Annotated in this window: 54 protein-coding genes, 1 tRNA gene and 2 pseudogenes (2 of these 57 running past the window's edge); 30 read left to right on the top strand and 27 right to left on the bottom strand. The window is 60.1% G+C overall.

The features are described from left to right. Both ABRP84_RS05775 and betA read right to left on the bottom strand, forming a co-directional pair. A protein-coding gene (locus ABRP84_RS05775) for a LysE family translocator (protein WP_349852991.1) crosses the window boundary here: on the bottom strand, positions 1-277 show its 5' portion. It extends 407 nt beyond the left edge of the window; only the first 277 of its 684 coding nucleotides appear in the window; the start codon lies at positions 275-277; its stop codon lies beyond the left edge, outside the window. A gap of 28 nt (positions 278-305) precedes the next feature. After that, complete coding sequence (gene betA / locus ABRP84_RS05770) at positions 306-2,078, bottom strand: choline dehydrogenase (RefSeq protein WP_349852990.1); 1,773 nt, start codon at positions 2,076-2,078, stop codon at positions 306-308. Positions 2,079-2,412: 334 nt separating this feature from the next. On the opposite strand from betA, the gene betT reads away from it, so the two are divergent. Continuing rightward, positions 2,413-4,653 (top strand): choline BCCT transporter BetT, encoded by a 2,241-nt coding sequence (betT, locus tag ABRP84_RS05765; RefSeq protein ID WP_239275737.1) that lies wholly within the window; start codon positions 2,413-2,415, stop codon positions 4,651-4,653. 45 nt (positions 4,654-4,698) lie between these two features. Then, complete coding sequence (locus ABRP84_RS05760; protein WP_349852989.1) at positions 4,699-6,276, top strand: aldehyde dehydrogenase family protein; 1,578 nt, start codon at positions 4,699-4,701, stop codon at positions 6,274-6,276. A 66-nt stretch (positions 6,277-6,342) separates the two neighbouring features. Here the strand turns inward: ABRP84_RS05760 and ABRP84_RS05755 are convergent, their stop codons facing one another. From ABRP84_RS05755 to ABRP84_RS05745, 3 genes are read right to left on the bottom strand one after another with little or no spacing between them, the layout of a single operon-like run. Beyond that, entirely contained in the window at positions 6,343-7,062 is a 720-nt protein-coding gene (locus ABRP84_RS05755) for an SDR family oxidoreductase (RefSeq protein ID WP_237792272.1), read from the bottom strand. A 35-nt stretch (positions 7,063-7,097) separates the two neighbouring features. Then, positions 7,098-7,637, bottom strand: coding sequence for an NADPH-dependent FMN reductase (locus ABRP84_RS05750; protein ID WP_349852988.1), 540 nt, complete (start codon positions 7,635-7,637; stop codon positions 7,098-7,100). 39 nt (positions 7,638-7,676) lie between these two features. After that, a complete protein-coding gene (locus tag ABRP84_RS05745; protein ID WP_284772147.1) occupies positions 7,677-8,366 on the bottom strand; it encodes an alpha-ketoglutarate-dependent dioxygenase AlkB family protein in 690 nt (229 codons plus the stop codon). Positions 8,367-8,411: 45 nt separating this feature from the next. Between ABRP84_RS05745 and ABRP84_RS05740 the strand changes: the two genes are divergently transcribed. Together ABRP84_RS05740 and hrpB are read left to right on the top strand one after the other, a co-directional pair. Then, entirely contained in the window at positions 8,412-9,077 is a 666-nt protein-coding gene (locus tag ABRP84_RS05740) for a sugar O-acetyltransferase (protein ID WP_349852987.1), read from the top strand. After that, positions 9,078-11,348, top strand: a complete 2,271-nt coding sequence (gene hrpB, locus ABRP84_RS05735; protein WP_349852986.1) for an ATP-dependent helicase HrpB — start codon at positions 9,078-9,080, stop codon at positions 11,346-11,348. A gap of 1 nt (position 11,349) precedes the next feature. On the opposite strand, the gene ABRP84_RS05730 is transcribed toward hrpB, so the two are convergent. Continuing rightward, the gene (locus tag ABRP84_RS05730) at positions 11,350-12,120 is read right to left on the bottom strand and encodes a TSUP family transporter (RefSeq protein WP_349852985.1); all 771 of its coding nucleotides are present in this window, start codon (positions 12,118-12,120) and stop codon (positions 11,350-11,352) included. Between the two features lie 58 nt (positions 12,121-12,178). Here ABRP84_RS05730 and ABRP84_RS05725 point away from each other — a divergent pair, with 58 nt between their 5' ends. After that, entirely contained in the window at positions 12,179-13,285 is a 1,107-nt protein-coding gene (locus ABRP84_RS05725) for an AbrB family transcriptional regulator (protein ID WP_349852984.1), read from the top strand. Between the two features lie 9 nt (positions 13,286-13,294). On the opposite strand, the gene ABRP84_RS05720 is transcribed toward ABRP84_RS05725, so the two are convergent. Further along, complete coding sequence (locus ABRP84_RS05720; RefSeq protein ID WP_349852983.1) at positions 13,295-14,965, bottom strand: DUF885 domain-containing protein; 1,671 nt, start codon at positions 14,963-14,965, stop codon at positions 13,295-13,297. Positions 14,966-15,036: 71 nt separating this feature from the next. Continuing rightward, positions 15,037-15,606 (bottom strand): LOG family protein, encoded by a 570-nt coding sequence (locus ABRP84_RS05715; protein WP_349852982.1) that lies wholly within the window; start codon positions 15,604-15,606, stop codon positions 15,037-15,039. Between the two features lie 108 nt (positions 15,607-15,714). Between ABRP84_RS05715 and ABRP84_RS05710 the strand changes: the two genes are divergently transcribed. After that, positions 15,715-16,848, top strand: coding sequence for an ROK family transcriptional regulator (locus ABRP84_RS05710; RefSeq protein ID WP_349852981.1), 1,134 nt, complete (start codon positions 15,715-15,717; stop codon positions 16,846-16,848). Here ABRP84_RS05710 and ABRP84_RS05705 read toward each other — a convergent pair. From ABRP84_RS05705 to amn, 6 genes are all read right to left on the bottom strand, one after another. Continuing rightward, positions 16,831-17,427, bottom strand: a complete 597-nt coding sequence (locus ABRP84_RS05705) for an HAD-IA family hydrolase (RefSeq protein ID WP_349852980.1) — start codon at positions 17,425-17,427, stop codon at positions 16,831-16,833. The genes ABRP84_RS05710 and ABRP84_RS05705 overlap by 18 nt on opposite strands. A gap of 12 nt (positions 17,428-17,439) precedes the next feature. Further along, positions 17,440-17,793 carry a hypothetical protein gene (locus ABRP84_RS05700; RefSeq protein WP_349852979.1) on the bottom strand — a complete coding sequence of 118 codons (354 nt, stop codon included), beginning with the start codon at positions 17,791-17,793 and terminating at the stop codon, positions 17,440-17,442. A gap of 74 nt (positions 17,794-17,867) precedes the next feature. Continuing rightward, entirely contained in the window at positions 17,868-18,356 is a 489-nt protein-coding gene (locus tag ABRP84_RS05695; protein WP_023016464.1) for a ferritin, read from the bottom strand. Positions 18,357-18,641: 285 nt separating this feature from the next. After that, positions 18,642-20,123 (bottom strand): SulP family inorganic anion transporter, encoded by a 1,482-nt coding sequence (locus ABRP84_RS05690; protein ID WP_349852978.1) that lies wholly within the window; start codon positions 20,121-20,123, stop codon positions 18,642-18,644. Between the two features lie 21 nt (positions 20,124-20,144). Then, positions 20,145-20,657 carry a phosphoribosyltransferase gene (locus tag ABRP84_RS05685; RefSeq protein ID WP_284900517.1) on the bottom strand — a complete coding sequence of 171 codons (513 nt, stop codon included), beginning with the start codon at positions 20,655-20,657 and terminating at the stop codon, positions 20,145-20,147. Positions 20,658-20,729: 72 nt separating this feature from the next. Further along, entirely contained in the window at positions 20,730-22,133 is a 1,404-nt protein-coding gene (amn, locus tag ABRP84_RS05680) for an AMP nucleosidase (protein WP_349852977.1), read from the bottom strand. 294 nt (positions 22,134-22,427) lie between these two features. On the opposite strand from amn, the gene ABRP84_RS05675 reads away from it, so the two are divergent. Continuing rightward, positions 22,428-23,441: an esterase/lipase family protein gene (locus ABRP84_RS05675; RefSeq protein WP_349852976.1), complete on the top strand. Its 1,014-nt coding sequence runs from the start codon at positions 22,428-22,430 to the stop codon at positions 23,439-23,441. Here the strand turns inward: ABRP84_RS05675 and ABRP84_RS05670 are convergent, their stop codons facing one another. The 3 genes from ABRP84_RS05670 to bioB all read right to left on the bottom strand — a co-directional run bounded on the left by ABRP84_RS05670 (position 23,442) and on the right by bioB (position 25,792). Beyond that, complete coding sequence (locus ABRP84_RS05670; protein WP_349852975.1) at positions 23,442-24,365, bottom strand: Sir2 family NAD-dependent protein deacetylase; 924 nt, start codon at positions 24,363-24,365, stop codon at positions 23,442-23,444. A gap of 183 nt (positions 24,366-24,548) precedes the next feature. Then, the gene (bsaP, locus tag ABRP84_RS05665; RefSeq protein ID WP_023024778.1) at positions 24,549-24,812 is read right to left on the bottom strand and encodes a biotin synthase auxiliary protein BsaP; all 264 of its coding nucleotides are present in this window, start codon (positions 24,810-24,812) and stop codon (positions 24,549-24,551) included. Beyond that, the gene (bioB, locus tag ABRP84_RS05660; RefSeq protein WP_005276160.1) at positions 24,812-25,792 is read right to left on the bottom strand and encodes a biotin synthase BioB; all 981 of its coding nucleotides are present in this window, start codon (positions 25,790-25,792) and stop codon (positions 24,812-24,814) included. Before bioB ends, bsaP begins: the two co-directional genes overlap by 1 nt. Positions 25,793-25,869: 77 nt before the next feature. On the opposite strand from bioB, the gene ABRP84_RS05655 reads away from it, so the two are divergent. Then, a complete protein-coding gene (locus ABRP84_RS05655; RefSeq protein WP_284609905.1) occupies positions 25,870-27,177 on the top strand; it encodes a M20/M25/M40 family metallo-hydrolase in 1,308 nt (435 codons plus the stop codon). Between the two features lie 13 nt (positions 27,178-27,190). Here ABRP84_RS05655 and ABRP84_RS05650 read toward each other — a convergent pair whose 3' ends face one another. From ABRP84_RS05650 to ABRP84_RS05640, 3 genes are read right to left on the bottom strand one after another with little or no spacing between them, the layout of a single operon-like run. Beyond that, the gene (locus ABRP84_RS05650; protein ID WP_349852974.1) at positions 27,191-27,496 is read right to left on the bottom strand and encodes a CHY zinc finger protein; all 306 of its coding nucleotides are present in this window, start codon (positions 27,494-27,496) and stop codon (positions 27,191-27,193) included. After that, positions 27,474-28,286 (bottom strand): hypothetical protein, encoded by an 813-nt coding sequence (locus ABRP84_RS05645; protein WP_349852973.1) that lies wholly within the window; start codon positions 28,284-28,286, stop codon positions 27,474-27,476. The genes ABRP84_RS05650 and ABRP84_RS05645 overlap by 23 nt, the downstream gene beginning before the upstream one ends. Then, entirely contained in the window at positions 28,286-28,651 is a 366-nt protein-coding gene (locus ABRP84_RS05640) for a heme transporter (protein ID WP_349852972.1), read from the bottom strand. Before ABRP84_RS05640 ends, ABRP84_RS05645 begins: the two co-directional genes overlap by 1 nt. A gap of 98 nt (positions 28,652-28,749) precedes the next feature. Between ABRP84_RS05640 and ABRP84_RS05635 the strand changes: the two genes are divergently transcribed. The 5 genes from ABRP84_RS05635 to ABRP84_RS05615 all read left to right on the top strand — a co-directional run bounded on the left by ABRP84_RS05635 (position 28,750) and on the right by ABRP84_RS05615 (position 31,688). After that, complete coding sequence (locus tag ABRP84_RS05635; RefSeq protein ID WP_349852971.1) at positions 28,750-28,929, top strand: hypothetical protein; 180 nt, start codon at positions 28,750-28,752, stop codon at positions 28,927-28,929. Between the two features lie 81 nt (positions 28,930-29,010). Beyond that, on the top strand, positions 29,011-29,184 hold the full coding sequence (locus ABRP84_RS05630; protein WP_349852970.1) for a hypothetical protein: 174 nt from the start codon (positions 29,011-29,013) through the stop codon (positions 29,182-29,184). A 152-nt stretch (positions 29,185-29,336) separates the two neighbouring features. Then, positions 29,337-29,834 (top strand): hypothetical protein, encoded by a 498-nt coding sequence (locus ABRP84_RS05625; protein WP_349852969.1) that lies wholly within the window; start codon positions 29,337-29,339, stop codon positions 29,832-29,834. 47 nt (positions 29,835-29,881) lie between these two features. After that, positions 29,882-31,078, top strand: coding sequence for an HNH endonuclease signature motif containing protein (locus tag ABRP84_RS05620; protein WP_349852968.1), 1,197 nt, complete (start codon positions 29,882-29,884; stop codon positions 31,076-31,078). 28 nt (positions 31,079-31,106) lie between these two features. Next, a complete protein-coding gene (locus ABRP84_RS05615; protein WP_349852967.1) occupies positions 31,107-31,688 on the top strand; it encodes an LURP-one-related/scramblase family protein in 582 nt (193 codons plus the stop codon). A 289-nt stretch (positions 31,689-31,977) separates the two neighbouring features. Here the strand turns inward: ABRP84_RS05615 and ABRP84_RS11275 are convergent. The 3 genes and pseudogenes from ABRP84_RS11275 to ABRP84_RS05590 all read right to left on the bottom strand — a co-directional run bounded on the left by ABRP84_RS11275 (position 31,978) and on the right by ABRP84_RS05590 (position 35,454). Continuing rightward, positions 31,978-33,207, bottom strand: a pseudogene (locus ABRP84_RS11275) (IS3 family transposase). Positions 33,208-33,325: 118 nt separating this feature from the next. Continuing rightward, on the bottom strand, positions 33,326-34,807 hold the full coding sequence (locus ABRP84_RS05595) for a multicopper oxidase domain-containing protein (protein WP_349852964.1): 1,482 nt from the start codon (positions 34,805-34,807) through the stop codon (positions 33,326-33,328). A gap of 71 nt (positions 34,808-34,878) precedes the next feature. Next, positions 34,879-35,454 (bottom strand): CueP family metal-binding protein, encoded by a 576-nt coding sequence (locus ABRP84_RS05590; protein ID WP_023016447.1) that lies wholly within the window; start codon positions 35,452-35,454, stop codon positions 34,879-34,881. 402 nt (positions 35,455-35,856) lie between these two features. Here ABRP84_RS05590 and copR point away from each other — a divergent pair, with 402 nt between their 5' ends. The 7 genes and pseudogenes from copR (at position 35,857) to ABRP84_RS05555 (ending at position 42,257) form a co-directional block, all read left to right on the top strand. Continuing rightward, entirely contained in the window at positions 35,857-36,579 is a 723-nt protein-coding gene (gene copR / locus ABRP84_RS05585; RefSeq protein ID WP_284852601.1) for a two-component system response regulator CopR, read from the top strand. Next, a complete protein-coding gene (gene copS / locus ABRP84_RS05580) occupies positions 36,576-37,703 on the top strand; it encodes a two-component system sensor histidine kinase CopS (protein WP_323463010.1) in 1,128 nt (375 codons plus the stop codon). The genes copR and copS overlap by 4 nt, the downstream gene beginning before the upstream one ends. 114 nt (positions 37,704-37,817) lie before the next feature. After that, positions 37,818-38,144: a heavy-metal-associated domain-containing protein gene (locus ABRP84_RS05575; RefSeq protein WP_005276120.1), complete on the top strand. Its 327-nt coding sequence runs from the start codon at positions 37,818-37,820 to the stop codon at positions 38,142-38,144. A gap of 51 nt (positions 38,145-38,195) precedes the next feature. Beyond that, entirely contained in the window at positions 38,196-40,430 is a 2,235-nt protein-coding gene (locus ABRP84_RS05570) for a copper-translocating P-type ATPase (protein ID WP_349852963.1), read from the top strand. Positions 40,431-40,477: 47 nt separating this feature from the next. After that, the gene (locus ABRP84_RS05565; RefSeq protein WP_349852962.1) at positions 40,478-41,092 is read left to right on the top strand and encodes a YdhK family protein; all 615 of its coding nucleotides are present in this window, start codon (positions 40,478-40,480) and stop codon (positions 41,090-41,092) included. Positions 41,093-41,359: 267 nt separating this feature from the next. Then, a pseudogene (locus tag ABRP84_RS05560) lies at positions 41,360-42,069 on the top strand (IS6 family transposase). A gap of 65 nt (positions 42,070-42,134) precedes the next feature. Next, on the top strand, positions 42,135-42,257 hold the full coding sequence (locus ABRP84_RS05555; RefSeq protein ID WP_005276107.1) for a VOC family protein: 123 nt from the start codon (positions 42,135-42,137) through the stop codon (positions 42,255-42,257). Between the two features lie 304 nt (positions 42,258-42,561). Here the strand turns inward: ABRP84_RS05555 and ABRP84_RS05550 are convergent. Further along, positions 42,562-42,646: transfer RNA gene (locus tag ABRP84_RS05550), tRNA-Leu, on the bottom strand. A 208-nt stretch (positions 42,647-42,854) separates the two neighbouring features. Here ABRP84_RS05550 and ABRP84_RS05545 point away from each other — a divergent pair. From ABRP84_RS05545 to crgA, 8 genes are all read left to right on the top strand, one after another. Next, a complete protein-coding gene (locus tag ABRP84_RS05545; RefSeq protein WP_005276103.1) occupies positions 42,855-43,688 on the top strand; it encodes an FHA domain-containing protein in 834 nt (277 codons plus the stop codon). Between the two features lie 25 nt (positions 43,689-43,713). Then, positions 43,714-44,166, top strand: coding sequence for an FHA domain-containing protein FhaB/FipA (locus ABRP84_RS05540; protein WP_239269696.1), 453 nt, complete (start codon positions 43,714-43,716; stop codon positions 44,164-44,166). Further along, entirely contained in the window at positions 44,163-45,527 is a 1,365-nt protein-coding gene (locus tag ABRP84_RS05535; protein WP_349852961.1) for a PP2C family protein-serine/threonine phosphatase, read from the top strand. The genes ABRP84_RS05540 and ABRP84_RS05535 overlap by 4 nt, the downstream gene beginning before the upstream one ends. A 3-nt stretch (positions 45,528-45,530) precedes the next feature. Next, positions 45,531-46,883, top strand: coding sequence for an FtsW/RodA/SpoVE family cell cycle protein (locus tag ABRP84_RS05530; RefSeq protein ID WP_349852960.1), 1,353 nt, complete (start codon positions 45,531-45,533; stop codon positions 46,881-46,883). Further along, positions 46,880-48,310, top strand: coding sequence for a penicillin-binding transpeptidase domain-containing protein (locus ABRP84_RS05525; RefSeq protein WP_349852959.1), 1,431 nt, complete (start codon positions 46,880-46,882; stop codon positions 48,308-48,310). The genes ABRP84_RS05530 and ABRP84_RS05525 overlap by 4 nt, the downstream gene beginning before the upstream one ends. Then, positions 48,310-49,797: a serine/threonine-protein kinase gene (locus ABRP84_RS05520; protein ID WP_349852958.1), complete on the top strand. Its 1,488-nt coding sequence runs from the start codon at positions 48,310-48,312 to the stop codon at positions 49,795-49,797. Before ABRP84_RS05525 ends, ABRP84_RS05520 begins: the two co-directional genes overlap by 1 nt. A gap of 3 nt (positions 49,798-49,800) precedes the next feature. Further along, complete coding sequence (pknB, locus tag ABRP84_RS05515; protein WP_349852957.1) at positions 49,801-51,762, top strand: Stk1 family PASTA domain-containing Ser/Thr kinase; 1,962 nt, start codon at positions 49,801-49,803, stop codon at positions 51,760-51,762. 64 nt (positions 51,763-51,826) lie between these two features. After that, positions 51,827-52,099, top strand: coding sequence for a cell division protein CrgA (crgA, locus tag ABRP84_RS05510; protein ID WP_284864825.1), 273 nt, complete (start codon positions 51,827-51,829; stop codon positions 52,097-52,099). 329 nt (positions 52,100-52,428) lie between these two features. On the opposite strand, the gene nagE is transcribed toward crgA, so the two are convergent. From nagE to ABRP84_RS05495, 3 genes are read right to left on the bottom strand one after another with little or no spacing between them, the layout of a single operon-like run. Next, the gene (gene nagE / locus ABRP84_RS05505; protein WP_349853008.1) at positions 52,429-54,510 is read right to left on the bottom strand and encodes an N-acetylglucosamine-specific PTS transporter subunit IIBC; all 2,082 of its coding nucleotides are present in this window, start codon (positions 54,508-54,510) and stop codon (positions 52,429-52,431) included. 56 nt (positions 54,511-54,566) lie between these two features. Beyond that, entirely contained in the window at positions 54,567-55,331 is a 765-nt protein-coding gene (nagB, locus tag ABRP84_RS05500) for a glucosamine-6-phosphate deaminase (RefSeq protein WP_349852956.1), read from the bottom strand. Positions 55,332-55,342: 11 nt separating this feature from the next. Then, positions 55,343-56,518, bottom strand: coding sequence for an N-acetylglucosamine-6-phosphate deacetylase (locus ABRP84_RS05495; protein WP_349852955.1), 1,176 nt, complete (start codon positions 56,516-56,518; stop codon positions 55,343-55,345). Positions 56,519-56,830: 312 nt separating this feature from the next. On the opposite strand from ABRP84_RS05495, the gene ABRP84_RS05490 reads away from it, so the two are divergent. Further along, the gene (locus ABRP84_RS05490; RefSeq protein ID WP_023016426.1) at positions 56,831-57,139 is read left to right on the top strand and encodes a hypothetical protein; all 309 of its coding nucleotides are present in this window, start codon (positions 56,831-56,833) and stop codon (positions 57,137-57,139) included. Positions 57,140-57,491: 352 nt separating this feature from the next. Further along, positions 57,492-57,671, top strand: the 5' end (the start) of a protein-coding gene (locus ABRP84_RS05485) for a hypothetical protein (protein ID WP_349852954.1). It continues 423 nt past the right edge of the window; 180 of the gene's 603 nt are visible here — the first part of the coding sequence; its start codon is at positions 57,492-57,494; its stop codon lies beyond the right edge, outside the window.

The following is a 57,671-nucleotide window of genomic DNA, read 5'->3' as shown; positions in this document are numbered from 1 at the left end:
CGCTGCGCAGGGACGATACGCCCATGTACAGCAAGAAAAGCCCGCCGAGCAATTGCAAGATGCTCAGCACGCCCGGCCGCGCCGTAATTAGCGCCGATAAACCGGCCAGGGAGGCGACAATCCAAAAGACCGTTCCGCTAAATACCCCCACCGCGCACAGTAGCCCGGCGCGCATGGATCGTGGGGCCACGCGGATGACCTGCACGATATCCGGGCCCGGAGACACCAAAGCCGCGAGCCAAATTCCCATCAAGGTAAGAAGAGAGGAAATGGTCACGGCTTTGACTCCTTAAATTAAGCGGGCGTTAGTAAGCACCCTTCGGCGCCTCCTTGTGGTCACGGATTGCCTCGCCTTCGGCGTAGAGAGGCATATCCTCGTGAGCCTTGTACCACGGAGTGTAGTTAGGCTCGAGCGGCGTGCGGCCGGCAATAAGGTCCGCAGCCTTCTCGCCCACCATCATAGTTGGAGAGTAGATATTGCCGTTGGGAACCGAGGGGAACACGGAAGCATCGGCGATATACAGGCCATCGATCCCCCATACCCCCATGGTCTCTGGGTTCACCACGGCCATGGGATCGGACTCATCGCCCATCTTGGCGGTGCAGGAAGGGTGCAGTGCGGTCTCGCCGTCATTGCGGACCCACTCCAAGATTTCCTCATCGCTTTGGACCTCTGGGCCCGGGCTGAACTCGCGGGCGCCAACTTCCTCCATTGCCTTGGTATCCAGCAAGGAGCGGGCGACGCGGACGGCTTCTACCCATTCGCGGCGGTCCTGCTCGGTGCGCAGGTAATTAAAGAGGATGGAGGGCTTTTGCCGGATATCGGAGCTCTTGATGTGCACGTGGCCCTTGGTATCGGAGAACATCGGGCCAACGTGCCACTGGAAGCCGTGCTTAACGTCGGCCTTTTGGCCGTCATAGCGCACCGCCATGGGCAGGAAGTGGAACATCAAGTTCGGGTAGGCCTCATCCTCGTTGGAGCGCACGAAACCGCCGCCCTCAAAGTGCGAGGTAGCCACTGGACCCTTCTTCGTCAGCAGCCACTGCAGGCCCATAAACGGCCAACGCCACTTATCCAGGTAAGGCTGGGAGGAAGCGGTGGACTTGGTGGTCTCGTACTGGATGTAGACCTCAAGGTGGTCCTGCAGGTTTTCGCCGACGCCTGGCAGGTGCTTGACCACATCGATGCCGTGCTTTTCCAAGATCTCGCGGTCGCCCACGCCAGAGACCTCAAGCAGCTGCGGGGTATTGATGGCACCGGCGGACAAGACGATCTTGTCTGCGAAGACGCGGTGGGTGCCGCCCTGCCACTCGTATTCCACGCCCACTGCCTTGGTGCCTTCAAAGAGGATCTTGGTGGTAAATGCGCGGGTACGCACCTCAAGGTTGTCGCGGTCCTGGTTGGGGTACAGGTAGGCGCGGGCAGCGGACCAGCGCTTGCCGTGCTTGATATTGCGATCGAAGGGGGCAAAACCTTCCTGGCGGTAACCGTTGACGTCATTGGTTAGGTTATAGCCAGCCTCTTGTACCGACTTGAAAAGAGCCTGGAACAGCTGCGAGGTAGCAGGACCGCGGGACAGGTAGAGCGGGCCATCGTGGCCGCGGCGCGGATCATCGTCGTCTGCGGCAGCGGTGGTTTCCATGCGGTTGAAATACGGCAAGCAGTGGGCAAAGTCCCAGTTATCCATGCCCGGGTTCTGGCCCCACTTTTCGTAGTCCATGGGGTTGCCGCGCTGGTAGATCATGCCGTTGATGGAAGAGGAACCGCCGAGCACCTTGCCGCGCGCATGGTAGATGCGGCGACCATTCATCTCCGGTTCCGGATCGGATTCATACATCCAGTCATAGTTCTTTGCCCCGATGGGGAAAGAGAAACCGGAAGGCATGTGGATGAATAGGTCCCACAGGGAATCCGGGCGTCCGGCCTCAAGAACGAGCACGCGGGTGTCTTTGTCCTCGGTCAGGCGAGCCGCGATGACGGAGCCGGCAGAGCCACCGCCGACGACGACCACATCGCTGACCTCATCCGTCGCCCTCTTTGTCGAGCGCTTCTTAGTCAACTTGTCCACAATACCCATAAATCCCCTTCCTTCTGTGAGCCATCTCACACGTAGTTCTCGCCGTATTTCGGGCGGATCCATTGTATCCTGCGCAAAAAAATCTGCGCTTTTCCGCTTTCATTTATGCACAATAGCGCCCCCAGAATACACATCTGGTGGACGTTTTCCCAGATTAATGTATATTTACGGTGTTCGGATATGCATCTGAGTAGATGAAATCCGGGGTCTTTACGCATAGATTGCTCGCATATGATTTATGCCACCAACCTATCTCTTACCCCTCTTTTCGGGGAATTGTGGGGCAGCCTTGCGAAAGATTCGGCACTTAATCGATCAAGACTAGGAGAAGTAGATGGCAAACCGTGGTCCGCACGACCATGAAGAGTCCCACACAGGGGATTCCGACACCTCTCTCGCTCACTCCACTGGGGAGACTCACCCAACTGGGGACAAGGGCCATAAACCGCGCAACCAAGTCCGCGCCATCGTCGGCAGCTACAAGGCCGAAACCGGCGACGATGTCGGCGCAGACGAGGTGGCCGCGCCCAAGCCCAATTGGCCGGTCTTTATCATTTCCGGTGTCCTGATTATCGCCATGGCCCTGTATGCGGGCTTTGGCAAAGAATCCGCGGCGAATACCCTCGCCAGCGTCACCGGATGGATCGGCACGAACCTGGGATGGTTCTACGTCCTGACCGCCACCATCGCCGTGGTCTTCGTCCTCTACATCGCCTTTTCCAATACCGGCAGCATCCGCATGGGGCCAGACCACTCCCGGCCCAAATTCAATACCTTCTCGTGGGTATCCATGCTCTTTGCCGCCGGCATTGGCGTGGACCTCATGTTCTTCGCCGTGGCCGAGCCGGTCACGATGTACATGGACCCGCCGGTGGGCGATGGCGAAACCATGGAGGCCGCAAAAGAAGCCGTGGTCTATGCCATGTTCCACTACGGACTTACCGGCTGGGCGCTCTATGCGCTGATGGGCATGGCCTTTGGGTACTTCGCCTATCGCCTGAATATGCCGTTGGCTATCCGCTCGGCGCTGTACCCGCTCATCGGCAAGCGCGTGCATGGGCCCATTGGTTCGGCGGTGGACATTGCCGCCATGCTGGGCACCGTCTTTGGCGTTACCGCATCCCTGGGCATCGGCGTGGTGCAGCTGTCCTACGGTTTCCACCTCATCTTCGGCATCGAGCAAGGACTGGGGCTGCAATCAGGGCTCATCATTATCGCGGTCGCCATTGCGACGTTGTCTGCCGTATCCGGTGTGGATAAAGGCATTCGCTTCCTCTCTGAGCTCAATGTCTACCTGGCCATCGCGCTGATGATCTACGTCGTGGTCTTTGGCAAGACCGCCTACCTCTTCGACGCCATCGTCACCAATATCGGTGATTACGTCTCCAAGTTCCCCTCCTGGACGCTAGAGACCTTCGCCTTTGCTGAGGACCAAGCCAGCGTGGATACCTGGATGCAGTCTTGGACCCTCTTCTTCTGGGCCTGGTGGATTGCCTGGGCAACCTTCGTCGGCCTATTCCTGGCCCGCATTTCCCGCGGCCGCACGCTGCGCCAGTTCATCCTGGGCACGCTGACCTTCCCCTTCCTGTTCATCCTGATGTGGATGTCCTTCTTTGGCAATACCGCCCTGGACATGGTGCGCTCTGGTGACTATCCGGAATTTGCGGAAAACGCCATCAACGTTCCTGAGCAGGGTTTCTATGACATGCTCCAGGAATTCCCTGGCTCCGCCATCGTCATCTTCCTGACCACCTTCATCGGCCTGCTGCTGTATATCACCTCGGCCGACTCCGGTGCGCTGGTCATGTCGAACTTCACTTCCCGCATCACGGATAACCGGCAAGATGGCGCCCGGTGGCTGCGCATTTTCTGGTCCATCACCGTCGGCGCGCTCACCTTGGCGTTGCTACAGCTCGATGGCATTGCCACCGTGCAGTCTGCAACCGTGGTCATGGGCCTACCCTTCGCGTTCGTGGTCTACCTCATCATGTTCTCGCTCTGGAAGTCGCTGCGCCTGGAAATCCTCCAGCGTGAGGCCCGGAAAACCGCGTTGCACGGCGCCATCAGCAGCCGCACCGAGCGCGAGCCGAGCGATTCCAACCTGTGGAAGAACCGCCTGGACCGCGCCAATTCCTTCCCCACCAAACAGGACATGGATGACTACCTGCGGGGAACCGCCACCTACGCCCTCGAGCAGGTGGCCACGCAAATGCGCACCCGCGGCTATGACGCCATCTTGCTCACCAGTGAGCTTCCCGATGCCGAGCTGCCCCAGCTCGATCTCGAAGTCCGGCTGCACAACGAGCGCCAATTCCGCTACCAGCTCTTCCCGGTTTCCGCGGAGCGCCCGGACTTCTGCGAGGGCGACGGCGAGTACTACCGCCTTGAGGTCTATGACATGACCGGTTCGCTGGGCTATGACGTCTACGGCTACTCCGAAAACCAGATCATCAATAACGTGCTGGACCTGTACGAGCGCCACCTGGCATTCCTCTACATGCAGCAAAGTCAGCCGGGCGATTCCGATGTCTCCGATGGCGCCGAGCCGGAACGCACCTGGCGCGAAGATAGTTAAACTGGCGGGCGATACCGCCGCAATTAGAGAAAGGTTGCTTGCACTTTGAGCACCCAGAACACCTTGTTCGATCCCACGACCACCGAACTGCTCCAGGGCGTGCACTCCGGTGATGCCCCGAAGTCGCTCTTCATCAACGGCCAGTGGGAGGCCGCCCAGGATGGCGAGACCCGTACCATTGTCTGCCCTGCCGATGGCTCCACCGTCGGCGTCGTCTCCGAAGCCTCCGAGGCAGATACCCTGCGTGCCATCCAGGTTGCACGTAAAACATTCGATAAGGGCGAATGGGCCGCAACGCCGTCCGCCGAGCGCGGCAAGATCGTCATCCGCCTGGCGGATTTCATCCGGGAGCACAAGGAGCTTTTCGCTCAAGCCGAATCCGCGGATACCGGCAAGCGCTACGAGGAATCCTTAGGCGATATGGACGATATTGCCAATGCTTTCGAGTACTTCGGCACCTTGGCCCAGCACCAAGCCGGCCGCGTGGTCGACCCGCAAGATCCCAACCTGCGCTCGCGCATCGACGCCGAGCCGGTGGGCGTCTGCGGCCTGATTACCCCGTGGAACTACCCGCTGCTGCAGGTGTCCTGGAAGGTGGGCCCAGCCCTTGCTGCCGGCAATACCTTCGTGCTCAAGCAGGCGGAGCTGACTCCGCACACCGCCATGCTGCTCATGGCGGCGCTGAAGGAATGCGGCCTGCCGGATGGCGTGGGCAACCTCATCACCGGCGCCGGCGCCAACTGCGGCAATCCGCTCTCCCAGCACCCCGACGTGGACATGGTCTCCTTCACCGGCGGCCTTATCACCGGCAAGCTGATTGCAAAGAACGCGGCCGAAACCGTCAAGCGCACCGCGCTGGAGCTTGGCGGCAAGAACCCGAACGTTATCTTTGCCGATGCCAACTTCGACGTCGCCGTGGATAATGCGCTCAACGGCGCCTTCTTCCACTCCGGCCAGGTCTGCTCCGCCGGCTCGCGCATCGTGGTGGAAGAGTCCCTGCACGATAAGTTCGTTGCCGCACTGGTCGAGCGCGCCGAGAAGATCAAGATCGGTGGCCCCACCGATGAGAAGGCGGAAACCGGCCCGCTCATTTCGGCCGACCACCGCGAGAAGGTGGCCGCCTACGTGGACAAGGCCCGCGAACAAGGCGCCAAGATCCTCACCGGCGGCCGCGCCGCCACCAGCGAGGACACCAACGGCCAGCACGGCACCGGCACCACGGATCTGGGCCAGGGCGTGTACTACCTGCCCACGATCATTGACGGCGCTACCCGCGAGATGGACTGCGTCCACGACGAGGCCTTCGGCCCGACCGTGACCATCGAGACCTTCACCACCGAAGAAGAGGCCATCGAGATCGCAAACGATACCGAGTATGGCCTGGCCGGCGCGGTGTACACCTCCGATGCCGGCCGCGCCGAGCGCGTTGCCCGCGCCCTGCGCCACGGCACCATTTGGATCAATGATTTCCACCCGTACCTGCCGCAGGCGGAATGGGGCGGCTACAAGCAGTCCGGCAATGGCCGCGAGCTGGGCCCGACCGGCCTTGCCGAATATCAGGAGCACAAGCACGTGTACCAGAACTTGACCCCTGCCGCATGGGATCAGTTTGGCCTGCAATAAGGCTCAAGCAGGACTATAAAGCCTAAGGCCCCGCCCCGCCGCTCTTTTTAAGAGCCCCGCGGGGCCTTAGCTTTGTGTGCGCGGTTTGATGGTCATCGTATCCACGTTGACGTGGGCCGGTTGGGCGGCGACCCAGCGGATTGCCTCGGCAATGTCCTCTGCCACGAGGTTGAGCTGGCCGTCATACACCTTGGCCGCGCGCTTTTCATCGCCCTTGAAGCGCACCAAGGAAAAGTCCGTGGCCACGCGGCCAGGATCAATCTCGGTAACGCGCACATCGTGGTTTTCTAGCCGCAGCGCGCGGGAAATCACTCGCACGCCGTGCTTAGCGGTGTTATAGCCGGAACCGCCTTCGTACACGGTCCAGCCGGCAATGGAACCGACGTTAATAATCAGCCCGGACAGATCTGGCACCCGCTCAAGCTTGGGCATGAGCGCCTGGATCATGCGCACGGTGCCGAGCACGTTGGTCTCGTACATCCACTGCCAGTCCTCGATGGAGGTATCGACAAGCGGCTCCAAGCCCTTGGCACCGCCGGCGTTATTGACCAAGAGGTCTACGCGGTCGAGGTGGGAGACGAACTTGGAGACGGAGACATCAGATGTAACGTCCAGCTCATAGGCCTCGCCGCCGATCTCATTGGCAAGTTGCTGCAGGCGGTCTGTCCGGCGCGCGCCCACGACGACGTGCCAGCCATCCTTGGCCAAAGAACGCGCGGTGGCCTCCCCAATGCCAGAGGAGGCGCCTGTTACTACTGCTACTTTCTTTTCAGTCATGCACCCCATGCTACGCAGCGCGCGGCACGGTGCAGGGCTTTTACTTAAAGTGCGTCCTCGAGCTCAGAAAGCAGGGAGTTTGCGCGCTCGTAGGAGTCATCGCTAGGGCGGAATTCGCCGTCGTTCCAGTCGGTGAAGATATTAAAGTCCAGCTGGTTGCGCAGCTGTGGCATGGAGAAGTTAGCCACGACATTGCGCCATGCCTCGACCGCGCGCACGCCGCCAACGGAGCCATAGCCCACGAAGGCCACCGGCTTGCCCGCCCATTCCGCGCCGAGCGAATCGTAGGCATTCTTGAACGGACCAGGTACGGAGTGGTTGTACTCCGGGGTCACGAAGACAAAGCCATCGCAGGCATCGACGGCCTTGGACCACTCCTGCACGTTGGCGTCATCGTACTGCTTATTCGCCGCACCCGGAACAACCTCGCTGGTGAGGATGGGAACATTGAACTTCTTGAGCTCCAACAGCTGGTACTCCACGCCGTTCTCGCGGCCTTGGGCGAGGTCATTGACCCACTCGCCTACTGCCTGGCCTGCCGCCTTATCGCGGGTAGAGCCGATGATGATGCCAATTCGGGACATAAGAAAAACCTCTTTCCTTCAACCTTTATGTAACCCGCCCTAGCCTACCGCGCTCGCTGAAACTTGTCTGATGGTGATATTGATTCTGCCTTCCTGCAGCCCGCATCCCTCCGGCAGCGTGCCATCATTTACCCGCACCACCCCGTGGTAGGCAAAGCGCTTCGGCCCGCCAAAGACCACCAAATCACCCGAGCACAAAGTCACATCGTCCCAGGGCTTAGTGCGGTTTTCGGTATGGCCTATGCGGAAGAGGGCCTCATCCCCAATCGAAAGCGAAATCACGGGCGCGGGCGATTCCTCCGAGTCATCCACGTGCATCCCCATCGCCGAGCCGGGCGGATAATAATTCACCAACGCCATCTCCGGCACAAAGTTATCCACCCATGGTTCAAGCTCCGGGGCAACCTGGGCCGCCTGCCGCAGCGCCGCCGGGGCCAATTCCCGCAGGCTATCCGGTACCGGCGGCACCACCGTGCCTTCCATATTGTCCACGTACCGGTAACTGGGGTAATGCCAATACCGGCCAAGATGCAGCTGAAATACGCTCATCTGCCCGCCCGATTTCAGCCGCGGCTGCACCATCGCCATCGGCGTATGCGCATACGCGCGAGCAATCTCCCGCGTCTCTTCTACAAGGGCCTTTTGCTTGCCGATGCCCACCCATCCCGGCACGTGCCCCACGCCCGGCGCGACGTACGCATTCGGCCGCGGCAGTGAATCAAAAAGCATTCCTCCACCCTAGCCGCTAATCGGTTAGGCCACGCTCCTTCTACAATGGCCACCATGGATGAACAGAAGCTGCACGACCTGCAACGCTACGGCACTTGGGAGCGAATGACCGGTGGGCAGTGGCACCTGCCGGGCATGGGGGACATCGATAAGGAGCACCAGCGCACCTTTGGGCTGATTGGGCAGTTCAACGATCTGCACAACACCGATAAGGAGCAGGCGAAGGAAATCTTGCGGGAGATCCTGTCGGAGGAATCACACGTGCCGGGGGCGCACGCGCCGCTGAATATGGAATACGGCTGCAATATCGTCTGTGGGGAAGGCGTCTTCATCAACTTTGGCAGCAGCATTTTAGCCCAGGCCAAGGTCACATTCGGTGATCGCGTGTTGATTGGGCCCAATTGCTCGTTCATTACGGTGGGCCACCCCGTCAACGATCACGCGATGCGCGAGGGCGGGTGGGAAATCGCCCACCCCATCACCGTGGGGCGCAATACCTGGTTTGGGGCCAATGCCACCGTCATGCCGGGGGTTACCATTGGTGAAAACTGCGTTATTGGTGCCGGCACGCTGGTGACCAAGGATATTCCGGATAATTCGCTGGTCCTGGGCACGCCCGGCCGCGTGGTGCGCACGCTGGACGGCGATGAGGATTCGTGGGAGCGCAAAGATTTGGACGGCCCCGTGGAAGGTTTTGGGGCCGCGCAGTAAATGTTCGATCTCGCCAGCATTGGCGCGGGGCTGCCCGTAGCCGAGACCATCGATTCGCTGCCTAGCACCGGAAACGTCGTCATTCAGGCACCACCCGGCACGGGTAAAACCACGCTCGTGCCACCGGCACTGGCCAATCACGCTGCAGGGCGCGGCAAGGTCATCGTCACCGCCCCGCGCCGCGTGGCCGTGCGCGCGGCCGCCCAGCGCTTGAGCACCCTCAGCGGCACCCCGGAGAAGGTCGGTTTCGCCATCCGCGGCGAATCCCGCATGGGCAGCGAGGTCGAGTTCGTCACCCCGGGCGTGCTGCTGCGCCGCCTGTTGAAAGATCCGGAGCTCGAGGGCGTGGCCGCCGTGGCCATCGATGAGGTCCATGAGCGCCAGCTGGATACGGATCTGGTGCTCGGGATGTGCCTGGAGCTGGCAGAGCTGCGCGAAGACTTCCGCGTCATCGCCATGTCCGCTACGGTAGATGCGCAGCGCTTTTCCCAGCTCATGGGCGCACCCGTCCACACCACCGAGGCGGTGACCTATCCCCTGGATATCCAGTACGCACCGCAATCGGGGCGCGCGGCGGGGTCGCGGGAGTTTTACGGGGGCATCGCCAAGCAAGCAGCCCGCCAGCACGAATCCACGCTGGTCTTCGTGCCCGGCGTGCGCGAGGTCAACCTGGTGTGCGAGGAGCTGCAGGGCCATAATGTTTTCCCGCTGCACGGCAAGCAGACCACCGCGGAGCAGGATGCCGCGCTTTATACCGATGAGCAGCGCATTGTGGTGGCGACGTCCATCGCGGAATCCTCGCTGACGGTGCCTGGCGTGCGTGTGGTGGTAGATGCCGGGCTGGCCCGCGTTCCCCGGCGCGATGCGCAGCGCGGTATGTCCGGCCTGGTGACGGTCTCCACGTCGAAGTCGAGCGCGGACCAGCGCGCGGGCCGTGCCGGGCGTGAGGCGCCAGGTACGGTCATTCGTTGCTATTCCCAGGACGATTACCAACACTTTTCCCCGCACACCACTCCGGAGATCCTGTCCGCGGATCTCACGCAGGCTGCGCTGTTTTTAGACTGCTGGGGCGCGGGCCCGGATTTCCCGCTGCTCGATTCGCCGCCCGCCCAGGCCCTTGCGGCCGCGCGCGCCACCCTCGAGCGCATTGGTGCGACGCAGGAACTCGCCCTGCTGCCCACCGATCCCCGCCTCGGCGCGGCCCTTATCCGGCACGGCAGCCAGGCGGCGCCCACCATCGCCGCGCTTGCCGATGCCCCCACCAACACCACCGATCTCACCCGCCGCCCCGCCCCGCAGAAGGAAATCAAGCGCTTGTCTCGCCTGGTGGAGGATCTTGGCCCCGCAGACCCCGGCGAGGTCGTCGCCACCGCCTATCCCGAGCAGGTGGCCAAGCGCGTGGGTGAAGACTATCTGCTGGCCAGCGGCACCCGCGCCCGGCTACTGGATAACTCCGGGCTGGCCGGCTCGCCGTGGCTCGCCATCGCGGAGGTCACCCTCTCCAACGCTGGAAACCCCATCATCCGCACCGCCGCGCGCATCGCAGAGTCCGCCGCGCTGGATGCCATCGGCGTGACCGAAGAAACCCGCGCCTTTCTGCGTGGGGGTCGCGTGCGCGGAGTCAAAGTCCGGGCGGCCGGGGCGATTGTGCTGTCCGAAACCGCGGTCAAGGTCACCGGCGATGCCGCAGCCCAGGCATTAGCCGCCGGCATCCGCGAAGAGGGCCTGGGCTTATTTACCTTCAGCGAGAAGGCCCAGAGCTTAAAAGATAGGCTCCGCCACCTGCACGCGCACTACGGCGATCCGTGGCCGGATGTCGATGCTGCCGATCCCGCCGAGTGGCTCGGGCCCGAGCTGCACCAGATTGCCGCGGGAACCCCCACCGCCAAGATAGACATGTACCCCGCCCTGCAGCGCCTGCTTCCCTGGCCCGAAGCCACCCGCTTAGACGAGCTCGCACCTCAGCGCCTGCCCGTGCCCTCCGGCCGCGATGCCAAAATCGATTGGTCGGGCGAGCGCCCCGTGGTCCACATCAAGTTGCAGGAGTGCTTCGGCCTGGCCGAATCCCCGGAGTATTGCGGCAACCGCGTGCAATTTCACTTGCTCTCCCCCGCCGGCCGCCCGCTGGCGGTCACCGATGATCTTGCTAGCTTCTGGTCCGGCCCCTACGCCGGGGTGCGCGCCGATATGCGCGGACGCTACCCCAAGCACCCGTGGCCCGAGGATCCGTGGAATGCCATCGCCACCGCGCGAACCAAGAACCAGATGTAGCCTAACCCCACTGCTGCCAGGATAAATAGCAGCTCATGACCACGACCAAGGTAAGAAGGGCATAGCGGATAAACTTCGTCCCGCCGCTGAGCACCGTCCGCGCGCCCACCTGCGCGCCGAGGATATTGGCGGCGGCCAACGCGATGCCAAGGGTCCACCACACGTGGCCGCCAAGGATAAAGGTCACCAGCGCGCCAAGGTTCGTGGCGGTATTGACCACCTTGGCCATCGCCGCGGATTTCAAGAAGTTCTGGGAGAAGATGAAGGTAAAGGCCATGATGAGGAACATGCCGGTGCCCGGCCCAAAGATGCCGTCATAAATGGAGATGGTCGCGACCGCCACAAGCCCCGCCCAGGTGCGCCATCCGCCGCGGATACCGGGTGACTCGGTGGTGCCGAAGCTCGGCTTAAAGGTCACGAAGACGCCCACCACTACTAACAGCACGATGATGAGCGGGCGCATGATATCGCTATTTAGATTCGCCGCCACACTCGCGCCCAGTCCGGCGCACACGAGCGCGATGAGGGCGTAGCGAACGAGCTCCCCTGCGGGTGGGCGCACCCTGCGCACCAAGGTCACGGCCGCCGATGCCGTGCCAGAAACCGCCGCGAGCTTGTTGGTGGCCAGCGCCGTTGCCGGTGCCAGCCCCGGTACGACGGCAAGCAATAGCGGAATAAGCACGAGGCCTCCCCCGCCGATGACCGCATCAATCCAGCCTGCACCCGCCGCGCCCACAAGGAGCACCGCCCACTGCGCCACGTCGATATCCATGAGGAGATCATAAACCCCGCGGCGGGGAGGTCTAGACTCGATCGAAGACGAGCAGAAGATGGGAGAACGCGTGGCTAAACGGCACTGGAGATTAAGCGTAGACACCCACACCATCCTGCGGTGGGGCATCGTGGTCCCCGTCTCCATCCTCTTGGGCTGGCTTTTTAGTATGTGGCACGTGCCGGCCGCGTGGATTTTGGCCGCGATCATCGCCTCCGGCGCCATGGCGCTTATCACCGGCGAGGACCTCAAGGTAAACCGCAAATTTTATGGGCTATCGCGCGGATTCATCGGCATCATGGCCGCGCTGCCGCTAACGGTGGTCTCCTTTGGCCAATTGGTGGGATACCTGCCGGCGGCCATAACCATGTCCTTTGTCACCATCGCGTTGGGCATCTTCTGCGGCGTTATGCTGCACCGCCAGCAGCCGCGGGACGTCTCCTCCGAGACCGGTATCCTGTCCATGCTTCCCGGCGGTGCCTCGCTCATGCCTGCGCTTGCCGATGAACTCGGTGCCGACTACCGCTACGTCGCGCTCACCCAATACCTGCGGTTATTGATCGTTTCCGTATCCCTTCCCGCCGTCGTGACCTTCCTCGATACGCCGGCCGGAAGGGGCGGTGACTTAAGGCTGGAGGCAGAAACCACCTGGTGGATCATCGCGTTGGTGCTCGTTATCGCGCTGGTCGGCGAAAGCCTTGGTAAATTCCTGCACCTGCCCGCAGCTGCCGTCCTCGGACCGCTGATCTTAACGGTGCTGGCCTCGTTCTTCCTGCCGGAGGGCCATACGTTAGAGCCGATCTATGCCTTTAAGGTCATCGCCTTTTTATCCATCGGCTGGGTCTGCGGCGGCGGGCTATCGCTCCCCGCGCTCAAGGCCTTTGCCAAGCAGCTTCCCGCGACGATTCTTTCCATTGCCGCGGTCCTCGGCCTGTGCGCGGCCACGGCGTGGCCGCTGATGCACTGGCTGAATATCAGTTACTTCGAGGCCTACCTAGCCACCAGCCCCGGCGCGTTAGAGACCGTGCTCGCGCTCTCCGCGGAAGGCGGGGCTGGCCCGGTGGTTATCGCGGTGCAGCTCACCCGGCTCATCGCCGTGCTGGTCATTGCCGGGTACCTGCCGCAGCTCATTAGGGGCGTCGGCAAGTTTGCTAAAAGGCGCTAGCGTGCGCGTTTAGTTATTGAGCACGGCTTCGCGCAGCACCGACATGGGCACCGAGCCAAGAGCCAAGGCTTCGGAGTGGAATTCGCGAGCGCTCATGCCCTGCTCCTCGGCGGCGGCGCGGGTTTCTTGCCACAGGCGCTGGCCCAGGGCATAGGACGGTGCCTGGCCCGGCCAGCCCAGGTAGCGGTTGACCTCAAAGTTGAGGTTCGCATCATCCATGGCGGTGTTTTCGCGCATGTAGGTCTTCACGTGGGCCTTATCCCATACGCCGGATACGGTGCAGTCCGGCAGCTTCTTGCCCAGGTGCAATCCGATGTCCACCACGACGCGGGCCGCGCGCAGGCGCTGGGCATCGAGCAGCCCCATCCGCACACCAGGATCGTCCATGTAGCCCAGCTCGGCCATCAGCTGCTCGGCGTATAGGGCCCAACCCTCGCCGTGGCCGGAGTTCCACGTCACCGCGCGGCGCCATAGGTTCAGATCCTCTTGCACCAGGGCAGAACCCAGCTGCAGGTGGTGACCCGGTACGCCCTCATGGTGCACGGTAGTCAGCTCCTGCCAGGTGTGGAAGGTGTCCTGGCCCTCCGGCACGGACCACCACATGCGGCCCGGGCGCGAAAAGTCATCGCTGGGCGGGGTGTAGAAGATGCCACCGGTGCCCGCCGGGTCGATGCAGCACTCGATCTCTTCGACTTCTTCCGGAATGTCGAATTCCTTGCCGTTGAGCTCGGCGATGACCGCATCGGCCTTGCTCTGCATCCACTCCACCAAGGCATCGGTACCGCGCAGGGTATAGCGTTCCTCGTGGTTCAGCTTGCGCATGGCAGAGCGCACCGAGCACTCCGGACCATAAAGCTCGTGCGCGATCTTCTCCTGTTCGCCGCGCAGGTAACGCACCTGGTCAAGGCCCCATTCATAGGCCTCGTCCAAGTCCACGGAATCGCCGACGAAAAGCGTGGAGAAACGCTCGTAACGCTCGCGGCCCACCGCGTCCTTATTAGAGGACTGCGGCTGCAGATCATTAGACAGCCAATCCGAGAACTCGCCAAAGGCCTCCTTCGCCTTCTTTACCTCGGCGGAGTCGGGGTCGAGGCCGAGGCCCTCGAGCATGGAATCGGCATCGGCAAGCCGCTCGCACTGCACAATGACCTCAGAGATCTGGCGGTGCGGTGCCACCATGCCGTGGGAGGCCGCTTCCTTCAGGGACTCGCGGTAGCCATCGAGGGAGCCCTTGACCTTAGACAGGCGGGAGCGAATGGCCTCGCGGTCCTCCTGGGTCTCCTGCGGCATAAGCAGCAGGGAATCCCGGATGGTCTGCACGGGCGAGGCAATATTATTAAGGCTGCGAATATCCTCGCCGTGGTGGTGCAAATCCAGATCTAAGCAGAGGCGATCCCGCAAGACGGCTGCGGTGACATAATCCACGTCATCGAAGTCATCCTCATCATCGGATTCATCGGTGGTGTCATCCAAGGCATCCAGATCCGCAACCATATCGCGGGTGCGATCAGCGACAGCCTCAAAATAGTCGGGGGAAAAATCCTGCAATTCGCCTTCAAAACCGTCAATGCCCCACGCGGTTGCATCTGTTGGGGATAGTTCGGCTAGGTCGTGAACGAAGTTATCGCACGAAGCGTCCAGTAGAGAGGGCTGGCGCTTAGCGGTCTGCTCAGAACTCATAAGAGGGAAGTCTAACCCTTTATCTTGTTGATAAGCCACCCAGCCCCACCCAAATGTTGCAAACTTGTTAGCTAATCGTTGTTCCACTTCGTGCCCGGGTAGTGCCACTGGGCAAAACCATCCAGCACGGCTGCGGGATTCCCCTCTATGACCAGCGCTTTTACAAAGCGGGGAAGGATGAAGCCCGCCTCAGCCATGGCGGCGTACATGTCATAAAAGGGCTGCCAAAAACCTTCCACGTCGACCAAGCCAACGGGCCCGCGAATGCTGCCCAGCTGTTGTTGGGTCAGTACCTCTGTCACTTCCTCCAACGTGCCCACGCCGCCGGGCAAACAGATAAAGGCATCCGCCAGCTGCTCCATCCGGGTTTTCCGCTCGGCCATAGAATCCACGACCTCGAGGCGGGTCAAGCCTGGGTGGGAGATCTCTAAATCCACCAAGGATTGCGGCATGACGCCAGTGACGGTGCCACCAGCCTGCAGGCAGGAATTGGCAACCTCGCGCATGAGGCCAATATTTCCGCCGCCATAGACCAAATTCAGCCCGCGACGGGCAAGCTCGCCGCCCAAGTGTTGTGCCGCTGCGCTATAGGCGGGCGAATTGCCCACGGCGGAGCCGCAATAAACCGCTACTGATTTCATGCGCCCCAGCATAGGGAATTTTTGGCCTACCTCCACCTTTAGACCATTCGGTACATACACCTATGAATAGATTAGACAAAGCAGTCTGTGACACATATACTTTCTTTCATGATCAAACCTGGCCCCGTGTTCACCCGCCCCCGTACACCGGCTGCTAAGTGCCTTCACCTGGTGCGCCTGAACCCGATCATTACCCGCAGTGAGCTGGTAGAAGCCACCGGGCTCTCCCAGCCCACCATTACCCGCGCTACCACCGCGCTCCTGAATGCAGGACTCATCCAAGAGCGCACCGACCTCACCCAATCCCAGGGCCGGGGCCGCCCTACAGTTCCCCTCGAGGCCGCGGATAATAACTGGGTACTCGGCGGCATCGCCGTCGGCACCTCCGAGACCTATATCGGCCTCTATGACATCAAGGGCCGCACCGTGTCGGAGGAAGAGATTGCCACCCCTGTCGCCCGCCTGACGGAGGAAGATTTTCTTGAACACATCATGGCCGGCATCAACCGCATGATGACGGGCCTAGATCGCCGGCTCGTGGCCTTGGGGATTACCACCTCGGGCACCGTGGATGAAGAGGGTCTGGTCACCGCGGACAATTTGGGCTGGCACGGCGTCGATATCGCGGCGCGCCTGCGCTTCCAATTCAGCGTTCCCGTGGTGGTGACCTCCGCCATTTCCGCCATTTTGGGCTCGGAGACCCAGGCCGCCGAGATTGGCACCTACGAGCGCGTGCTCCTGCTCTTCGCGGATGATTCCTTAGGATCAGCGCTCTCCGTTGATGACGAGGTCAATTCCATCATCCCGCTGCCGCAGACCCGCTCCGAGGTATTGGGCCACGGCGCTTCCGAACACCTCTTGGCCACCCAGTCCATTCTGGATGCCGTGCGCCGCCACGGCATCGAGGCCAATACCCTGCACGAGGTCGCTACCATCGCCGAGTCCAATTCAGCCGTGCGCGCCGTCTTGGATGAGCGCGCCCGCCAGCTGGGCCAAATTACGGCGGACTTAGTGCACGAATACTCGCCGAAAACCGTGGTCATTGCCGGTGGGGCATTTACCGGCGATTCCCGCGCGCCCCAGCTTTTTGCCTCCACCGTCCGCGATTCCACCTCGAAGGACCTGGAACTGCGCATGATCCCAAGCCACAAAGAAATCGTGCGCGCCGTCGCCCGTACCGTGGCCACAGATCAGCTCTTGCGCGAGCCATTGGAGCTGGGCCGCTCACTCCAAACCGCGTAAAACCTCGCGCGCGGAGTCGATTCCGGTAAACAGGTGGGCATTTAACCCGCAGTAAGTAGCGCCCTCAATGTAGTCGATGCGGTCATCGAAAAAGTACGTGTCCTTGGGCTGCGCCGAGAGCGCGTCCACCGCCACCCGGTAAGCCTCTGGGTGCGGCTTGGCCACCCCGATATCGCAACTCAGCGTTACCGCCGCACACTCTCCCAACCATGGGTGCTGCGCGCGCACCTGCTCCGCTAGGGTCGTGGGAATATTGGATAAAATCCCCACGCTAAAGCCTTCCCCGATAAGCCCTTTGACCAGCGCTACCATCTCTGGGTCCGCCTCGAGCAGGTACTGATTCTCGCAAGCTACGGCCCCAGCACAGTCGATGCGCCCCATCCCTGCGCGGGCAGCGATCTGATTCCAGTAGTGGCTATCGCTAAAAATTCCGGCATCATAATCAGGCCGAAAATAGTTATAGGCTTCCCAGAAGGCTTCCGGGTTAGCGGGCGCGAGGAAGCGCTCCAGGTCAGCGTGTGCTTCCGGCGTGGCGGGGCGCAGCAGCACGCCATAGAGGTCAAACAGCAACTTCGGCATAATGCGTCCAGTTTATGCCCGCCGCGTGGCTTGGGTCTGCACTGCCACAATCCCTACCGAGGTACCGGCGATAAAAATCGCCAGCGCCAGCGTCGCCTGCGCCATAGGCAACACGATGAGCACGGCCAGCGAAGCCAAAATCAGCATTCCACTCAGGGAATATAAGGAGCGGTTGACCAGCCCAAACTTGCCGATGACCCCACACGCTAGCATCACCACTCCCGCAAACGGGCTCAGCATGAGTGCCGCGGTAGTTAAAAAGATGCCGAGGGTCACGTGGCTTGAAATGACCGCAGCACCGATGATGAGGCTTAATGCCAATACCGCCAAGGTGGCGGAGAGGATTGCTTTTAGGTGTGCAGACATACGTCAATCCTCCCACAGCAGTGCAGTGCCATGGGAGGATTGATTTAAATCTTGATGGGTTTGTTATTCACAACTTAGGAGTTGCGGTTAGCCAAACGGGAATCAATGCGCAGCAGGCCAGCACCATCGTTGCCCACCAGCTTGATCTGGTCGATGATCTCAGAAACGGTATCCTCTTCCTCGATCTGCTCAGCCAGGAACCAGTCAATGAGCTGGCGGGAATCCAGATCCTGAATGTCAAGGGCAACGCGAGCGATCTCGCGAATCTGCTCGGAGACCTTCTGCTCGTGTGCCAAGGAAGCCTCGAACGCATCCAGCGGGGTGGCAGCCTTGATGGAACCAACCGGGATATCGTTGAGCTCTACGCGGTAGCCGCGTGCCAAGAGGTGGTCCGCAAGCTTCTGTGCGTGGACGCGCTCTTCGCCAGCCTGTGCCATGAACCAATCGCGCATTCCTGGGAAGGACAGGTTGTCCATCTCGTAGGCCAGCTGGGTGTAGACCATAGCGGCGCCGTGCTCGTTAATGACCTGATTGTTTAGCAGGGTTTGCAGCTTCTCATCCATTGCTAAATCCTTTCTGTAGGGACTAATTAATTGGTTGCAAGCACTACATTACCGAAATAGACTCTCGCGTCTAGCAAGGTATGCTTAAACAAACCCGCACCTCAAGGGCGTTTTTCAGATTGCGTTACCTAAGTTAGTTAAGACAAAGCTGCTCCACGGTGCGTAATTACCATTGCCTAATAATTCGAGCTCATCGGCCCTAAACGCTCAATCTCGCGGCGCCAGCCCACTCCATCCCCCACTTTGCGGCTGCTACGCTTAGCACATTAGGCTCGCAATGTGATATTAATCACCCAATTGGCCACTTAGGCGCTCCAGCCGCTGCGCGCTCGGCCCATCGAGGCCCCTAAACTCCACCTCAACGCCGTGATCCGCGTATTTTTTCTGCACCGCATCCAGCGTCGCCACCGTAGAGGCATCCCATACCTCGGCATCGGTGAGATCCACCACCACGAAGTCAGTATCAAGCGTGTAATCAAAGGCGTAGACCAAATCATTCGAGGAGGCGAAAAAGAGCTGGCCATGCACCGCGTAGGTATGCCCATCAACCAGCTCAACCTCCACGAGGTGTGCCACCCGGCGGGCAAAGCCAATCGATGCCGCCACCACGCCTAATACCACTCCCACCGCCAGGTTATGCGTAGCCAGTGTGCCCGCCACCGTCAGCAGCATGACGAGGATTTCAGATAGCGGCATCAACTTCAGCGTGCGTGGGCGGATGGAATGCCAATTCACCGTCGTCGCGGCCACGATGATCATCACCGCTACCAAAGCCGCCATCGGAATGCGGCCCACCGCCTCGCCGAAAACCAGGCACAGCACGAGGAGGAAAGCGCCCGCGAGGAACGTCGACAAGCGCGTGCGTGCCTGGGACACCTTGACGCCGATCATAGTCTGGCCAATCATCGCGCACACACCCATGCCGCCAATTGCCGCAGCCAACATATTGCCAATGCCCTGGCCAAAGGACTCACGGGTCTTATCGGAATGGGTATCCGTAATGTCATCGACAAGCTTCGCCGTCAGCAGCGATTCCATCAGGCCCACCAGCGCCATCCCAAAGGCATAGGGTGCAATGATCTGCAGGGTCTCTAGATTCCAGGGAATATCCGGAATGAAAAGCCCGGGCAGCGTCGTGGGCAGCTCGCCCTGGTCCGCCACATCCGGCACCTTCCACCCTGCCGCGACGGCGATGACGCTCACCACCACGATGGTCACCAACGGCGCCGGAATTGCCTGGGTAAACCGCGGCAGAACAATCATGATGGCTAGGCCTATAGCCACCAGCACGTAGACCATCCAGGGGACATCGATAAGGTGCGGCAGCTGCGCGGTAAACATCATAATGCCCAGCGCATTGACGAATCCCGTCATCACCGAACGCGGGATAAAGCGCATGAGCTTGGCGATGCCCACCCACGCCAACAGCACCTGCATAATACCGGCCGCAAGCACTGCCGCCACCACATAATCATGCCCATACTCGTGCGCGAGCGGGGCCACCACCAGGGCAACCGCGCCGGCCGCCGCGGAAATCATGGCGGGGCGCCCGCCGGTAAAGGCGATGGCCATCGCCATCATCACCGAGGAATACAGCCCCACCCGCGGGTCGAGGCCGGCGAGAATGGAAAAGCTTAAAACTTCCGGGATCAAAGCAAGCGCCACCGCCAGCCCGCCGAGCACTTCCTTGCGCAAACGCGCAGGTGAGGAAAATGCAAAGCGGAAACTGGCGATGACGCCGGTAGGTGCAGGGTGCTCGTTAATCACGCCTGCACATACTAGTAGCTACTACGAGCCTTCCTGAAAGGAGCCATCCGCCGTGATAACCGGCAGCACCGACCAAGCAAAGTTGATCCACTTATCCGTCTTTTTCCACGAATAATCCGGCTCGAAAATGGTCTTCGGCTTGGTGTACACCACAGCGGAACGCACCTCATCGGCGGATTCTTCCAAGAAGTTCACCACCAGATCCAGGGTCTTGCCGGAATCGGCCACGTCATCAACGACGAGCACCTTCTTGCCCTTAAGGGAATCCGTATCCAATTGCGGGGACAAGATGATCGGCTCATCCAGGGTCTGGCCAATATCGGTGTAGAACTCCACGTTGATAGCGCCCATGGCCTTGACCCCGATGGCATAACCAATGGCACCGGCTGGGATCAGGCCGCCGCGGGCAACACCCACGATCAAGTCAGGAAACCAACCGGATTCCACGATTTGCTCCGAAAGATTCCGGCTCGCTTCGCCGAAGACTTCCCAGGTGAGGTTCTCTCGGTCCGGGTGGATCCAATTCTCAGTCACGATTGCGCGGCTCCTTTTGCGTCATGGGCTTTCTTTGTAGTTTAACTAGCGATACCTACCAAGGGAAAGCAGCTACCGGAAAGGAACCTCTCCCAACGTGCGCCGCAGCTTGCGCGTGCGCAGGCGCTCCGGGTTTTCTGCCAGCTGTTCCACCGCGCGCACCGCGCACATGACGTGGGCTTCCTTGGAGTTGGAATAAAACGCCTGGGCCTGCGCCGGCAGCTTCGGCACGGCGTGCAGTGGCAGATCCGATACGGATAGCAGCGTGCCATAGGGCACGCGGTAGCGGTACCCATTCGCCGCCAAGGCGCACGATTCCATGTCCACCGCCACCGCGGTAGAAGTGCGCAACCACTCCCACAGATCCCGGCTGGTGCGCCATTCCCAATCGCGGTCATCGGTCGATAGCACCGTACCGGTGCGCATGAGCGAATTATCGCTGCCGTAGACCTCATCCACGGCCGCCTCCAGCATGCGCTGGACCTCTGGAATGGCCGGAATCGGTGTGGAAGAAACCACCTGCCGGTCCAAGATGTGGTCGTGGCGCTCGTAGGCATTGCCCAAGATCAGGTCACCGATGCGCATGCGCCCATCCATGCCAGCGCAGTGGCCAATCATGATCCAGGCCTCCGGCCGCAGCACGGCCAAGCAGTCCGTAATGGTCTTCGCATTCGATGGCCCCACCCCGATATTGATCATCGTGATGCCATCGCCGCCCGCGGTAATGAGATCGAACCGGGGCATCTGAAAGCGCGAGGTCAGCGTCAGCCCATCTAGGTCGAGGTCCACCGCATCATTAGGGTGAATGGTCTCCCCATTGGGCAATACCAGCGCCGTATACCGCGACTCCTCCTTGGTCAGCTCGCGCAGGCCGAATTTCACGAATTCCGTGGTATGCATCGCGTAATTGGTAAACAGAATGTATTTCTGCACCGTATCGACCTCGACGCCGGTGTAGTGCTCGATGCGCGCACAGGCAATATCGAAGCGCTGCGCCCCGAAGTGAAATAGCGGCTTTTCTTCGCCGTGGAAGGCATCCCACTCGCCATCAATAATCGCATCGTTGACCTCATCCAAGGTCGGGCGCGGAATGGGGCCGCGTTCCTGCGGCGCCGCCGGGGCATCTTTGATGTATTCCGGCGGAATGCGCTCATCCGATTGGCCCACGAAGATATCGCACGGATAATTGTTAGTCAGCCGAGTCAGCTGCTCGTGCAAGTACTCTCGGATGATGTGCGGCTTGGAGACGACCGCAGAATACTTGCCGGCCTCGTCCACATAGCCAAAGGGCTCGGAGCGGTCGATCGGCTGCCATTTACGGATCTCCACGGTCACCTTGGGATAAACCACATGGCGATAATCATCGAGGGTGCCGGAGGCAAGAGCCTCGCGCGCCATCTCGCACGAGGTTTCATAATGCTCAATTAAGCGAGTCACCGCTTCATCTACGGAGTGGACATGCTGCAGATCGGTCATACCGGCGAGTTTAGCGGGGACCGAGCAGCACGGCAGCGTAGACTTTTACCCCGGCTATCCTCCCGAGGCATAAACGAAGGCCCGCCGACTGCGCATCGGCGGGCCCTCTCCCCATGACTAATCTCTGGCACTTAGCGGCAAGGAGTGGAGCGCCCTACGCCGTAAGCACCGCCCGTGATTAGGCAAGCCTAAGTTTACAAAGATTATGGCGTGAGGTCAAGGGCTTTCTCCATAAATTTCTTCAACTTTTCTAAAGAGGCCATTTACCTGCATTAACGCGTATGATTGGAAGGCATGGCTGTCGAATCTCTTGCAGAGTTGAAAAGCATTATTTCTGAACAACTCCTCAAATTCGGGCGCGTGAACGAGGAAGATGCACCCGAAGAAAAAGATTCGCCACGCCTTGGCATCGCCTCCCCGGCCGCGGCCAGTGCTTTGCAGGATGACGTCGCCGACGAGATCGTTGACCGCCTCAAGGCCGAAAAGGACAAGTCCAGTCCCGGCGATTCCGCCCTCGATGCCGATGCCGCAAGGACCCTCCCCCTCGGCGCACGCACGAAGCCACGCGGCGTTTTTGAAGACGATTGGGGCGCCCGCCCGAGCGACAAGCGCCCCTGGCCGGTCATCCTGGTCCACGGCACCTGCGATACCAAGGGCGTCTGGCAAATTATGGGCAATATCTTGCGCCAAGACGGCTGGGCGGTCTTTGCCCCTGACTACGGTCACCGCGCCACGCAGACCATCCCGGAGTCGTCGCAGCAGCTCGGCGCGTATATCGATACCGTGCTCGCCGTCACCGGAGCAGAAAAGGTCATCTTGGTAGGCCACTCCCAGGGCGGACTGCTCGCGCGGTACTGGATGCGCATGGACGGCGGCGCCGAAAAGGTCGTCCACCTCATGAGCATCAGCGCGCCTAATCATGGGACGACCCACGGGGGCATCGCCAGTCGCCTCATTCGCACCCAACGCCAAGAGGCGGTGATCCGCTCCATTATCGATGGCTGGTTTGGCCCCGCCGGCATGGACCAGGTGGTAGGCAGCGAGGTGCTTCGCGATGTCAACCGCGATGGCGACCTCGAATCCGGCGTGAGCTACACCTGCATTGCCACGCGTTCCGATGCCGTAGTCGTCCCGCCCGAGACCTGCTTCCTCGACCCAGAGGGCGCTCCTGAGGGTGCGGTGCGCAATATCTATATCCAAGATTTTGACCGCCACGCCGTGGTCATGCACGAAGATATGCCCATGGATAGGCGCGTGCACGCCATCGTGCGCACGCTGCTCAGGATGGTAGAGCACACGCCGCGTTGATTAAATCTCCAACTCATCGAGCAGGGCATCAAAAGCCGGGCCCACCTGCGTGCGCCACAGCGTATCCACCTTCTTATCCCCGCGGCCTGGCCCGCCATTGATAACGGCCACGCGCTTGCCCTGCTTCTTTGCCTCAAGCACAAAGCGATAACCGCTCATCACCGCCAGCGAAGAACCGGCGACCAGCAGCGAATTAGCCTCATTCAATAGCGCAAAGGCGGCATCCCGCCGCGTGGCTGGCACGGGCTCGCCAAAATACACCACGTCCGGTTTGAGCAGCTCCGATCCGCAGCGCTCGCAGCCCGCCATCCGGAACGCCGCAACATCTTTCTCATCCAGCGTCACGTCACCATCCGGGTTAACTTGGTCCCTTTCCACGACTAGGCGCTCCAGGTATCCCGGGTTCGCGGCCGCCAATCGCGCGTCGAAGTGCCCGCGATCTTCATGGTGACCACACAGCAGGCACACCACGGTTTCCATATCGCCGTGCAGCGTGACCAGCCTGTCCGTACCGGCTCGTTTATGCAGGCCATCCACGTTTTGGGTCACCACGCCATTGACCAGCCCGGCGCGCTCCAACTCCACGAGCGCATAATGCGTACGATTGGGAGCCGCGGAATCCATCACGCGCCAGCCCACGAAGCTGCGCGCCCAATACCTATGGCTAGCGGCCGGATCGTGGCGAAATTCCTGATACGTCATCGGCCGGTGCCTGCTCAGCGAGCCCCGCGGCCCCCGATAATCCGGCACCCCCGATTCCGTCGATACCCCCGCCCCCGTCAGCACCATCACCGGCCCTTCTCGCAGCTGCTTGGCGATGTCCCCCAAAGCCTTCCCCGCCTCCGTATGCGGCGCCGTCTCCTCCACGACGCGCGCAATCGATCGCAGCGCGGACTGATGTGCGTGGGCTACGGCGGGATCCATACCCACCAATCTAATCAAGCGATTGCGAGTTTTTACCAAATTTCGCAAGTAGGACGTACCAAATCTCTAAAGTAGAGCGCACAAAATTTCGCAAGTAGATTTACCTATCCCCAGCTCACGGGTATTTTTTAATAGGAAAAGGAGCCGCCTGCCTTGCGGCAGCGGCTCCTTATCTTGGTAGTGCTAGCTCTCTGGTAGCTGCTCTACGTATAACCACTCAGAATCTAGCTCCCCGTGGCGCGAGCACTTGGTATGCCAGCCATCGGGGCGCACCTGGGCCACCATGCGGCGGCCGCAGATCTGGCAGTAGCGCGGCACGTCGAGGCCGGCAGCTGCAGCGGGGTGCAGCGTGAAGACCTCTTCGATCGGCTTGCCGGTATTGGGGTGGAAAATTGGCTCGTCCCCGGCCAGGACGGCGGTTGCCAACTCAGAGTTCGGCTCGGACACTACAGAGCCTTGATCGGGAGATCGATGCGGCCCAGCATGTCCACATCCTTTTCGATTTCCTGACCCAGAGTGGTCAAGTAGTTGCCGGCAATGATGGCGTTGATGCCGCCGAGCAAACCGCGCTCGGTGCCGTCATCGCCAAGCGAAAGCTCGCGGCCACCAGCGAAGCGGAGGGTGGTGGAGGGCATCGCCAAGCGGAATGCAGCAACGGCGCGCAGGCCCTCACCCAGCGGGACCAGCGGGCGGTCAGCGAACGGGGTGCCCGGGCGAGGGTCGAGGAAGTTCATCGGAACCTCGCACGGATCGATCTCTGCCAGCTGGGCTGCGAACTCGGCGCGCTGCTCCAGGGACTCGCCCATGCCGATGATGCCGCCACAGCAGACTTCCATGCCTACCTCACGCACGTAGTCCAGGGTCTTCTTGCGCTCTTCCCAGGTGTGGGTGGTGACCACGTTGGGGAAGTAGGAGCGGGAGGTCTCCAGGTTGTGGTTGTAGCGCTGTGCGCCCATGTCCTTCAGGCGCTGTGCCTGCTCGCGGGTCAGGGTGCCCAGGGAGCAGGAAATCTCGATGTCAACGGCATCATTGATAGCGGCGATGGCCTCGCCCACCTGGTCCAGCAGGCGGTCATCCGGGGACTTCACCGCGGCGACGATGCAGAATTCGGTGGCGCCGGTCTTGGCGGTCTTCTGTGCCGCTTCCACCAGTTCAGGGATGTTCAGGCGCACTGCGCGCACTGGGGACTCAAAAAGGCCGGACTGGGAACAGAAGTGGCAATCCTCTGGGCAACCACCGGTCTTGATGGAGATAATGCCTTCCACCGATACGTCCGGGCCGCACCACTTCAGGCGGGTCTGGTGGGCGATATCAGCAATTTCTTCCAGCTGGGAATCTGGAACCTGCAGTACTTGTAGTAGTTCTTCCTGGTTAAGGCCTTTGCCTTGCTCCAGAGCTTTCTCACGGGCGATGTCGATGATGCTCATGCAGTGAACCATACTTGAACGCCGTTCAACTTTGGCCAAAATCACAAAATTTTTTTCGCGGGATTACCCTAAGGGGCATGACGCTTTACGATGACACCCTCGAACTCCTCCAAGAACTCATCCGCAATGCTTGCGTAAACGACCTCACCCCGGATTCCGGCTTTGAGGTGCGCAATGCCGATACGCTAGAGAACTTTTTTGCCGGTGAAGACGTCTCCATCGAGCGCTTTGAATCCCACCCGGGCCGCGTGTCCATCGTGGTCACCGTACCCGGCGATCCCGCCAAGGAGCCTCTCACCCTTATGGGGCATACCGATGTCGTTCCCGTCGACGAGCCCAAGTGGACTAAGCCTCCCTTCGAAGCCCTTATTGAAGACGGCAAGCTATACGGCCGCGGTTCCGTAGACATGCTCTTTATTACCGCCACCATGGCAGCCGTCACCCGCGAGGTAGCGCGCGCCGGCAACCCCGGCGGAACGCTCGCCTTCGTGGGCATGGCCGATGAAGAGGCCCGCGGTGGCCTGGGCGTGCGGTGGATGGCAGAAAACCACCCCGATGCCTTCTCCTGGAAGAACTGCCTTTCCGAGACCGGCGGTAGCCACCTGCCCGGCGCGGTGGGCTTCAACGTGGGCGAAAAGGGCGCTGGCCAACGCCGCCTCCACGTCACCGGCGATGCCGGGCACGGCTCAACGCCCTACGGCAAGGACTTTGCCATCGTAAAGATTGGCGAAGTCGCCCGCCGCATCGCCGAGGCCGAGCCACCCACAGCCTCCAACGAGATCTGGGAGGGCTTCGTCCGCACCTTCAAGTTCGATCCTGAGACCGAAAAAGAGCTTATCGATGGCACCGGTGACTACACCAAGTTCGGCAACCTCGATGCCTACGCCCACGCCTTTAGCCACACCACCATCGCCGAGACCGTCCTGCGCGCCGGCGGGGCCATCAATGTGCTACCTTCCCACGCCTACCTCGAGATGGATATCCGCCCCTTCCCTGGGCAAACCCAGGAAGACTTGGACGATTTCCTCCGCAGCGCACTGGGCGATCTCGCCGATGAGGTAGAAATCGAACACCTCATCACCGAAAACGCCACCCAGTCCTCCACCGATACCGAGCTCTGGCGCACCATTGAGGCCACCGCCAAAGAGTTCTTCCCCGATAAAGACGTCGTCCCCGTCCACGCCACCGGTGGCTCCGACCTCCGCTTCGCTCGCCGCAAGGGCGGCAACGCCTACGGTTTCGCGATGCATGCCGAGGGCCGCGATATGGCCAGCGCCAACTCGCAATTACACAGCCACGACGAGCACCTCTACCTCGAGGACCTCGACCTCACCGTGCGCGCCTACCACAGCCTGGTCAACCGCTTCTTGGGCCTGAACCAGTAACACTGCTCCCGTTTTACGCGGTGACCTGAAAGTAGATCCCGGCATGCCCACTGCATCCGGGATTAAACATATGCCCACACTGCGGGCATGCCTCGACAGAGGAATACAGCCGGTAATCCATCTCGAGGCCACAGGAACCGCAGAGGGCAGCGGGGGCATCGACAAGCATGGGCCCAAACTCATGATCCGTCAGCTCCGCATGGCACAGCGCGCACGCAAAGTACTCGCCGCAGGTCGCGCACTTATTGGCCACCACGTCGAGCGGCGAATGCCAATGCTTGCACCGGCCCTCCGCATCAATCGCGCCGCGAATCTTCATGGTTCTGCCACTGCTGCTTCTTTTCTTCGGACTTCTTGGCATTGCGCACGGTCTTAATGCCTACCACGATCGCGATGATAAGCGGTACCCACACCTTGCTGTAGTCCATCAGGAATACCAGCCAGTCTGGTGGATCGATATCGATATTGATATTCGGCGCAGGCAGCTCAATCCGCGGAAACTCCGGCACAGGAAGCGCTATATCCGGCAGGTTGATGTCCGGCATTTCCCAGTCCGGCAGCAACCGAGACAAAATGCGGCCAATGATCGGGCCAAGCACGATCACACAAATAGCCCAGCCGGACTTTCCCAGGCCACCCAAAAGCGGAAACAACACCCGCTTGAAGGAGCTTTCCTCCATGGCGTGGCGACGCTTCTCGCCCAAGGACGCAGCCGGCGGATCGAGAGCAACTGCCTCCTCGCCATTGCGGTAGTACACATCTAAGAGCTCGCCAAAGGGGGAGGCTTGGATATCTAGGTAAGGCTTGGTCCGCGGTGCGGAGTTCTCGAGCATGGTGAGGTCTTTTTCAATCTTCTTCTTGAGCGAATAACTGCCCGCACGCGGCCGATCGTGGCGGCTGCGTACCTGACCGTTCACCACAATCTGCAGGCGTGGACTCGGGTTCTTCCGCCAAAGCCGGAGGCGCTCCGGCAGGGAGGCATCACCCGGTACCGGGGTGAAGTCCTTCGCCTCCTTAGGCCACTCACCCATCTCCGCGAACTCGGCATCGTATCCACACTGCACCTCGATGGTGCCCACTTCGGGGTGCTCTAGGCACCACGTCTCCATTAGCTCTTCCCCGCCTTGGATCCCACCACGGCACCCAGCCTGCTCGCAGCCCATGCCAGGAGCACGACCACTGGGAGATAGATCCAGGTTCCCTCATTGAAGTACAGGGACATTGCGGCAAAATAGGCAAGCCCAGCAACGCAGAAGATAGTCCAGGAAGCGCGGAAGGTGGCGCCGTCGATAAGAGCGATGACCACCGTCAGTACAGCCAAGAGGGCGAGCAAAATGGCGCCGGAGACAAATTGATAGATGACGGGCGGCAGGCCAACGAAGACCGCGGCCATGGCGATGGGTGCCCACCATTGCCACCACACTCGGCTGGGCTCGTCTGTCGTTTCCGTCTCTTGCTCTTGCTCCTCAAACACGCGCCCAACCTATCACAGTGCTTAAGGGCGCTTATGGGGAAGGAAATCCTCCCCGCGGAGGATACCGCGTCGATCAGGGCGAACCTAGCGTTGAAAGCATGAAAAGCACACCCCTCATCCTCGCCGCAGGCGTGATATTTGGCGCCATCTACGGCACCAACGCGCTCTTGCCAGATATTTACGACAACCCCACTTCCGAAGTGAAGTTCGGCACCGCCCACATTCCCGGATTGTCCTGCCCTGAAGCAGACGGTTCCACCGATGATGAACCACGCTGAAACTGTGACGACACCGACATCCGCGCCAAAGAAGCCGGCGTACAGGACAAAGACCAAGCCACCCACCGGTACCTCCGGGCAATGGGTGAGGGAACGGCCATGCCGGAAGGAGGCATCAACCACGACGGCGATAAACGCACGCTTGCCGATGGCGCCCTCGTAGCCATCAGCATCGAGGGCGATGGCCCCACCACGTTCGTTTCTCTACGCGGACCGCGCGCTGAAGAACTTGCCCAGGAGGTAGAAGAGGCATGAAGAACCTGTACTGACTATCTATCGCTTTTGGCCTTGTAGTCTCCGGCTTCTTTTTGGCTGATCGTCGGATTACCGAGGTTGGCCTCATCGGTGCGCTCATCTGCGCGGGTCTTACGCTCGGACTAGGGTTCTTGTGGTTTAGGCCGCGGCCAGTGTGGCAAGGCGCGCTGTGGGGCGCTCTCGCCCAGCCAGTAGCGGTAAGCCTCAACGACCAGATGGTAGGTATCTCCAACAAGCTGGGGCTATATCATCTGGACGCAACTTCTTACTCGCCGCTTCCGGAAGAAACCATCAAGTTCCTCGGCGCAATCATCATCATTGCGGCTTTCGGGAGCGTGGGGCATCGGCAAGCTTTATACGGGCGCACTCCACGGGTACTAGCAGGTGGCTGGCTTCTGGTTGGCTGCCATAGTCCTGCACACCTTGTTCAATGCTGTGATCGCCGCGGCGGCAAATTGGCCGGTAGCCATTCTCCTACTCGCGCAAGCCGCATAGACGTTAATCATTTGTGGCTGCGCTTCATGCGCAAGCAGAATAAGAAATACCACGCTCAAATGAGCGAAAACTCTGCGCACACCACGCAGCCAAAAATGAGCCCTGAGCTGCCCAAATGGCTGTTAGAAGGTTCGTGTCCGGCGGGTAATCTATAGTGTTGTTCGTACACACGTTCATACTACAAATTTAGGTTTTAAGCACCATGGAAGATCCCTACTTTTCCACGACCAACACCAAAGACCCCACTACACGCTTAGCTTTTGAGATGCGGAAATCTGAATACGAGTTCTGGACTGAGCAGATCCCCGATCTCGATTCTGATTTCGAATTAGTCACCCAATCCCTCTACCGCACCACCGGAGTTAATGAAGGGCGAATCGGCCATATCCTGATGGCACTGTACCGCCTAGAAGAGCTGCCCCAGCTGAAAGAACTGCAGCACCAGCTCTATCACCTAGATTTAGACCGCCTCATTGCCATCAATAAATCCCTCAACCGCCTGGGCAACCCGACCCCGGAGGTAGTCGCGCGCATCGATGAGCAGCTCACCGTCTACCTCACTCCCACCCGCGCCAACCAGTCCATGCGGACGCAAGCCCAGATTAAAAGGAAGATTAATGAGCTCATCAACCTCGAAGATGACACGCTTGCGGTCAAAAAGGGGCCGACCCAGCCGCGCTACACCATGGAGAATTGGGGAAACAATACCTCGGCGATGACGCTGAGCGCGGAGCCTTCGGTGATGGCGTGCGTAGATAAGTGCATCAAGGAGACTGCGCTCAAGCTGGATTGCTCGCTTGCCGATGCCGCCATTTCCCTCCTCACCGGCAATACCGAAGCACCCCAGGTCATCCTGAATGCCTACAAGGCCACCGATGTCCCCAACTCCCCCGCATTCATTGAATCCGTTGGGTGGCTCGACCCAGCGCGCTCCAACGCGCTGCCCTACTCCAAGATCCGGGAAATGAACCCGGATAAGGAGGTAAAGGGATACGTCACCCCGCCGGATATGGCAGCCTACCTCGAAGGATTCGACGGCACCTGCCGCTACCCTGGCTGCAACCGCCCTGCCACGGTGTGCCAGAAGGATCACCGCATCAACCACGCGGATGGCGGGCCGACGACGCCCGCAAACCTTGCCTGCCTGTGCCAGCACCACCACAACATAAAGACCGATGGCCGGACCTTCTACGTCATGGATCCGCACACCCGGGACATTATTTGGCTCTTCGAGGACGGCACCTGGACCGTCACCGAGCCTTCCGGCCCGCTGGCGGAAAAGAATAAGAATTGGGTGCAGACTTTTGCACAAACCATGACCGCTCACCGCGCGCGGGCCTACGAAGAGGCCCATGAGGCACAGAAAGAAGCAAAAACCACCCCTAGGGAGGAGGATTAAAGACGCCGACTGCCATACATTGGCAGGCATGATGCAAAAATTATTCACGCTCGACGAGCTGGTCATTTCCCAAACCAAGTCCCTCCTCAAAGATCGATTCATGATTTCTGATGTCAACGGGACCCCCGTCGGCACCATTGTGCAATCCATTAGCCTCAAGGACATGGTGTTTAAACCTTCCCGCAGCTTGGAGGTCGCGCTCACGGATGCCGAAGGCAACCCCCAACAAACAGTCATGACGATTTCGGATCCGCCGAATCTTCTGCGGGATACCTACGAGGTGCACCTGCCGGGAATTGAACAGCCCATGGCCGTTATCACCAAGCGTTTCTCCATGTTCAAAACCAAGATGGAACTAACGATGGAGGGCTTTGCCGATGTCGAAGTACACGGCGATTTCTGGGACTGGAATCTCACCATCTCCTCCCAGGATCGCCAGCTTGCCGATGTCTCCAATAAATGGACCGGCATGGGCAACTACTTCATGGGTAAAAACACGTATCTCCTGCGCATCGTGCCAGGCCTCAACGAGCAACAACACGCCGCCATCATCGGCGCCGTAATGAGCATGGATATGCTGCGCGCGAAGAAACAGAAAAACAGCAACTAGGTGTGCGCATGGTCATTGTTGCAAACGGTGTTTCAGGACTGGTCCCACTGTGAACACGGAGGTTCCAATTCCGGATACGACAAGTGCCGCTGCTGGGCCTATGGCGCTCACGACAGGCGCCCCGATGATGTACCCAATAAGCATTGCAGAGCTATTTATCGATCCCATCGTAGAAAGGGCTTTGGGCTTAACCCCATCAGGTACGGTTCCAACAACGATGATTCGCAGTGCAGCCACCTGAACGGCATTGCATACTCCGCCAAGGAATGAAGTGCCCCGAGTTTTCTTCCTAGGCATTTGCCTTGATTTCCATTATTCCCTGTGGCGGGGTCTTCTTCCAAAATTCGGTTTCCACCTCGACCGGGGTTCGGTATCCCAAGCTTTGGTGGAGTCTATCTTCGTTCCACCATGACACCCACTCGAACGTCGCGATTTCTACCTCCACAACGTTATCCCACCTGCGAGTATGGATGAGTTCGTTCTTGTGAGGGGCCGTTAACGTTTTCAGCCAGAGCATTATCATAGGAGTCACCAACAGTGCCGGTGGAAGCTGTAATGCCGTGCTGGGTAAGTCGCTCGTTGTAGACAACGCTGACGTACTGCGATCCGTGATCCGAATGGTGAATGAGACCTGTTGTTTCCTCAGCACACACGATTGCCTGGTTAAGAGCTTGCAGCGGCAAAGCTTCGGTCCGCATCGAATCTGACAGCGCCCACCCGACGATCCGCCGGGAGTAGACGTCAGTGACAAACGCGGTGTACACAAAGCCTTTCTTCGTGCGCACATACGTAATGTCGGCCACCCACAGTTTATTCGGGCCCCGGGCTTTGAACTCACGCTCAACCAAGTCCGGGCGCAAATCAGGCACGTTAGCTTTTCGGGTTGTAATCGGTGATCCGCCTGTGCCTTTGCCAGAAACACCAGCTAGGCGCATCAGTCGGGCGGTTTGTTCACGCCCGATATCAATTCCTTCACGGCGAAGCGCATGCCACATTTTCCGCACGCCGTAGACACCATAATTATCTCTATGAACAGCACTAATGCGTTCAACCAGCACGCCGTCACGAAGGCGACGAGCACTTAACCCCTCGGGCTTTGGACTGGCGATAACCACGCGAGGTGATAAACCCACCAGCCCGGTTATTTTTCAACGTCTTAGAAGACAGAGAAATAATTCCGGTATTCATCGATGAACCGGATCATTTCCGACGTTTCGGGTCGAGTCATGAGGCGAAAAAGCTGAGGCAGCCTTCAGCAGCTCATTAGTGTCGCGTAGCTGGTGATTTTCACGGCGCAGCCTGGCATTTTCGGCGGCCAAATCTTCACACACAGGTTCTGGGATGTTTCCCGAACGGCGGGCCTGCCAAAGTCCATTGATGAGCCGTGTGCCATGAAACCCCCAAGCTTTGGAGCTACTGCCTGGCACGCAGCCTGCTTCGACATGTTTTCTGCCAGGATGCGATCCTCCACCAAGCGAACGACGCGGTCCTTGGCATCCTGGTCAAATTTTCTTGGCATGTTCCAGATTTTCCCATCTACTCAAACGGAACAAAACCTGGGACACTTCACACCAACGCCGTGTCCACTACTCGGGGGACACCCCCGCCCACCTCGGCACTCAACCCTGCTGTGGGGGTTACTCGTAGCGAAGCGAGCTGAGCATCCCGGCTTCCATGTGATAGGCGTTATGGCAGTGAAATGCCCACTCACCGGGGTTGTCAGCGATCAGGTCGGCGATCATGGTTTCACCGTGGCGGAGAAGGACGGTGTCCTTGCGTAGCCCGCCGCTGCCGGGCAGCGCCCACGTGTGGCCGTGGATGTGCATGGGATGGGGCATCATGGTCCTGTTGCGCATGACCATCCGCAGGCGCTGGCCCTCCTGCACGGTCGCGGAGGAGGATTGGCCGTCGGTGAGAATGCTCCATTCATACGGCATCATCTGCCCGCCCAGGTCGATGCTGACTTCTCGGTCTGGTGTGTCCTCGGGCAGGAGTGCACGGTCTGCTGGCTTCAGGGAGGACAGAAGCAGTCCGGTGGACGACAACTCGGGGAAGTCGACATCGGGGTGGGGGGCCTGGCCGCCGGCGGTGCGGATGACGGCAAACGCCCGGTCGTCCTTGCCGGCGGCCAGGGCGGTCAGGGGAAAGACACCATCACCGAGTACCACCTCCACGTCGACGCGTTCACCCATCGACAGGTAGATCGATTCGGTCTCCCGGGGCTGGACCGGGAAGCCGTCGGTGTGGGTGACGGTCATGCGGTGACCACCGAGGGCCACCTTGAAGATGGTGTCACCGCCGGAGTTGATAAACCGCAGGCGGGCCTTGTCGCCCGGGCGAGCCTCGAAGGTCCGGTGAGCACGGGGGATACGTCCGTTGATGAGGTAGTGCGGATACATCACATCGCCAGCATCCCCGCCCAGTACCCGGTCCGGGGTGCCGTGCATCATCTGGCCGTGACCTCCCATTCCCTTCTTCCCGTTATGGTCGCCTGAACCCATTCCGGTGAGCTTGTCGAGCTCATCGTCGGGAGTGCCCTGAATGCCATCGACCCAGTCGTCGAGCACGATGGTCCACTCGACGTCCTGGTCCTCAGCGTCTTGCGGGTCACGGACGATCAGTGGGGCGTGGAGGCCGCGATCAAGCTGCAGGCCGGAGTGGGAATGGTAGAAGTAGGTGCCACTGTGGGGGACTTCAAAAACATAGGAGAAAGACTCGCCAGGTTCAATGGGGTCCTGGGTCATGCCGGGCACACCGTCGGCTGCGTTGTGGAGTGCGATACCATGCCAGTGGATGGAGGTGCTCTCAGGAAGTTCATTGGTGATATCGACCTGGAGGACGTCGCCGGCGGTGGCCTCAATGGCCGCATCCCCGGTGTCAGAGACGTATCCCCACGTCTTGGCTTCGATGCCGCCGATATCCAGAGAGAGGGGCCGGGCGGTCAGTGTCCGGCGCACCGTCGGCTCACCGAGCGCAGTGGGGGTGGGAGTGGGGCGAAGAGAGGAACCTGGTGCCGAGGCAGCGGGTCCAGGGTCGCTGGTGCAGGCGGCCACGGCCCCGGTGCCGGCGAGGACGAGCCCGCCGAGCAGAAACTGTCGTCGGGAAAATCCGTTCATCATGATTTAACCTTCCTTGGTGTTAGATTTCAGTGACACGGGAGACAGGCGCAGGTGAGGACCCTGCTGAGCCATCACGTCAGGTGCAGGTCTGTGACACAGGTGGCACCATCGTCGGCGGTGGAAAACTCCGCGGTGCCGGTACGCCCCTGGTAGCTGACCTCAATCAGGCCGGTGGCATCATCGGGAAGCCAGAAGCCAATAAACCCGTTGTCGAAGGTGGTTGTCGCCTCGTCCACCAGCACCTCACCGGTCGCCTCATCGGTGATCGTGATCTGGATATCCTCATTGTCGAGTTCCCCCAGGCAGGTCGTGAGGCTGTGGTAGAAGCAGTCGTGGGTGGAGGTGAGATAGGGCGCGATCGAGACATACGTCTGATTGTCGGGAAGATCGACCACGACTTCCTGGTCATCGCTCGAGAGCAGCAGTTCATCGGCACGCACTGAAGCGATCAGATCCGTGGGACGCTCAGTGACCTTCTGCCGGTCGAGGTGATCAATGATCTCCACCGCGTCCATGGCGGCCAGGCCATGGGTAGTCAGGAATGTATCCCGGGACACCGTCCCGTCGGCGGTGGGTTCCGGGTCGGCGGCCGAACACCCCGTGAGGGCGAGGGCAAGGGCGGCGGCTGCGATCGCTGCTCGTTTCACGTCAATCTCCTTGGATCGTGGTAAGACCGTGAGAAGACACCGCCTCAAGGTCGATGTCATACCTTTATCTAGCACGGGTGCCTGACGGACTAGAAATCAAAAGCCCTGCTCACAGCCTTATAACAGGGCGAAAAGGGGGTGGATTCGGTGGGCTGGGTCACCACCGGGACACCACCCCACAGCCGTGGGCGATGTCCTTCTACCCGCCCCGGGTATGCGGTGCAGGCAGTGAAATCCCTGGTGGCGCCTGCTGAACCGACCAGGGGAGGCGATGCCGCCGGCCCGGGGTGGGGCACAGGGGTGACGGCGGTCGAAGGGTGATGTTTGAAGATTTGATGAAGATTTTCCCGCCGGGTACTGAGCGAGTGGTATTCCCCCCTAGCCGGAGCGATACTGGGGTCTATGGCTGACCGCACACCGACCACCGCCACGCCCCCGGGGCGGGTGCTGGTCGTCGATGATGAACAACCCCTGGCTCAGATGGTGGCTTCCTACCTCATCCGGGCCGGCTTCGATACCCTCCAGGCGCACACCGGTACCCAGGCCGTGGACGAGGCCCGTCGCTTTTCCCCCGATGTCGTGGTGCTGGATCTGGGGCTGCCCGAACTCGACGGCCTAGAGGTGTGCCGACGGATCCGCACCTTCTCGGACTGCTACATCCTCATGCTCACCGCACGGGGCAGCGAGGACGACAAGATCAGCGGTTTGACCCTGGGGGCGGATGACTACATCACCAAACCTTTTAGCATCCGGGAACTGGTGACCCGGGTGCATGCGGTGCTGCGCCGCCCGCGCACCAGCACCACCCCACCGCAGGTGACCACCCCCTTGATCGTTGGTGACCTCATTCTTGACCCCGTCGCCCATGAGGTGCGGGTGGGGAAGACGACCGTGGAGCTCACTCGTACGGAGTTCGAGCTGCTGGTTGCCCTGGCCCTGCGCCCCGGCCAGGTGCTGACCCGCCACGACCTGGTCACCGAGGTCTGGGACACCACCTGGGTCGGTGATGAACGCATCGTCGATGTCCACATCGGCAACTTGCGTCGCAAGCTTGGCACCGACACCCAGGGCCGGGGGTTTATCGACACCGTGCGTGGCGTGGGCTACCGGGTGGGGCAGCCATGAATCACGGACCCGGCCTGACCTTCCGCTTCCTGGCCGCCCAGGTGTTGGTCGTGGTGATTAGCCTGCTGGTGGCCGCGGCCGTGGCCACGATGGTGGGCCCGTCCCTGTTCCATGATCATATGTTGATGACCGGCCGGGAGGACCCCTCGCTGGAGCTGTTCCATGCCGAGCAGGCCTACCGGGGCGCTAACCTGATCACCCTGGTCGTCGCCCTGCCCACCGCCTTGATCAGCGCCCTGCTGGCCAGCCTGTGGTTATCGCGTCGTTTGCGCACCCCCCTGCAGGATCTCACCCGCGCCGCTACCAGCCTGACGGCCGGCAACTCCCGTATCCGCGTGCCCGCCGGAAAAGCAGGCCCCGAGGTCACCACCCTGGCGCATGCCTTCAACACCATGGCCGACCGGCTGGAACACACCGAACAGGTCCGTCGCCAGATGCTCTCTGATCTGGCCCACGAAATGGGCACCCCCTTATCGGTGCTCACGGTCTACCTCGATGGTCTCCAAGACGGGGTCGTGGACTGGAATAATGCCACCCACACGATCATGGCTGACCAACTCACCCGCCTGACCCGGTTGATGGAAGACATCGACGATGTCTCCCGGGCCCAGGAACACCGGATCGATTTGGACCTGGCGGAGGAAGGGCTCGGGGATCTGCTCCATACCGCCGCTGCTGCCGCGGGGGAAGCTTATGCTGACAAAGGCGTCGATTTACAGGTCGAGACCATTACGGACACCACCCGGGTGCTCGTGGACCGGCAACGCTTCGGCCAGGTGATGAGCAATCTCCTGTCGAACGCGCTACGGCACACCCCGGCCGGCGGGCAGGTCCGGATCAGCGTCCACCGACAGGGGGCGTCCACCGTACTCATCCACGTCGCCGATGACGGCGAGGGCATCCCACCTGACCAGCTCAGATACATCTTCGAACGCTTCTACCGGGGGGATGCCGCCCGCAGCCGGGACAACGGCGGGGCCGGTATCGGTCTGACCATCTCCAAGGCATTGATCGAGGCCCATGGCGGCACTCTCACCGCCACCTCCCCCGGACCCGGTGGCGGAGCGGTGTTTGCCCTCCGCCTCCCGCTGTCCCCTCCCGACAGTGAGGAGGCTGCTCGGTGACCATACCCTGCTCCGCGTGAGGGTCATGCCCTCCACCCATTGAAATTATACCCCGGGGGGGTATACGCTAGAGAGTGGCATCGCCGCATCCCACCGACTCGTAGGAGCTTTCCCATGATCACCTCCCCGCCCCGCCTCTTGCCGATGGCCTCCCACGGCTGCAGCTGTTGCGGACCTGCCTCACGTGCCGACACCGCCTCCATCCCTGCCGCCAGCGACTCGTCAGCAGGAGGGTCCTCCCCTAGCTACCAGGTCACCGGTCTGACCTGCGGGCACTGCGCGAAAAGCGTGACCCAGGCCCTTCAGGCCCTCCCCCAGGTCGACGACGTCCAGATTGATCTCGCTGCTGGTGGTGTTTCCACCGTCACGGTCACCGGTGTCGTACCTCCGGAGATGGTTCGCCGGGCCATCGAGGAGGCTGGCTACACCGTCTTATCCTGATTAGTTTTACCCATCATCTCGACCCCGACCGGGTTGAGCGAAAGGAACGTCATGAGCACTCCCCACCATTCGGGTGATCACCATGGTGATCACCCCGCTCCGGAAACAGACCACACTCACCACCCGGATCATGCCAGCCACGAACACCACGCAGATGCCGACACCCACGGCCAGGCGATGCCCCACGATCACCCGCATTCCGCCCCGGACGAAGACCACCACGTTCATGGTCACGGCGAACACGCCGGACACAGCACCGCAATGTTTCGAAACCGGTTCTGGTGGTCGCTGATTCTGTCCATTCCCGTCGTTATTTTCAGCCCCATGGTCGCCCACCTGCTCGGCTACCACCTCCCGGCATTCTCCGGATCCACCTGGATCCCCCCGGTGCTGGGCACGATCATCTTCGCCTACGGCGGAACGCCTTTCCTCAAGGGCGGATGGAAAGAACTGAAATCCCGCCAACCCGGCATGATGCTCCTGATCGCCATGGCCATCACCGTGGCGTTTGTCGCCTCCTGGGTCACCACTCTGGGGCTGGGCGGTTTTGAGCTGGACTTCTGGTGGGAGCTGGCCCTGCTGGTGACCATCATGCTGCTAGGCCACTGGCTGGAGATGTCCGCTCTCGGGGCCGCGTCCTCCGCGCTTGACGCGCTGGCTGCCCTGCTGCCGGATGAGGCCGAGAAAGTCATCGACGGGACCACCCGCACCGTGGCCATCTCCGAGCTGGTCGTCGACGACGTCGTGCTGGTGAGGGCCGGTGCCCGGGTGCCGGCCGACGGAACCATCATCGACGGAGCCGCCGAATTCGATGAGGCGATGATCACCGGCGAATCCCGTCCCGTCTTCCGCGACACCGGTGACAAGGTGGTCGCCGGTACCGTGGCCACCGACAACACCGTCCGCATCCGGGTGGAGGCTACCGGCGGGGACACAGCCTTGGCCGGGATCCAACGCATGGTTGCCGACGCCCAGGAGTCCTCCTCCCGGGCCCAGGCCCTGGCGGATCGGGCGGCGGCGTTGTTGTTCTGGTTCGCGCTGATCTCCGCTCTGATCACCGCGGTGGTGTGGACCATTATCGGCAGCCCGGACGATGCCGTCGTGCGCACGGTCACGGTGCTGGTCATCGCCTGCCCGCATGCCCTGGGCCTGGCGATTCCGCTGGTCATTGCGATCTCCAGCGAGCGGGCCGCGAAATCCGGGGTGCTCATCAAGGACCGTATGGCGCTCGAGCGGATGCGCACCATCGACGTGGTGCTCTTCGACAAAACCGGCACCCTGACCGAGGGTGCGCACGCGGTCACCGGTGTCGCGGCAGCTGTCGGCGTCACCGAGGGCGAGCTGCTGGCCCTGGCCGCCGCTGCGGAGGCCGACAGTGAGCACCCCGTGGCCCGCGCCATCGTGGCGGCCGCGGCCGCCCATCCCGAGGCCTCCCGTCGGCAAATCCGTGCAACTGGTTTCAGCGCCGCCTCCGGCCGGGGGATCCGGGCCACTGTCGATGGCGCTGAGATCCTCGTGGGCGGGCCGAACATGCTGCGCGAGTTCAACCTCACGACCCCGGCCGAGCTCACCGACACCACCAGCGCCTGGACCGGGCGTGGGGCCGGTGTGCTCCATATTGTCCGCGACGGTCAGATCATCGGTGCGGTGGCCGTCGAGGACAAGATCCGCCCCGAATCCCGCGCCGCCGTGAAAGCCCTGCAGGACCGCGGGGTGAAGGTCGCGATGATCACCGGCGACGCCCAGCAGGTGGCCCACGCCGTCGGTCAGGACTTAGGCATTGATGAGGTCTTCGCCGAGGTCCTGCCTCAGGACAAAGACACCAAGGTCACGCAGCTACAGGACCGGGGTTTGAGCGTGGCCATGGTCGGTGACGGTGTCAATGACGCCCCCGCTCTGACCCGCGCGGACGTCGGTATCGCCATCGGTGCCGGCACGGATGTGGCCATGGAATCTGCCGGGGTGGTCCTAGCCAGTGATGACCCGCGGGCAGTGCTGTCGATGATTGAGCTGTCCCAGGCCAGCTACCGCAAGATGATCCAGAACCTGATCTGGGCCTCTGGCTACAACATCCTCGCTGTGCCGCTGGCCGCCGGAGTGCTCGCCTCGATCGGGTTCGTGCTGTCCCCGGCCGTGGGCGCGATCTTGATGTCTGCCTCGACCATCGTGGTGGCCCTGAACGCCCAGCTGTTGCGCCGCATTGATCTGGAGCCGGCTCACCTGGCTCCGACCGACGGGAAGGAGGAACACAGTAGGTCGATATCCCCCGTAACCGTTACTGACTGACCTTGTCTCTCGACCCCTAACTCACACCACCTTTGAAAGGAACGCTCATGAAACGCAGCATTACCCTCGCCGCCTTGGTACTGACCGCCACCCTGGCGCTGACCGCCTGCAGCGACGCCACCGACAACTCCGACGATGCCGACACCACCAGCACCACGACGGCAACCGCAGAGACCAACGAGACCCACCAGGAAGACACCACCACTGCCGACGAAGAGCACGGCGGGCACGACCACCCTGCCGACGGCGGGGCACCGCCGGCAGGCATTGAAGAGGCCGAGGATCCCACGTACCCGGTGGGCACCGAGGTCATCCTCACCGCTGACCACATGCCCGGCATGGACGGGGCCACCGCCACCATTTCCGGGGCGTTTGACACCACGACCTATTCGGTCAGCTACACCCCCGCCGAGGGTGGGGCCCCGGTTACCGACCACCGCTGGGTCGTCCATGAGGAGCTCGTCGATCCGGGTCAGGCCCCCCTGCCCGACGGGGCGAGCGTTGTCCTGGATGCCGAGCACATGTCCGGCATGAAGGGTGCTGAGGCCACCATCGATTACTCCACCGAGGAGACGGTCTACATGGTTGATCTCACCGTCGACGGGATGACGATGACCAACCACAAGTGGGTCACCGAGAGCGAGATCCAACCCGCCGAATAGTCCACCCACCCTGAACCGCGAGACCAGACAAGGCACCCGCTCCAGAGTCGGTCATCAATCGCTGCCGACCATGCCGCAGCACACCAGCCACACACGGAACCTGCACGCCCACAGGGCCCACGCTGAGGTAGACCTTCTGTGTCACTGCTTCTCTTAGTCAGGGAAATATGCCCTGGAATGACCCTGGTGACAGGAGTTCATTCCAGGGCTTTGGGTGCTGTTGCAAAGTTGGGGCAGTAGGAAGGGCGACGTGAACTAATCACAGCCATGGGTATTTTCTCGGGTCGTCATTTCCCCCGTGACATTATTCTGTGGGCAGTGGGTGGTACTGCCGCTACGGGGTGAGCTACCGCGCTCTGGAGGAAATGATGACCGAGCGGGGCGTGCCGGTCGATCACACCACGATCTACCGCTGGGTCCAGAAATACGCCCCTGAGCTGGACAAGCAAACACGGTGGTACCGGCAGGTACCTGACTGGCAAGCTAGTTCCTGGCGGGTGGATGAGACCTATATCCGGGTCGGCGGCAGGTGGTGCTACCTCTATCGGGCGATCACCGCCGGTGGCCAGACCCTGGACTTTTACCTCTCCCCGAAGCGGAACGTGGCCGCAGCGAAGCGTTTCCTGGCCAAGGCCCTCAGATCCAATGCATCAGCCGGGTATCCCAGAGTGATCAACACCGATAAAGCACCCTCCCTAGCCAGGGCAATCACCGAGTTGAAGTCAGAGGGAATCTGCCCGCCAACAGTGGAACACCGGCAGGTGAAATACCTCAACAACATCCTAGAAGGCGACCATGGTCGGCTGAAGCGGATCCTCGGGCCAAAAGGCGCGTTTAAGAACCGGACATCTGCATATCGGACGTTGAAAGGGATGGAGGCGATGCACTCATTGCGGAAAGGGCAAGGCACGATGTTTGCCTACGGGCAACCGAACCCGGACGCGGTGATCGCCAACCAGGTCTTCGAGACGGCCTAACAACGCCCACACGCAGCGGCCATCAGGGAATGAGAAACTGAGTCTTCGCTACTCTCCGCCCAACTTTGCAACAGCACCAATCAAAAGGAGTCCAAATTGTGCAGCCACCCGACGATGACGTCTTCGGCCGCACCTTCGTAGTTGCCGACCCTGATGGAAACCTGTTCCGCGTCAGCCCAGTCGTTTAATTCTTAAATTGGGATTCAACAACTAGGAAATCCTCCAACAGCCCAAGGAAAACATCTCAGTTGGAGGATTCCAATTGCCCCGAAGCGGGAGCTAAAGCCAGAACGTCAGATCAAAATAACAAGCAAAATGACTTGTTGACACCATCGAAAACAAGAGTTCGACAGAAGAGAGCGGGAGTTAGGATGTAAATTCCCACACTTGCAATCCTCAACCGCCAAAGTTCAGAAAAAGAAAGAAACCGGAGGTCACGAACCCTTTCGAGTTTGTTACCTCCGGTGTCGCAGTTTGTTCAACTGCTCATTGTGCCCGGGGCGGGACTTGAACCCGCACGTCCTTATCGAACACTGGCACCTGAAGCCAGCGCGTCTGCCAATTCCGCCACCCGGGCAGGGTGTGGTTGTCAGTGCGACTAGATAAAGATAGCACAGGAAGCACGTGCAATTACAAATCAGCAGGAAAAGCGGATTATTTTGCGCATTTAAAGGCGAAAATCTAGGAACTTTCGCGCCGCCGTCTACGTTTGAAAGGGGTGTACAAACTATAATGGCTACTACTGATCACTACTGATCGCTGTATAGCGGAAAGGAGCAAAATTCGTGGCGTTTTTAGAAAGGCTGGCGAAGCTCGATTCCGCTATGCAACGCGGCCTTGATAACGGCATGGCTTTTGTCTTCGGCGGCAAGGTCGTTCCTGCAGAGATTGATGAGCTTTTGAAGCAAGAAGCCCAGGACAATCTCGGCCACGGGGACGATGACAAACTCTATAGTCCCAATGTCATGACTGTAGGTGTCTCCTCCAAGGATTTGGAGAACTTGTCGCAAGACCCCGATTTGCCTGCCGATTGCGCAGACCAATTATCTCGCTTTATCCGCAATAACGGATGGTCCCTCGCTGGTCCCGTCATTGTGCGGATAGCGGAGGAATCGGGCCTGCGCACGGGCCAGCTTCGTGTGTCCTCGTTTATAGATCACGAGCCCACAGAAGAGACCGGTTTCGAGGCGATTTTCCACGACTTTGATGGTCAGGAGGACCAGATGACCAACCCGCACGAAAATAATGCGGATGACGCAGCTACTACCGCTTTCATTGCGCAAGATGACCAACCCGCGCCGCAAACGCAGGGCCCCGCTGTCAATTTGATGTTGCAGGATGGCTCTTCCCGCGTCTACCACGTGCAGGAAGGGTCAAATATTATTGGCCGCAGCAATGATGCGGATTTGCGCCTGCCGGATACGGGCGTGTCCCGCCAGCATGCGGAAATCACGTGGAACGGTGAAGATGCCGTATTGGTGGATTTGCAGTCCACCAATGGCACCACGGTCAATGACACTCCTATTGATAACTGGCTGCTTGCCGATGGCGATGTGATCACCATGGGCCATTCCCACGTCGAGGTCCGCATTACGGGCCTTGATTCGCATAGTTACTAATTCACACTGAGGAAGGGAGGCCGCCATGGATGCAGTCATCATGCTGGCGCTTCGCATCGGCTTATTGGCTCTTTTGTGGGTATTTGTCCTGGTGGCCTTGAATGCCATGCGGCGGGATACCAATAAATCCGCAGGTGCTATGCCACAGTCGTCAAAAATGGGTGCGTCCCCGCGCAGTCACGCTGCGGTAAAGCAGCTTTCTATTGTGGAGGGCCCCTTGCAGGGATCCCACATGGATTTGGGCACGCTCGAGGAATGTACCTTGGGACGTGCCGCCGACTGTGATTTTGTCACTGGGGATGATTACTCCTCCGGCCATCATGCACGCCTATTTCGCCGCGGCAGCGAGTGGGTAGTGGAGGATTTGGAATCGCGCAACGGAACCCTCGTCAATGGTGTGCGCATCGACCAACCTGAGGTAGTCGGCGCGAACTCCGAAATTAAGCTAGGCCGCACTACCGTGAGGTTGAACGCATGACACTGAAGCTAAACTTTTTTGCCAAGTCGGACCGCGGGCTTATCCGCGGAAATAATGAGGACTCCGGATACGCCGGATCCCACCTGCTGATTTTGGCCGATGGCATGGGCGGGCATGCCGCGGGTGAGGTCGCCTCCCAACTCATGGTCAACCACCTCGAAATCTTGGATCAGGATCCGGGTAAGGAGGACACGGAGGCGCTCCTTGCGGCTGCTGCCGATGACGCCAATGAGGCCATCAGCGAGCACGTCACCGCCCACCCTGAGACCGAAGGCATGGGCACGACGCTGTCCACGATGCTGTTCAATGGCACCACCTTTGGTGTTTGCCATGTGGGCGATTCGCGCGCTTATTTGCTGCGCGATGGCAAGCTCGAGCAAATCACCAAGGACGATACCTACGTGCAGTCCTTGGTGGATAAGGGGGAGCTGGCTGCAGAAGATGTTTCTTCCCACCCACAAAAGTCCCTCATCTTGAAGGCCTATACCGGCCGTGCGGTGGAGCCGACGCTCTTCACGTTCGAAGCCAAGGCGGGTGACCGCATCCTGCTGTGCTCGGATGGACTGTCTGACCCGGTTACGGCTTCCACTATTGAAACCGCCCTTGGCCAGGGAAGCATCGAACAGGCGGGCTCCACCCTCGTGGATCTCGCCATACGTTCGGGCGGACCGGACAATGTCACGGTCGTCATCGGTGAGGTTACGGAAGAAAAACCCGCCACCCACGAGCCTTTTCGCGTTGGTGCGCTGGCGGGTTCGGTAGAAGAGCCCACTCACCCGGATTCTTCTGCATCACGCGCCGCCAAACTCACCCGTAAACCCCAGGTGATTCCGCCGGCCGTCATGGCCGATGAAGACAATGCGGCCAAGGACTCCGATGAGGAAGAGGCAGAAGACGAGCCCCCTCGACGAAAAATTGGGTGGAAGGTCCTCATCGCCCTCATCATCATCTTGGCGCTCGTTATCGGCGCAGGGCTGTGGGTCAAGAATTTCTTGTCCAATAACTATTATGCCGAGACCAACGACGCACAAGAGATCACCATCCTCAAAGGCGCGGACTATTCCCTATTTGGCAAGGATCTAAGCTCCACGCACCAATACGTGTGCATTAATGACAAGAACTCCTTGCTGTTTTCTGCACAGAAGTGCAAGGGAGACTTCACCCCGTTGAAGGTCTCTGACCTGCCCGAGTCTGAGCGCGGCGCGGTAAACCACATTTCCGCCGGTGACCTGAGCGAGGTTCAGGATCAGATTAATGACTTGGGTGAAAAGGCACTCAAGCCATGTATCACTGCGCCGAGCCAAAAAGATAATAAAGACACCAAGGAAAACAAACCTGGGGTCACTTGTAGGGAGGTGTAGCTGATGCAGAAGTTTTTTAGCCGAAGAATCGAACTCGGCCTCCTTATTCTCGCCGCGGTCGTCTTTGCCATTACCTTGGTCAGTTTGGAGCTGTCGCAGGATAATGCGCTCACGACGGACTTGATCTACCTCATCGGTGGATTCATTGGTGTCTTTACCATTGCCCACTTGGCAATGTGCTTCTTGGCGCCCTACGCGGACCAGATCATGTTGCCTATCGTTGCCATCCTTAATGGCATTGGGCTTATCGTTTTGGCCCGCCTGGATTTGGTCAATGACCGGGGACTCGCGGTCCGCCAGGTCATGTGGACCGTCGTTGGCCTCGTGCTCTTTGTGCTGGTCTTGGCGGTTGTCAAGGACCATCGGTCACTCACTCGCTATTCCTATATCTTGGGCGCGGCTGGCCTCGTACTGTTGGCGCTGCCGTTGGTGTGGCCACAACCTGATGGCGTTGAGGCGCGAATTTGGCTGAATTTTGGGCCATTTTCCATCCAGCCGGGTGAGTTCTCCAAGATCATGCTGATCTTATTCTTTGCCATGCTGCTAACACAGAAGCGATCCCTTTTTACCGTGGCTGGCTATCGTTTCTTGGGGATATCCCTACCCCGCTTGCGCGACCTCGCCCCCATTCTCATCGTGTGGGCTATCGCCATCATCATCATGGGCATTTCCAATGACTTTGGTCCGGCGCTGCTGCTCTTTAGCACGGTGCTTGGCATGCTATTTATGGCTACCGGCAGGGTCAGTTGGCTATTCATTGGCCTCATCCTCGTTGGTATCGGTGGCTTTGGCATTTACCAGGTATCCGAAAAGATTCAGCAGCGTTTCTCCAACTTCTTGGATCCGCTAGCCAATTATGATGTCACCGGCTTCCAACTGTCCCAGTCCCTTTTTGGCTTGTCATCTGGCGGTATTTCCGGCAGCGGCTTGGGCCAGGGCCACCCCGAATTGGTCCCAGTGGCACACTCAGACTTTATCCTCGCCGCCATCGGTGAGGAATTGGGCTTGATTGGTCTAGCTGCCGTGCTGGTCCTCTTTGGCATGTTGGTTACCCGCGGATTCAATACCGCGTTGCGTACCCGCGATACGTACGGCAAACTGGTCGCTTCAGGCCTTTCTCTTACTTTGGCGGTACAGGTCTTCGTCGTCACCGGTGGCATTTCCGCCCTGCTGCCGATGACCGGCTTGACCACTCCTTTCATGTCCGCCGGTGGTTCCTCTCTCATGGCTAACTATGTACTGTTGGCGATTTTGCTGCGAATCTCTAACGCGGCACGCCGACCCATGCAGGAGAACTCGAGCAACGCTCCGAGTGATACCTCCATGTTCCCGTCGGTTCAGGAGGCTTACCGATGAACAAATCCATCCGCCTAGTATCCCTATTTGCCATCATCTTGACCGCGGTCCTGTTGGTGAACCTGACGGTCATTCAGGCATTTTCGGACGATAAATACGCGCATAATGCGAAGAACTCGCGTGGGTTTATAGAGTTGCAGACCACCCCGCGCGGCCAGATCTATTCCGGCAATACGGTGCTGGCGCAATCCACGGAAAACCCGGATGAGACCTACTCCCGGTCTTATCCCATCGATTCGCCTGCTTTTGGCAATATCACCGGATACTTGTCCAGCCAATTCGGCGCTTCGGAATTGGAATCTTCGCAAAATGACATTCTCAATGGCACGGATGATTCCCTGTTCAAGCAGCACTGGCTGGATACCATCGCGAATAAGCCCACCCAGGGCGCCAATGTAGAGGTCACCATCGACCCAGCATTGCAGCAGGCCGCGTATGACCAGTTGGCGGGTCCGGGATACGAAGGTTCGGCGGTTGCCATCCAGCCGTCGACGGGCAAGATTCTGGCCATGGCCTCCAACCCGGGCTTTAACCCGAATTCACTGGTCGGCGAGTCCGCCGATGAGGCGTGGACGGGCTTGCAGGAGCAAGCGGGCCAGCCACTGGTCAACCACGCAGCGGCGGATACCTTGCCACCGGGATCCATTTTCAAGATCATTACGACTGCGGCCGGATTGAATAATGGATTCAATCCCTCGTCGAGCCTGACCGGTGCCAACGTGATTACCCTGCCGGATGCCGTCACGGAGCTGACCAACTACGGCAATGAGAAATGCAACGGCCAGGATTCCGTGACTCTGCAGACCGCCTTCGCACTGTCGTGTAATACCGCATTTGTGCAGATGTCTGAGCAGATTGGCGCGGATGAGCTGCGCAAGTACGCGGAGGGTTTCGGAATCGGCAAGAAATACGATCTGGGAGTCTCTTCTTCCGCAGGCACCTTGGGTGACCTTCCGGATGGTGCGGCGACGGCGCAATCGGCCATCGGCCAGCGCGATGTCACCATGAGTGCGTTGCAGGCGGCAGTAATGGCAGGCACCGTGGCCAATAAGGGCACGCGCATGGAGCCTTACCTAGTCAATCGCATTACTGATGCCCAGATGAAGGAAATCCGCACCACCAAGCCCAAGAAGGCCGACGAGGCCGTTACGGAAGAGACCGCATCGACCATTAAGGACTTGATGTTTGCCTCCGAGCGTTCTTCGTGGGGCTACGACGGCAACGGCTTCGCATCCAAGACCGGTACCGCCGAGCACGGCGAAGGCTTGGCTCCGCACGTGTGGTACGTCGCCTTTGACCCGGACCGCGATATTGCCGTCGGGGTCGTCGTCAAGAATGGCGGTAACTTGGGCGAATCCGCGACGGGCGGCAGAGTCTCAGGCCCAATTGGTCGTGCCATCTTGAGCGCTTACCAGGGGGAGCAGTAATGAAGAATACCGAGAATAAGGACCATCTCCAGGAACTCATCGGCAGCGACTACGAGCTGCAGTGGATCATTGGCCACGGCGGCATGTCCACGGTGTGGCTTGCCGATGACACTCGTAATGACCGCGAGGTAGCCATCAAGGTTTTGCGGCCGGAATTTTCTGATAACCAGGAATTCCTCTCCCGCTTCCGCAATGAAGCGGAATCCGCTGAATCTATCCAGTCCGATAACGTGGTGGCCACGTATGACTACCGCGAGCTGGAAGATAATGGCCGCAAATTCTGCTTCATGGCCTTGGAATACGTGCGGGGCGAATCCCTCGCGGATCTGCTCGCGCGCGAGAACACCTTGCAGGAAGAACTCGCGCTGGACGTGCTTGAGCAGGCGGGCCACGGCCTATCCATTATCCACCGGATGGGCTTGGTGCACCGCGATATTAAGCCCGGCAACCTGATGATCACCCAAAATGGACAGGTGAAGATTACGGACTTTGGCATCGCCAAGGCCGCCGCCGCGGTACCGCTCACGCGCACCGGCATGGTGGTGGGTACTGCCCAGTACGTTTCGCCTGAGCAAGCGCAGGGCAAGGAAGTCTCCCCTGCCTCGGATATCTATTCGCTCGGCGTCGTTGGCTACGAGATGCTCGGCGGCAAGCGCCCCTTTTCGGGCGATTCTTCCGTGTCCATTGCTCTTGCCCACATCAACCAGGAGCCAGAACCGCTTTCCACCACGATCAGCGCCCCAGCGCGCGAGCTCATTCGTATCGCGCTGCGCAAGGATCCCAATACCCGATATGCCGATGGCAATGAATTCACGGTCGCGGTATCCGATGTGCGCTTGGGCAAACGCCCGCCGCGGCCGAAGTCCATTCCGCCCCACCAGCAGGCCCCAGAGCCTTCGCCCTCGGCATCGACCGAGATGCTTGCCGATGTCGCCCAGCCCACCACCATTCATCCGGCGGCGGGGACGGCGGCTCCACAACGCAAGGCAGCACCAGCTCCGGGCAATGATTCGAAGGGCGGGAAGTCTTTCCTCAAGGGTCTGGGTATCGTCGCGGCTATCGCCGTGCTTGCCGCGGGCGGCTACGCCATTATGAACCTCATGAGTAGCGAGGGTGGCGAAAGCGAGCCTTCCTCTACCCAAGAAACTTCCGTGGTTACCGAATACCGGGATCCCACGACCACGCAGGTAGAAACCCTGGAGGAGGACGAAGGTACGAACGAGACGCCGCAGGAAGTGACGGTAACGGAGACGGAACCTACTGATCAGGAGGGCAATCAGGCGCCGCGTGATAATCGCCGGCAGCAGCAGACCCCGAACCAGCAGGCTCCGACGCGAAACCAGCAGCGTCCGAATGCTCCGACGCAGCAACGCCAACCCCAGCAGACGCACGTCGAAAATACACCTGAGCCGACCAACACAGTAAACTCACAGCCCGATGAACTTCCTGGGGATTTATCTGACTTATTAAGACAGGATGGTGACTAAGCCATGGTCAATGACCGGTACCGGCTCGGTGAGATCATCGGCTCCGGCGGCATGTCCGAAGTATTTGCCGCAGAAGACACCACTTTAGGCCGGCAAGTAGCGGTAAAAATGCTGCGCACGGAGATGGCTCGCGATATCAACTTCCGCGAGCGCTTCTACCGCGAGGCGCAGAACTCCGGCAAGCTAAACCACCCCAATATCGTGGCGGTCTATGACACCGGCGAGACCGAGGTGGACGGGATGACCATCCCGTATATCGTCATGGAGAGGGTCAACGGGGCCACGCTGCGCGATATTATTCGCGATGATGGCCCGCTGCCCGCCCAAGAGGCGGCGGAGATCCTCAAGCCGGTTGCTGAGGCCCTGCAGGCATCCCATGAGGCGGGAATCATTCACCGCGATATCAAACCGGCGAATATTATGCTCACCAACACCGGCCAGGTGAAGGTGATGGACTTTGGCATCGCCCGTGCATTGGATGACTCGACCTCGGCGATGACCCAAACTTCCGCCGTAATCGGTACCGCCCAGTACCTCTCTCCAGAGCAGGCGCGCGGCAAAAACGCCGATGCGCGTTCTGATGTCTATGCGCTGGGCTGCGTCATGTATGAGGTGCTCACCGGCCGCACCCCATTCGAAGGCGAAACCCCCTTTGCCGTGGCCTACCAGCACGTGCAGGAGGAACCGACCCCGCCTTCGGAGCTTATCGATGACCCCTCGTTGACCCCCACCCAGCGGGTCAATATCGATGCGGTGGTGTTGACCGCGATGGCCAAGCACCCCGCGGACCGCTACCAGTCCGCCTGGGAGATGGCCGGCGATTTGGATCGCCTGCGGAATGGCCAAGTCACCGAGGCCGCCCGCATGCACGTCAACGAGGACGATGCCACGACTGCAATGCCCGCGCCGGCAACCGCCACTGCTACATCCCACCGGGCACCGATCGAATCGACGCGTCCTACCGGTGAAGCCGAAGAGGAAGCGGGCGGCGGCTGGATGAAGTGGCTCGCGCTGCTTCTCGTCGCGCTGTTGATCGCCATCTTGGGCTATTTTGCCTGGGATTTCTGGCGTAGCGACGATGATAAGAATAACCGCGACGGCCGGAACCAAACCGAAGTAGCGGAGCACAATAGCGTCATCGTGCCGGAGGTAGAAAACCGCCCGCGCAATGAAGTGGTCAAAGAGCTCGAGGACTTGGGGCTTCTCGTCACCGTGAACGAAGAAGCTAACCCGGATATCGACCGCAATAATGCGATTCGCATCAATCCGGCCCCTGGATCGGAATTGCAGAAGAATGCCTCGGTGACCTTGACCGTTTCTTCCGGCAAGGAAATCATCGATGTCCCCGATATCACCGGCATGAACTTGGATCAGGCGGCGCAGGTCTTGGAAGAGGCCGGCCTGGAGCTGAACTCGGATGTTTCTGAGCGCAACGATGAGGCCCCCGCCGGTCAGGTAATCCAGCAGAACCCTGCGGGTGGTACGCAATTATCCAAGGGCTCAAAGGTCCGGGTGACGGTGTCTAAGGGCATCGAAAAGAAGCGCGTTCCTGAACTCGCTGGCTTGAGCGAGGAGGATGCGCGCAGCCGCCTCGAAGCCAATGACTTTGACGTCAATGTCCGGGAAGTCGATTCCTTAGAGCCGGAAGGCACCGTGTTGAGCGTCTCCAACCAGGGCGCGCAGCTGGAAAAGGGCCAGACTGTCACCATCGAGGTATCCAATGGGATGCTCATGAAGGCACCCGAGGTCATGCACAAGAATCAAGGGCAAGCCGAGAATGCCCTGCGCCAGGCGGGCTGGGATGGACAGCTGCGCGTGGGCGATCCAATTCCTACCGGCGCGTTGGTCGATAGCAATAAGATCGGTTGGGCGTCCATCAATCCTGGCGATACCATCCGCAAGGATCAGGACGTGGAGGTTCGCATCTGGAAATTCGAAGCCTCGGCGCTACTGCCGCAGCCATAGCTGCTGGTATCGTAATTCATCAGTAAGCACTGAGATAAGAACTGAAATCTAGAGAAGGTCTCTTATGCCAAAGTCAAAGATCACCCAGAGCTCTGCCACCCAGGTATCGAGCTCTGCCGGGGCGAACCGCACCCCGGTCAAAATCAACTCCGAAGGCACCCCGAAGTGGTACGTGGCCATCATGCTTGGCCTGATGGTCCTCGGCCTGCTGTGGCTCGTGGTCAATTACCTCGCCGGTGAATCCATCCCCTTCATGGCGGAGCTCGGCGGTTGGAACTACGGGATTGGCTTCGGCCTCGCCCTTGTTGGTTTGCTCATGACCATGGGCTGGCGTTAGGCCTAGTCCGCAGCCAGAAAGTTGCCCTCGCCGCCACCGCAAGGTGACCGCGAGGGGTTTCTCGTGCTGAGGCCTTAGGGCAAATTCTAGTGGTCATGGAAACACTTTTTATGTTTCGGTTGCGTTTATCAGGTCGGCCATTTTCCCGTCTGGCGTTTGAACGCCTAGGGTTTTGCGAGGGCGGCGGTCGAGCTGAAGTGTTCCAGGTTTTGTTCCGTTTGAGTAGATGGGAAAATCTGGAACACTTCAATGACACACTCGCAAAGTTCGTACGCAAAGCGCAACGAAATCTATCTCAACCGCGTGCTGCAGATAACCCAGACGAACTTCTAGGCCGGCCGCACGCGGGCGACGGCAACGCTCTGGTCAGCGCGGCCCTCGTGTTCGATATCCACTCCAGCGATCTGCTTTCCCGTGGGGCAGACCACCGGGGTAATCAGGTTGATGCCGCGTTCGCGCAGCTTCTCTGACTCCACAGCGATGATGGGGGCCCCGGCGCGGACGACGTCGCCCTTAGCCGCGAGCTTGGTAAAGCCCTCGCCTTTCAGTTCCACGGTATCGATGCCGATGTGGATGAGCAGGTCGAGGCCCTCTTCGGTCCGCATGCCGAAGGCATGGCCGGTCTTAAAGACCATGGTGATGGTGCCATCGACAGGGGCGCAGACATCGAAGGCATCGATCACGGTAGGAATAACGGCAAAGCCTTCACCCACCATGCCCTGGGCAAAGGACTCATCGGGAACCTCAGAAAGCGGCACGACGGTTCCCTCGAATGGGGCGTGAAGCTCGACATCGGTGCCGATCTTCTCTGCAGGGCGAGAGTCTTCGCTGGGCTTCGCGGTGGCCGTAGCTACCGATGCGGAGCCGGTGCGCAGCTGGTGGTTGACCTCATCAAACATGAACTGCACGGAAGGCCCCACGATGACCTGCACGTTCTTTTCGGAGGGGTGGATGACGCCGGATATGCCGGCGCGCTTGATAGTGGGGTCATCGACAAGCGCGCGATCCTTCACGCCCACGCGCAGGCGGGTGGTGCAGTAATCCAGGGAATCGATATTGTCCTTGCCGCCGAGCCCCTCGATGATGCGGGCGGCGGAAGCCGCAGTCTTATCATCGCCCGTGGCGGAATCGTCTTCTTCAGGAGCGCCCTCGTCATCGCCGCGGCCTGGGGTCTTCAGGTTAAACCAGCCGATGAGGTAGTAGAAGATGACGAAGTAGAGGGCGAAGAAAATAACGCCCATGAGAAGCAGCATGTACCACTTATTGGCCAGCGGGTTTTGCGAGGACAGCAGCATATCCACGAAACCTGCGGAGAAGCCGAAGCCCGCGGTCCATTCCATCGCGGCGGCGATAAAGACGGAGAGGCCGGTCAGCAGCGCGTGCACCACGTAGAGCAGCGGGGCGACGAACATGAAGGAGAATTCCAGCGGCTCGGTCACGCCAGTGAAGAAGGAAGCCAGGGCGCCGGCGGCCATGAGGGAGCCGATGACCTTGCGCCGGCCCTTATCCGCGCGCAGGTACATAGCCAGGGCGGCACCTGGCAGGCCAAACATCATGACCGGGAAGAATCCTGCCTGGTAGCGTCCAACGACGCCATCCACGGTGCACTGTCCGTTCTCCCAGATGCCGGGGCACTCTGCGGCGGAGGTGGCCGCGGCGGCCGCGTCGATGGTGGATTGGCCGGATTGGAATTCACCGATGTCATTGATGCCAATGACATCAAACCAGAAGACGGAGTTCAGCGCGTGGTGCAGGCCCGTCGGGATGAGCAGGCGGTTGGCCACACCGTAGATGCCCGCACCCGCGGCGCCAAGGCCCTGGATGGAGGTACCGAAATTGAAGAGCGCGTGGTAGATGAAGGGCCATACAAAGTAGAGGATGGCGGAGACCACGATGGCGAAAAGCGCGGTGAGGATGGGAACGAGGCGGCGGCCGGAGAAGAAGGCCAGGAAGTCCGGCAGCTTGGTGCCGTGGAAGCGGTTATAGACCATCGCGGCCATGACGCCGGCGAGAATGCCGAAAAGAACGTTGCCGTCACCGACGGCATTCCAGCCCTCGGCAGCCCATTCCACGGCGTCATCGCCAGTAAGCGCCGCGGGATCTTCGATGCCGCGGTAACCGGCAACGGCATCGGGGCCCAAGAGCTTCATGAAGGTGGCATAGGCGAGGAACCCGGACAGCGCGGAGGCACCATTGGAGTCCTTGGCCAAGCCAAAGGCGATGGCGACGGCGAAGATCCAGCCAAGGTTATCCAGAACGGCGCCACCGGAGCTGACGAGTAGCTGCGCGACCACGTTATCCTGGCCAGCAACGCTGGCTATCCAGTAGCCAACGCCACCGAGGATCGCCGCGACAGGCAGCACTGCCACGGCGCCCATCAGCGCCTTTCCGAGCCGCTGCAGCGGCCCCATAATATTAAGTTTCACGGCAGGAGTCCTTTCAAAGGCGTAAAGAAGTAAAGAGGGATTTAGTGCGGACGGTGCTCATCCACGAAGCGGTAGTACTCGAGATCCTCCAGTTGGGAGGCCGCATCTTCATCGAGAATCACCGTGGCCCGCGGGTGCAGCTGGAGGATTGAGGCCGGGCAGTGCGCGGATAGCGGACCCTCCACCATGTTGCGGACCGCGGTGGACTTTTCGGTCCCGGTGGCCAGCAGCAATAGGTGGCGGGCCTCGCTGATCGTGCCGAGCCCCTGGGTCAGCGCGTAGCGAGGAACGCTATCCGTGTTCTCGAAAAAGCGGGCATTATCCTGCACGGTCCGTGGGTGCAGCGTTTCCAGGCGGGTGCGCGATTGCAAGGAGCTAGAGGGCTCATTAAAGCCGATGTGCCCATCGCCACCGATGCCAAGCAGCTGGATGTCGATGCCGCCGGCATGGCGAATAGCCTGGTCATAGGCTGCTGCGGCGCGGTTCGGATCCGCGGCATCGCCCTCCGGGCTCTGTACTAACTCATCAATGAAATCGACGTGGCTGGTAAATATGCGCCGGATGGTGGAGTAATACGATTGCTCATGGGAGCGATCTAGCCCCACGTATTCATCTAGGAGGAAGGCGCGACTGCGAGCGAAACTCACCTCCCCGCGCTCGCAGCGGGCGGTGAGTTCTTGATACATCGCGACCGGAGTAGAACCCGTGGCCAGACCCAAGGTGGCCCCGGCGTTGGCATAGCGGACGAAGATATCGGCGGCGGCAATAGCCACCTCTGCTGGTGTGGAACGAATGAGGATGTCCATGCAGTGCTTTCCTAACGTAAATCAGTATCTGTCGCGGCGGCGATGTCGATACCATCAGCGATGACTCGCACAGGTTCGAATCGAGCATTCAGGCCCACGAGGTTGGCGCGCTTACCGGGAGCCAGGCGGCCCACGTCCTTATCCCCCAACACGTCTGCGGCCGTGGTGGAGGTAAACCGAACCGCTTCCTCTGCGCCGTGGCGCGCGGCAAAACGCGCAAACTGCTGCGCCAAGGTGGAGGTTCCACCGGCGATGGCGCCGCTGTCCACCCGCGCCACGCCATCGGTCACGGTAACGGGCAGGGAGCCCAGCTCATAGGAGCCATCGGCCATGCCGGCGGCGGCCATAGCATCGGTGACCGCAAAGGAGCGGCGGTTATAGGCCATATCCACGGTGCCATCGGCAAGATGCACGCCATCGGCAATAAGCTCTACCCCCGCATCGCCCGCTTTCGAGCCGGTGAGTAGCGCGGCCACCGTGCCGGGTGCACGGTGGTGGATGGGCGGCATGGCGTTAAAAAGGTGGGTGCCGGTCACGGTGACGCCCAAGTCTTTCGCCTGCGCCATGACTCGCAACGTGGTCTCATAATCGGCTTCGGTATGGCCCAGGCTGGCGATAATATCGTGCTCGGCGCAGACCTCAAGGAGCTCCGCCGCGGCCTGGGTTTCTGGGGCGAAGGTAATGGACCGCAGGTGACCGCGGGCGGCATCGATCACCTCGCGGAAAAAGTCTGGGTTCCCTGGCACGATGCGCGATGGATCCTGCGCGCCACATTTGGCCGCGGCGATAAACGGGCCTTCCATGTGGATGCCGGCGATATCCCCCTCATCTGCCAGCGCGGCAAGCAACTCCGCACGCGCGCACAGCTCCGCTTGCGTTCCAGAAACCATGCTGGCTATCAGCGTGGTGGTGCCGTGGGCGCGATGAAATCGCGCGGCGGCGCGGCACTGGTCATAATCACCATTGGGAAAGCTTCCCCCATTGCCGCCGTGATTGTGCAGGTCCACAAACCCTGGGACCCACAGCAGCACATCCGGGTCACCGGATTGCCAGGCCGCGTGCGCTGCGGGGACATCACCAAACGAGATGTCTTCAATGCGCCCGCCAAAGTTCAGCGCACCAGCGCGCAGCTCGACGTTCTCGTCGATGTACAGGCCCTCTACGCGGCCCTTCGTCTGTGTCTGCATATTTCGTTCACTTTTCTGTTGTGTGGGCAGGCACCATCCCATAAACGCGCCGATATCCCAGCGCAGCACTATGTTATAACCTATTGGTACCATAAGCCGTTGTCAATGGGGTCACTTTCAATTTTTTATGTGAGATTTTCGAGGACTATCGACTGTGATGCTCAACTTCGTTTAGGCATAGACCCGCACCAGCCACTGGACTACATTGATCTTTAGGAAGTATCGCTTGCCGATGCCACCTCTACCCTCGGCTTCTCTCTAGCAAGCGCGCTACCTACGCCAACCACCGCGTCACGTCAGGAGAACGTAAATATGGATTTAAAACCAGAAACTATTGTTTCTAATATTTTAAGCGACATTGCGGAAGTAAATGATTGGGCCAGCATTGCTGATGCCACCGGCGCTAATGACATAAACTCTTTCCACGCCACCCCTGACGAGGTTTTCACCATCCTCACTGCTGTTAAAAATAGTCCCGATTTGGCCCTCGGAACTGTCACAAATGAGTTCAAGGATTTCCCTGATAGCTGGTCGCCGCGTGATATAACAGACCGGATCTTTGCCTCGTCAGATCCCATCTTCTCGATGATGGATATCTTTATGCGCCCGACCAATGAATAACCTACGGAAGAATAGAGATGAAAACTGACCACGTATCTCCTTTAAGTTACGTAGCCCTTAGCACTGTGGTTGTTGCTTCATAACTAGCCCTACCTGTGCATTTTGAGACATATCCACGCTCATTGCCTTGATAATCAGTCTGCTCAACTGGGCCCTCCGGTCTTGTCATCAAGCAGCTACCCTGCAAAAGCGCAGGGATAAATTGGGTGCGATCTACTGTCTAAATGACCACTAAGAGTGCTCTTCCGCGATATCGCGCATGCAATTATTATTATTGAAATAATAACCGTTTCATGTCCTTCACAAGTACTCGCCTCGGACATGGCGGGATCCTCATCTCAAGGAGCACACCATGACCAGTCGTTCACCCGCACCGCCGCGGCACCGGTCCCAGTACGTTCTCTTGGCCGGCTTAGCCGTCTCGGTGGCCTATGCCGTCGTCCATATCGCGTTTTCTGATCCCGCCCTGATCGAAGGCACCGCACCCGCGCGCCTGTCCTTACGCAATTACCTTGGCCCAGTGCTGGGCTCT

The sequence above is a fragment of the Corynebacterium sp. KPL2861 genome, from assembly GCF_040225475.1.
Taxonomy (GTDB): domain Bacteria; phylum Actinomycetota; class Actinomycetes; order Mycobacteriales; family Mycobacteriaceae; genus Corynebacterium.
The sequence above is the reverse complement of the archived record's forward strand: the minus strand, read 5'-3'. Positions and strand labels throughout refer to the sequence as shown.

Bases quoted from the DNA above. Each gene is read 5' to 3' on its own strand.
- ABRP84_RS05655 (WP_284609905.1), top strand. From the start codon at position 25,870: ATGACGCTTTACGATGACACCCTCGAACTCCTCCAAGAACTCATCCGC.
- ABRP84_RS05710 (WP_349852981.1), top strand. From the start codon at position 15,715: ATGATCAAACCTGGCCCCGTGTTCACCCGCCCCCGTACACCGGCTGCT.
- copR (WP_284852601.1), top strand. From the start codon at position 35,857: ATGGCTGACCGCACACCGACCACCGCCACGCCCCCGGGGCGGGTGCTG.
- ABRP84_RS05615 (WP_349852967.1), top strand. From the start codon at position 31,107: ATGATGCAAAAATTATTCACGCTCGACGAGCTGGTCATTTCCCAAACC.
- ABRP84_RS05530 (WP_349852960.1), top strand. From the start codon at position 45,531: ATGCAGAAGTTTTTTAGCCGAAGAATCGAACTCGGCCTCCTTATTCTC.
- nagB (WP_349852956.1), bottom strand. From the start codon at position 55,331: ATGGACATCCTCATTCGTTCCACACCAGCAGAGGTGGCTATTGCCGCC.
- ABRP84_RS05495 (WP_349852955.1), bottom strand. From the start codon at position 56,518: ATGCAGACACAGACGAAGGGCCGCGTAGAGGGCCTGTACATCGACGAG.
- ABRP84_RS05705 (WP_349852980.1), bottom strand. From the start codon at position 17,427: ATGCCGAAGTTGCTGTTTGACCTCTATGGCGTGCTGCTGCGCCCCGCC.
- nagE (WP_349853008.1), bottom strand. From the start codon at position 54,510: ATGGGGCCGCTGCAGCGGCTCGGAAAGGCGCTGATGGGCGCCGTGGCA.
- copS (WP_323463010.1), top strand. From the start codon at position 36,576: ATGAATCACGGACCCGGCCTGACCTTCCGCTTCCTGGCCGCCCAGGTG.
- ABRP84_RS05755 (WP_237792272.1), bottom strand. From the start codon at position 7,062: ATGGGGTGCATGACTGAAAAGAAAGTAGCAGTAGTAACAGGCGCCTCC.
- ABRP84_RS05630 (WP_349852970.1), top strand. From the start codon at position 29,011: ATGGGTGAGGGAACGGCCATGCCGGAAGGAGGCATCAACCACGACGGC.
- bioB (WP_005276160.1), bottom strand. From the start codon at position 25,792: ATGAGCATCATCGACATCGCCCGTGAGAAAGCTCTGGAGCAAGGCAAA.
- crgA (WP_284864825.1), top strand. From the start codon at position 51,827: ATGCCAAAGTCAAAGATCACCCAGAGCTCTGCCACCCAGGTATCGAGC.
- ABRP84_RS05700 (WP_349852979.1), bottom strand. From the start codon at position 17,793: ATGTCTGCACACCTAAAAGCAATCCTCTCCGCCACCTTGGCGGTATTG.
- ABRP84_RS05540 (WP_239269696.1), top strand. From the start codon at position 43,714: ATGGATGCAGTCATCATGCTGGCGCTTCGCATCGGCTTATTGGCTCTT.
- amn (WP_349852977.1), bottom strand. From the start codon at position 22,133: ATGACCGATCTGCAGCATGTCCACTCCGTAGATGAAGCGGTGACTCGC.
- ABRP84_RS05535 (WP_349852961.1), top strand. From the start codon at position 44,163: ATGACACTGAAGCTAAACTTTTTTGCCAAGTCGGACCGCGGGCTTATC.
- ABRP84_RS05715 (WP_349852982.1), bottom strand. From the start codon at position 15,606: ATGAAATCAGTAGCGGTTTATTGCGGCTCCGCCGTGGGCAATTCGCCC.
- ABRP84_RS05490 (WP_023016426.1), top strand. From the start codon at position 56,831: ATGGATTTAAAACCAGAAACTATTGTTTCTAATATTTTAAGCGACATT.
- ABRP84_RS05740 (WP_349852987.1), top strand. From the start codon at position 8,412: ATGGCCACCATGGATGAACAGAAGCTGCACGACCTGCAACGCTACGGC.
- ABRP84_RS05645 (WP_349852973.1), bottom strand. From the start codon at position 28,286: ATGGAGACGTGGTGCCTAGAGCACCCCGAAGTGGGCACCATCGAGGTG.
- ABRP84_RS05745 (WP_284772147.1), bottom strand. From the start codon at position 8,366: ATGCTTTTTGATTCACTGCCGCGGCCGAATGCGTACGTCGCGCCGGGC.
- pknB (WP_349852957.1), top strand. From the start codon at position 49,801: ATGGTCAATGACCGGTACCGGCTCGGTGAGATCATCGGCTCCGGCGGC.
- ABRP84_RS05650 (WP_349852974.1), bottom strand. From the start codon at position 27,496: ATGAAGATTCGCGGCGCGATTGATGCGGAGGGCCGGTGCAAGCATTGG.
- ABRP84_RS05730 (WP_349852985.1), bottom strand. From the start codon at position 12,120: ATGGATATCGACGTGGCGCAGTGGGCGGTGCTCCTTGTGGGCGCGGCG.
- ABRP84_RS05670 (WP_349852975.1), bottom strand. From the start codon at position 24,365: ATGGATCCCGCCGTAGCCCACGCACATCAGTCCGCGCTGCGATCGATT.
- betA (WP_349852990.1), bottom strand. From the start codon at position 2,078: ATGGGTATTGTGGACAAGTTGACTAAGAAGCGCTCGACAAAGAGGGCG.
- ABRP84_RS05525 (WP_349852959.1), top strand. From the start codon at position 46,880: ATGAACAAATCCATCCGCCTAGTATCCCTATTTGCCATCATCTTGACC.
- ABRP84_RS05575 (WP_005276120.1), top strand. From the start codon at position 37,818: ATGATCACCTCCCCGCCCCGCCTCTTGCCGATGGCCTCCCACGGCTGC.
- ABRP84_RS05725 (WP_349852984.1), top strand. From the start codon at position 12,179: ATGGGAGAACGCGTGGCTAAACGGCACTGGAGATTAAGCGTAGACACC.
- ABRP84_RS05595 (WP_349852964.1), bottom strand. From the start codon at position 34,807: ATGATGAACGGATTTTCCCGACGACAGTTTCTGCTCGGCGGGCTCGTC.
- ABRP84_RS05675 (WP_349852976.1), top strand. From the start codon at position 22,428: ATGGCTGTCGAATCTCTTGCAGAGTTGAAAAGCATTATTTCTGAACAA.
- ABRP84_RS05520 (WP_349852958.1), top strand. From the start codon at position 48,310: ATGAAGAATACCGAGAATAAGGACCATCTCCAGGAACTCATCGGCAGC.
- ABRP84_RS05570 (WP_349852963.1), top strand. From the start codon at position 38,196: ATGAGCACTCCCCACCATTCGGGTGATCACCATGGTGATCACCCCGCT.
- ABRP84_RS05695 (WP_023016464.1), bottom strand. From the start codon at position 18,356: ATGGATGAGAAGCTGCAAACCCTGCTAAACAATCAGGTCATTAACGAG.
- hrpB (WP_349852986.1), top strand. From the start codon at position 9,078: ATGTTCGATCTCGCCAGCATTGGCGCGGGGCTGCCCGTAGCCGAGACC.
- ABRP84_RS05565 (WP_349852962.1), top strand. From the start codon at position 40,478: ATGAAACGCAGCATTACCCTCGCCGCCTTGGTACTGACCGCCACCCTG.
- ABRP84_RS05635 (WP_349852971.1), top strand. From the start codon at position 28,750: ATGAAAAGCACACCCCTCATCCTCGCCGCAGGCGTGATATTTGGCGCC.
- ABRP84_RS05620 (WP_349852968.1), top strand. From the start codon at position 29,882: ATGGAAGATCCCTACTTTTCCACGACCAACACCAAAGACCCCACTACA.
- ABRP84_RS05750 (WP_349852988.1), bottom strand. From the start codon at position 7,637: ATGTCCCGAATTGGCATCATCATCGGCTCTACCCGCGATAAGGCGGCA.
- betT (WP_239275737.1), top strand. From the start codon at position 2,413: ATGGCAAACCGTGGTCCGCACGACCATGAAGAGTCCCACACAGGGGAT.
- ABRP84_RS05720 (WP_349852983.1), bottom strand. From the start codon at position 14,965: ATGAGTTCTGAGCAGACCGCTAAGCGCCAGCCCTCTCTACTGGACGCT.